Origin of the sequence: Bradyrhizobium glycinis, assembly GCF_016031655.1 — a bacterium.
GTDB classification, from domain to species: Bacteria; Pseudomonadota; Alphaproteobacteria; order Rhizobiales; family Xanthobacteraceae; genus Bradyrhizobium; species Bradyrhizobium glycinis.
The window spans coordinates 1-55,060 of sequence record NZ_JACCHQ010000019.1; the positions used below are offsets into that span (position 1 = coordinate 1).

53 protein-coding genes, 1 tRNA gene and 1 pseudogene (1 of these 55 cut by a window edge) are annotated in these 55,060 nt (G+C 64.9%); 31 read left to right on the forward strand and 24 right to left on the reverse strand.

The features are described from left to right. Positions 1-125: pseudogene (locus tag HZZ16_RS37455) on the reverse strand (invasion associated locus B family protein); the annotation flags it as partial. Between the two features lie 258 nt (positions 126-383). Here HZZ16_RS37455 and HZZ16_RS24365 point away from each other — a divergent pair. The 3 genes from HZZ16_RS24365 (at position 384) to HZZ16_RS24375 (ending at position 5,044) form a co-directional block, all read left to right on the forward strand. Further along, positions 384-2,228 carry an extracellular solute-binding protein gene (locus HZZ16_RS24365; RefSeq protein ID WP_197952551.1) on the forward strand — a complete coding sequence of 615 codons (1,845 nt, stop codon included), beginning with the start codon at positions 384-386 and terminating at the stop codon, positions 2,226-2,228. Positions 2,229-2,232: 4 nt separating this feature from the next. Continuing rightward, positions 2,233-3,735 carry a class I adenylate-forming enzyme family protein gene (locus tag HZZ16_RS24370; RefSeq protein ID WP_197952414.1) on the forward strand — a complete coding sequence of 501 codons (1,503 nt, stop codon included), beginning with the start codon at positions 2,233-2,235 and terminating at the stop codon, positions 3,733-3,735. A gap of 85 nt (positions 3,736-3,820) precedes the next feature. Then, positions 3,821-5,044, forward strand: coding sequence for a GGDEF domain-containing protein (locus tag HZZ16_RS24375; protein WP_197952415.1), 1,224 nt, complete (start codon positions 3,821-3,823; stop codon positions 5,042-5,044). A 138-nt stretch (positions 5,045-5,182) separates the two neighbouring features. On the opposite strand, the gene mfd is transcribed toward HZZ16_RS24375, so the two are convergent. Both mfd and HZZ16_RS24385 read right to left on the reverse strand, forming a co-directional pair. Continuing rightward, positions 5,183-8,701 carry a transcription-repair coupling factor gene (gene mfd, locus HZZ16_RS24380; RefSeq protein ID WP_197952416.1) on the reverse strand — a complete coding sequence of 1,173 codons (3,519 nt, stop codon included), beginning with the start codon at positions 8,699-8,701 and terminating at the stop codon, positions 5,183-5,185. Beyond that, on the reverse strand, positions 8,698-8,988 hold the full coding sequence (locus HZZ16_RS24385) for an FAD assembly factor SdhE (RefSeq protein ID WP_197952417.1): 291 nt from the start codon (positions 8,986-8,988) through the stop codon (positions 8,698-8,700). The genes mfd and HZZ16_RS24385 overlap by 4 nt, the downstream gene beginning before the upstream one ends. Before the next feature lie 257 nt (positions 8,989-9,245). Between HZZ16_RS24385 and recG the strand changes: the two genes are divergently transcribed. Further along, entirely contained in the window at positions 9,246-11,354 is a 2,109-nt protein-coding gene (gene recG, locus HZZ16_RS24390; protein ID WP_197952418.1) for an ATP-dependent DNA helicase RecG, read from the forward strand. A 24-nt stretch (positions 11,355-11,378) separates the two neighbouring features. Here recG and HZZ16_RS24395 read toward each other — a convergent pair whose 3' ends face one another. The 5 genes from HZZ16_RS24395 to glmS all read right to left on the reverse strand — a co-directional run bounded on the left by HZZ16_RS24395 (position 11,379) and on the right by glmS (position 16,249). Next, positions 11,379-11,750 carry a VOC family protein gene (locus HZZ16_RS24395; RefSeq protein ID WP_197952419.1) on the reverse strand — a complete coding sequence of 124 codons (372 nt, stop codon included), beginning with the start codon at positions 11,748-11,750 and terminating at the stop codon, positions 11,379-11,381. A gap of 96 nt (positions 11,751-11,846) precedes the next feature. Further along, positions 11,847-12,536, reverse strand: coding sequence for a helix-turn-helix transcriptional regulator (locus tag HZZ16_RS24400; RefSeq protein ID WP_197952420.1), 690 nt, complete (start codon positions 12,534-12,536; stop codon positions 11,847-11,849). A 64-nt stretch (positions 12,537-12,600) separates the two neighbouring features. Next, positions 12,601-13,458: an NAD(P)-dependent oxidoreductase gene (locus HZZ16_RS24405; RefSeq protein ID WP_197952421.1), complete on the reverse strand. Its 858-nt coding sequence runs from the start codon at positions 13,456-13,458 to the stop codon at positions 12,601-12,603. Between the two features lie 104 nt (positions 13,459-13,562). Next, positions 13,563-14,339 (reverse strand): DUF502 domain-containing protein, encoded by a 777-nt coding sequence (locus tag HZZ16_RS24410; RefSeq protein ID WP_197952422.1) that lies wholly within the window; start codon positions 14,337-14,339, stop codon positions 13,563-13,565. A gap of 83 nt (positions 14,340-14,422) precedes the next feature. Continuing rightward, on the reverse strand, positions 14,423-16,249 hold the full coding sequence (glmS, locus tag HZZ16_RS24415; RefSeq protein ID WP_197952423.1) for a glutamine--fructose-6-phosphate transaminase (isomerizing): 1,827 nt from the start codon (positions 16,247-16,249) through the stop codon (positions 14,423-14,425). Positions 16,250-16,471: 222 nt separating this feature from the next. On the opposite strand from glmS, the gene HZZ16_RS24420 reads away from it, so the two are divergent. Continuing rightward, a complete protein-coding gene (locus HZZ16_RS24420) occupies positions 16,472-16,690 on the forward strand; it encodes a hypothetical protein (protein ID WP_036012532.1) in 219 nt (72 codons plus the stop codon). A gap of 6 nt (positions 16,691-16,696) precedes the next feature. Here HZZ16_RS24420 and glmU read toward each other — a convergent pair whose 3' ends face one another. After that, positions 16,697-18,052, reverse strand: a complete 1,356-nt coding sequence (gene glmU, locus HZZ16_RS24425) for a bifunctional UDP-N-acetylglucosamine diphosphorylase/glucosamine-1-phosphate N-acetyltransferase GlmU (protein ID WP_197952424.1) — start codon at positions 18,050-18,052, stop codon at positions 16,697-16,699. A gap of 175 nt (positions 18,053-18,227) precedes the next feature. Between glmU and HZZ16_RS24430 the strand changes: the two genes are divergently transcribed. Together HZZ16_RS24430 and HZZ16_RS24435 are read left to right on the forward strand one after the other, a co-directional pair. Beyond that, entirely contained in the window at positions 18,228-19,601 is a 1,374-nt protein-coding gene (locus HZZ16_RS24430) for a hypothetical protein (protein ID WP_197952425.1), read from the forward strand. 138 nt (positions 19,602-19,739) lie between these two features. Beyond that, positions 19,740-19,895 carry a hypothetical protein gene (locus HZZ16_RS24435; RefSeq protein WP_197952426.1) on the forward strand — a complete coding sequence of 52 codons (156 nt, stop codon included), beginning with the start codon at positions 19,740-19,742 and terminating at the stop codon, positions 19,893-19,895. A gap of 33 nt (positions 19,896-19,928) precedes the next feature. Here HZZ16_RS24435 and HZZ16_RS24440 read toward each other — a convergent pair whose 3' ends face one another. After that, positions 19,929-20,075, reverse strand: coding sequence for a hypothetical protein (locus HZZ16_RS24440; RefSeq protein WP_197952427.1), 147 nt, complete (start codon positions 20,073-20,075; stop codon positions 19,929-19,931). A 152-nt stretch (positions 20,076-20,227) separates the two neighbouring features. Between HZZ16_RS24440 and HZZ16_RS24445 the strand changes: the two genes are divergently transcribed. Further along, positions 20,228-20,608 carry a hypothetical protein gene (locus tag HZZ16_RS24445; protein WP_036012544.1) on the forward strand — a complete coding sequence of 127 codons (381 nt, stop codon included), beginning with the start codon at positions 20,228-20,230 and terminating at the stop codon, positions 20,606-20,608. On the opposite strand, the gene HZZ16_RS24450 is transcribed toward HZZ16_RS24445, so the two are convergent. Then, complete coding sequence (locus HZZ16_RS24450; protein ID WP_376707589.1) at positions 20,568-22,127, reverse strand: glycoside hydrolase family 17 protein; 1,560 nt, start codon at positions 22,125-22,127, stop codon at positions 20,568-20,570. The two genes, HZZ16_RS24445 and HZZ16_RS24450, sit on opposite strands and share 41 nt — an antisense overlap. Before the next feature lie 328 nt (positions 22,128-22,455). On the opposite strand from HZZ16_RS24450, the gene HZZ16_RS24455 reads away from it, so the two are divergent. From HZZ16_RS24455 to HZZ16_RS24495, 9 genes are all read left to right on the forward strand, one after another. Then, on the forward strand, positions 22,456-23,049 hold the full coding sequence (locus tag HZZ16_RS24455) for a beta-1-3, beta-1-6-glucan biosynthesis protein (RefSeq protein ID WP_197952553.1): 594 nt from the start codon (positions 22,456-22,458) through the stop codon (positions 23,047-23,049). A gap of 217 nt (positions 23,050-23,266) precedes the next feature. After that, positions 23,267-25,927 carry a glycosyltransferase gene (locus HZZ16_RS24460; RefSeq protein WP_197952428.1) on the forward strand — a complete coding sequence of 887 codons (2,661 nt, stop codon included), beginning with the start codon at positions 23,267-23,269 and terminating at the stop codon, positions 25,925-25,927. Positions 25,928-26,363: 436 nt separating this feature from the next. Continuing rightward, a tRNA-Lys gene (locus HZZ16_RS24465) sits at positions 26,364-26,439 on the forward strand. A gap of 144 nt (positions 26,440-26,583) precedes the next feature. Then, on the forward strand, positions 26,584-27,759 hold the full coding sequence (locus HZZ16_RS24470) for an XRE family transcriptional regulator (protein ID WP_197952429.1): 1,176 nt from the start codon (positions 26,584-26,586) through the stop codon (positions 27,757-27,759). Beyond that, positions 27,756-28,256 carry a DUF4411 family protein gene (locus HZZ16_RS24475; protein ID WP_197952430.1) on the forward strand — a complete coding sequence of 167 codons (501 nt, stop codon included), beginning with the start codon at positions 27,756-27,758 and terminating at the stop codon, positions 28,254-28,256. The genes HZZ16_RS24470 and HZZ16_RS24475 overlap by 4 nt, the downstream gene beginning before the upstream one ends. 1,115 nt (positions 28,257-29,371) lie before the next feature. After that, the gene (locus HZZ16_RS24480; RefSeq protein WP_197952431.1) at positions 29,372-29,530 is read left to right on the forward strand and encodes a hypothetical protein; all 159 of its coding nucleotides are present in this window, start codon (positions 29,372-29,374) and stop codon (positions 29,528-29,530) included. A gap of 501 nt (positions 29,531-30,031) precedes the next feature. After that, complete coding sequence (locus HZZ16_RS24485) at positions 30,032-30,379, forward strand: response regulator (RefSeq protein ID WP_197952432.1); 348 nt, start codon at positions 30,032-30,034, stop codon at positions 30,377-30,379. 121 nt (positions 30,380-30,500) lie between these two features. Next, positions 30,501-30,692, forward strand: coding sequence for a hypothetical protein (locus tag HZZ16_RS24490; protein ID WP_246510405.1), 192 nt, complete (start codon positions 30,501-30,503; stop codon positions 30,690-30,692). A gap of 730 nt (positions 30,693-31,422) precedes the next feature. Beyond that, positions 31,423-31,593, forward strand: coding sequence for a hypothetical protein (locus HZZ16_RS24495; RefSeq protein WP_197952434.1), 171 nt, complete (start codon positions 31,423-31,425; stop codon positions 31,591-31,593). Between the two features lie 10 nt (positions 31,594-31,603). Here HZZ16_RS24495 and HZZ16_RS24500 read toward each other — a convergent pair whose 3' ends face one another. Both HZZ16_RS24500 and HZZ16_RS24505 read right to left on the reverse strand, forming a co-directional pair. Next, a complete protein-coding gene (locus HZZ16_RS24500) occupies positions 31,604-32,266 on the reverse strand; it encodes a hypothetical protein (protein ID WP_197952435.1) in 663 nt (220 codons plus the stop codon). Between the two features lie 431 nt (positions 32,267-32,697). Next, a complete protein-coding gene (locus HZZ16_RS24505) occupies positions 32,698-35,805 on the reverse strand; it encodes a DEAD/DEAH box helicase (protein ID WP_197952554.1) in 3,108 nt (1,035 codons plus the stop codon). 467 nt (positions 35,806-36,272) lie between these two features. Between HZZ16_RS24505 and HZZ16_RS24510 the strand changes: the two genes are divergently transcribed. After that, the gene (locus tag HZZ16_RS24510; protein ID WP_197952436.1) at positions 36,273-36,542 is read left to right on the forward strand and encodes a hypothetical protein; all 270 of its coding nucleotides are present in this window, start codon (positions 36,273-36,275) and stop codon (positions 36,540-36,542) included. Between the two features lie 193 nt (positions 36,543-36,735). Then, positions 36,736-36,981, forward strand: a complete 246-nt coding sequence (locus tag HZZ16_RS24515; RefSeq protein ID WP_376707588.1) for a hypothetical protein — start codon at positions 36,736-36,738, stop codon at positions 36,979-36,981. A gap of 4 nt (positions 36,982-36,985) precedes the next feature. Here the strand turns inward: HZZ16_RS24515 and HZZ16_RS24520 are convergent, their stop codons facing one another. Next, the gene (locus HZZ16_RS24520; RefSeq protein WP_197952438.1) at positions 36,986-37,378 is read right to left on the reverse strand and encodes an NUDIX hydrolase; all 393 of its coding nucleotides are present in this window, start codon (positions 37,376-37,378) and stop codon (positions 36,986-36,988) included. Between the two features lie 144 nt (positions 37,379-37,522). Then, complete coding sequence (locus tag HZZ16_RS24525) at positions 37,523-38,608, reverse strand: AI-2E family transporter (protein ID WP_197952439.1); 1,086 nt, start codon at positions 38,606-38,608, stop codon at positions 37,523-37,525. 221 nt (positions 38,609-38,829) lie between these two features. Between HZZ16_RS24525 and HZZ16_RS24530 the strand changes: the two genes are divergently transcribed. Beyond that, the gene (locus HZZ16_RS24530; protein WP_197952440.1) at positions 38,830-39,057 is read left to right on the forward strand and encodes a hypothetical protein; all 228 of its coding nucleotides are present in this window, start codon (positions 38,830-38,832) and stop codon (positions 39,055-39,057) included. A gap of 102 nt (positions 39,058-39,159) precedes the next feature. Then, complete coding sequence (locus tag HZZ16_RS24535) at positions 39,160-39,462, forward strand: hypothetical protein (RefSeq protein ID WP_027575377.1); 303 nt, start codon at positions 39,160-39,162, stop codon at positions 39,460-39,462. A 26-nt stretch (positions 39,463-39,488) separates the two neighbouring features. On the opposite strand, the gene HZZ16_RS24540 is transcribed toward HZZ16_RS24535, so the two are convergent. Beyond that, complete coding sequence (locus tag HZZ16_RS24540; RefSeq protein WP_197952441.1) at positions 39,489-39,908, reverse strand: hypothetical protein; 420 nt, start codon at positions 39,906-39,908, stop codon at positions 39,489-39,491. A 152-nt stretch (positions 39,909-40,060) separates the two neighbouring features. Beyond that, complete coding sequence (locus tag HZZ16_RS24545) at positions 40,061-40,276, reverse strand: hypothetical protein (protein ID WP_157286042.1); 216 nt, start codon at positions 40,274-40,276, stop codon at positions 40,061-40,063. A gap of 363 nt (positions 40,277-40,639) precedes the next feature. On the opposite strand from HZZ16_RS24545, the gene HZZ16_RS24550 reads away from it, so the two are divergent. The 3 genes from HZZ16_RS24550 to HZZ16_RS24560 all read left to right on the forward strand — a co-directional run bounded on the left by HZZ16_RS24550 (position 40,640) and on the right by HZZ16_RS24560 (position 42,292). Continuing rightward, complete coding sequence (locus tag HZZ16_RS24550) at positions 40,640-41,227, forward strand: formyltransferase family protein (protein ID WP_197952442.1); 588 nt, start codon at positions 40,640-40,642, stop codon at positions 41,225-41,227. A gap of 224 nt (positions 41,228-41,451) precedes the next feature. Then, entirely contained in the window at positions 41,452-41,802 is a 351-nt protein-coding gene (locus HZZ16_RS24555; protein ID WP_197952555.1) for a hypothetical protein, read from the forward strand. Beyond that, the gene (locus tag HZZ16_RS24560) at positions 41,747-42,292 is read left to right on the forward strand and encodes a hypothetical protein (RefSeq protein WP_197952443.1); all 546 of its coding nucleotides are present in this window, start codon (positions 41,747-41,749) and stop codon (positions 42,290-42,292) included. Before HZZ16_RS24555 ends, HZZ16_RS24560 begins: the two co-directional genes overlap by 56 nt. A gap of 50 nt (positions 42,293-42,342) precedes the next feature. Here HZZ16_RS24560 and HZZ16_RS24565 read toward each other — a convergent pair whose 3' ends face one another. Next, entirely contained in the window at positions 42,343-42,741 is a 399-nt protein-coding gene (locus HZZ16_RS24565; protein ID WP_197952444.1) for a RidA family protein, read from the reverse strand. Between the two features lie 152 nt (positions 42,742-42,893). On the opposite strand from HZZ16_RS24565, the gene HZZ16_RS24570 reads away from it, so the two are divergent. Together HZZ16_RS24570 and HZZ16_RS24575 are read left to right on the forward strand one after the other, a co-directional pair. Then, entirely contained in the window at positions 42,894-43,769 is an 876-nt protein-coding gene (locus HZZ16_RS24570) for a DMT family transporter (protein WP_197952445.1), read from the forward strand. 202 nt (positions 43,770-43,971) lie between these two features. Beyond that, positions 43,972-45,405, forward strand: coding sequence for a caspase family protein (locus tag HZZ16_RS24575; RefSeq protein ID WP_197952446.1), 1,434 nt, complete (start codon positions 43,972-43,974; stop codon positions 45,403-45,405). A 242-nt stretch (positions 45,406-45,647) separates the two neighbouring features. Here the strand turns inward: HZZ16_RS24575 and HZZ16_RS24580 are convergent, their stop codons facing one another. Both HZZ16_RS24580 and cysK read right to left on the reverse strand, forming a co-directional pair. Next, positions 45,648-45,887, reverse strand: coding sequence for a BrnA antitoxin family protein (locus HZZ16_RS24580; protein WP_197952447.1), 240 nt, complete (start codon positions 45,885-45,887; stop codon positions 45,648-45,650). A 3-nt stretch (positions 45,888-45,890) separates the two neighbouring features. Next, positions 45,891-46,868: a cysteine synthase A gene (cysK, locus tag HZZ16_RS24585; protein ID WP_197952448.1), complete on the reverse strand. Its 978-nt coding sequence runs from the start codon at positions 46,866-46,868 to the stop codon at positions 45,891-45,893. Positions 46,869-47,090: 222 nt separating this feature from the next. Here cysK and HZZ16_RS24590 point away from each other — a divergent pair, with 222 nt between their 5' ends. Then, on the forward strand, positions 47,091-47,309 hold the full coding sequence (locus tag HZZ16_RS24590) for a hypothetical protein (protein ID WP_197952449.1): 219 nt from the start codon (positions 47,091-47,093) through the stop codon (positions 47,307-47,309). A 15-nt stretch (positions 47,310-47,324) separates the two neighbouring features. Here the strand turns inward: HZZ16_RS24590 and tgt are convergent, their stop codons facing one another. After that, complete coding sequence (gene tgt, locus HZZ16_RS24595) at positions 47,325-48,470, reverse strand: tRNA guanosine(34) transglycosylase Tgt (RefSeq protein ID WP_197952450.1); 1,146 nt, start codon at positions 48,468-48,470, stop codon at positions 47,325-47,327. A 215-nt stretch (positions 48,471-48,685) separates the two neighbouring features. Between tgt and HZZ16_RS24600 the strand changes: the two genes are divergently transcribed. The 4 genes from HZZ16_RS24600 to HZZ16_RS24615 all read left to right on the forward strand — a co-directional run bounded on the left by HZZ16_RS24600 (position 48,686) and on the right by HZZ16_RS24615 (position 52,866). Beyond that, positions 48,686-49,870, forward strand: a complete 1,185-nt coding sequence (locus HZZ16_RS24600; RefSeq protein WP_246510407.1) for a patatin-like phospholipase family protein — start codon at positions 48,686-48,688, stop codon at positions 49,868-49,870. A 132-nt stretch (positions 49,871-50,002) separates the two neighbouring features. Next, entirely contained in the window at positions 50,003-50,749 is a 747-nt protein-coding gene (locus HZZ16_RS24605) for a TetR/AcrR family transcriptional regulator (RefSeq protein WP_197952452.1), read from the forward strand. Between the two features lie 252 nt (positions 50,750-51,001). Continuing rightward, positions 51,002-51,604 (forward strand): PepSY domain-containing protein, encoded by a 603-nt coding sequence (locus tag HZZ16_RS24610; RefSeq protein WP_197952453.1) that lies wholly within the window; start codon positions 51,002-51,004, stop codon positions 51,602-51,604. Between the two features lie 224 nt (positions 51,605-51,828). Further along, complete coding sequence (locus HZZ16_RS24615) at positions 51,829-52,866, forward strand: aspartate-semialdehyde dehydrogenase (RefSeq protein ID WP_197952454.1); 1,038 nt, start codon at positions 51,829-51,831, stop codon at positions 52,864-52,866. A 168-nt stretch (positions 52,867-53,034) separates the two neighbouring features. Here the strand turns inward: HZZ16_RS24615 and queA are convergent, their stop codons facing one another. The 3 genes from queA to HZZ16_RS24630 form a co-directional block, all read right to left on the reverse strand. Next, the gene (gene queA, locus HZZ16_RS24620; RefSeq protein WP_197952455.1) at positions 53,035-54,108 is read right to left on the reverse strand and encodes a tRNA preQ1(34) S-adenosylmethionine ribosyltransferase-isomerase QueA; all 1,074 of its coding nucleotides are present in this window, start codon (positions 54,106-54,108) and stop codon (positions 53,035-53,037) included. Positions 54,109-54,287: 179 nt separating this feature from the next. Continuing rightward, a complete protein-coding gene (locus tag HZZ16_RS24625) occupies positions 54,288-54,752 on the reverse strand; it encodes a peptidylprolyl isomerase (protein WP_197952456.1) in 465 nt (154 codons plus the stop codon). Further along, a protein-coding gene (locus HZZ16_RS24630; RefSeq protein WP_197952457.1) for a UCP034077 family protein crosses the window boundary here: on the reverse strand, positions 54,749-55,060 show its 3' portion. 114 nt of this gene lie beyond the right edge of the window; only the last 312 of its 426 coding nucleotides appear in the window; its start codon lies off the right edge, out of view — the gene reads right to left on this strand; the stop codon is at positions 54,749-54,751. The genes HZZ16_RS24625 and HZZ16_RS24630 overlap by 4 nt, the downstream gene beginning before the upstream one ends.

Consider the following 55,060-nt stretch of genomic DNA (forward strand, 5'->3'; position numbering starts at 1 on the left):
GCGCCGGGGGCCGGCGCAGGGGTCTGGGCCTCGGCGGCAAACGGAACGGCCAACGCCGTCGCCGTCAACAGGGCGAGAAGTCGCCCGCGCGGCCGGACGGACGCGGCCAAGTAACGGAAATTCATTGCGGAAAACCCTTTCTGAACGGGAAGTGCCCGAACCGCTCCGAAGCGCCGAACCTGGCCGCCTTGGGCGCGGCTCTCTCCCCGTCAATTGAGGCGGATAAGTGACGGGCTCGACGCTCTTGCGCGATTGGGTGCCTTCTTAACGTGGCCGACGAAAAGATCAATGCCGACAAGCGTCTTTGGCCGGTTTGCTGCGAAAGCCCGATCAAATTCCCTGTGATAAGATTCGCCCGACGGTCCTCGAATCACCCTGTGCCGATGTTCATGTTCCAGCGCGTCTTCGAGGGCCCCGGCCTCCGCCTCTGTGCGGTTGCCCTTGCGCTTACCGGGGTGCTGTCGGCCGGCGCTGCCGCGGCCGAGGAGGCCCACGCGATCGCCATGCACGGCAAGCCGGCGATGCCCGCCGACTTCAGCCACATGCCCTACGCCAACCCCGATGCCCCCAAGGGGGGCCGCCTGACCTGGGGCATTCTCGGTACCTTCGACAGCCTCAATCCGTTCATCGTGAGGGGATTGGCGGTGCAGCCGGTCCGCAACTACGTGGTCGAGAGCCTGCTGGCGCGCGGACAGGACGAGCCGTTCACGCTGTACGGCCTGCTCGCCAGGACCGTCGAAACCAATGACGAGCGAAGCTTCGTCACTTTCCGTCTCGATCCCCGCGCCCGCTTCTCCGACGGCAAGCAGGTCGCGGCCGAGGATGTGCTGTTCTCCTGGCAGCTGCTGCGCGACCACGGCCGCCCCAATCACCGGCAGTACTATGCCAAGGTCGCCAAGGCCGAAACGCCCGATCCCCTCACCATCCGATTCGACCTAACCGGCGCCAACGACCGCGAGCTGCCGCTGATTCTCGGCCTGATGCCGATCCTGCCGAAGCACGCGATCGACGTCGCGACCTTCGAGGAAACGACGCTGACGGCGCCGCTCGGCTCAGGCCCCTATCGCATCACGGCGGTGAAGCCTGGCGCCAGCGTGACACTCACGCGCAATTTCGACTATTGGGGCCGCGACCTCGCCATCAATCGCGGGCTCTACAATTTCGACGAGATCAGGCTCGACTATTTTCGCGAGGCCAACGGCCAGTTCGAGGCGTTCAAGCGCGGCTTGTACGATTTCCGCGTCGAGCACGAGCCGCTGCGCTGGCACGACGGCTACAACTTTCCGGCCGCCAAAAGCGGCGAGGTGATCCGCGACACCGTCAAACCCGGCCTGCCGCAGCCCTCCGAATTCCTGGTGTTCAACACCCGCCGTCCTGTCTTCGCCGACATCCGCGTGCGTCAGGCCCTGACGCTGCTGTTCGATTTCGAGCTGGTCAACCGCAGCTATTTCTTCGGGCTCTATTCGCGTGCGGCCGGCTACTTCGCCGGCTCGGAACTGTCGGCCTATGGCAGGCCTGCGGATCCGCGCGAGCGCGAGCTGCTCAAACCTTTCGCCGCACAGATCCCGCCCGGCATCATGGACGGCAGCTACCGCCTGCCGGTCACCGACGGATCCGGTCGCGACCGGACCACGCTGCGCGCCGCGCTGAATCTGCTGTCGGAGGCCGGCTACGATCTCGACGGCACCGTGCTGCGCAACCGCGCGACCAAGGCGCCGTTCACCTTCGAGATCATGGTGACGACACGCGACCAGGAGCGCATCGCGCTCGCGTTCCAGCGCGACCTCAGGCGCGCCGGCATCGAGGCCAGCGTGCGCTCGGTCGATCCCGTGCAATTCGACCAGCGCCGGCTCGGCTACGAGTTCGACATGATCCAGAACCGCTGGGACCAGTCGCTGTCGCCCGGGAACGAGCAGTATTTCTATTGGGGCAGCGCGGCCGCCGACAATCCGGGCACCCGCAACTACATGGGCGCCAGGGATGCCGCCGTCGATGCCATGATCGCCGCCCTGCTCGAGGCCCGTGAACATACGGATTTCGTTTCGGCGGTGCGCGCGCTTGACCGCGTCCTGATCGCGGGTTTCTACACAATCCCGCTGTTTAACGTATCGGAGCAATGGATCGCGCGCTGGAATCGGATAGAACGGCCCAAGGCCACCTCGCTCTCGGGCTATTTGCCGGAGACCTGGTGGTCGAAGGGGCAGCCGCAAGCTGATCAAGCGAAGTGACGCCGTGAACCAGCCAGCCATATCGCCGACGCTCGACACATTGTTTCAGCGCACGCTGACGCGGCAGCCGCACGCGACCGCCCTGCTCGATCCGCTCAACAAGGCGCGCATCACCGGGCACCAGCCGCGGCGGATGACCTATACCGAGGCCGATACCGCCATCGAGGCGCTGTCGGCGCATTTCGTCGAATCGGGCCTGCCGGCCAATTCCGTGATCGCAATCCAGTTGCCCAACACGGTTGAGTACGTGCTGACCGTGCTCGCCGCGCATCGCGCCGGCCTCGTCGTCGCCGTGCTGCCGCTGCTCTGGCGCCATGCGGAACTGACCGCCGCGCTCAACCGCACCGCCGCGCGCGCCATCGTCACCATGAGCACGGTCGACGGCGTCAGCTTTGCCGATCTCGCCATGCACGCCGCGGCCGAGGCGTTCTCTATCCGGCACGTCTACGGCTTCGGAAGCGACCTGCCCGAAGGCATGGCTTCACTCGACGACGTCCTGGCACGCCCGCCCGGCACCACGCGCGCCGTGATCCAGGACGGCCGCAAGGCGGCCATGATCTCTTTCGACGTCACGGCGGAGGGCTTCAGGCCGGTGCCGCGGCCGCATTTCAGCCTGATCGCGGGCGGCCTTGCGATGTCGCTCGAAGCCGACATCAAGCAGGGCGCGACCTTGATGGCGGCGTTCACGCCGATGTCGTTCGCAGGGCTCGCCTCCTCGCTCGCGGTGTGGCTGCTCTCGGGCGGCACGATGGCGCTGCATCATCCGTTCGAAAACGATGTGCTGGAGCAGCAGATCAACGAGCACGAATGCGAGGTGCTGATCGCGCCGGCGCAGCTTGCGCTGCGGCTTGGCGATGCCGACCTCGCGGCGCGGATGCCCACTTTGCGCAATGTCATCGGCCTGTGGCGCGCGCCCGAGCAGGTCGCCGCGAGCGATGCCTGGATCGCGCCGCACGCGCCGCTGACCGACGTCTATCTGTTCGGCGAGGCCGGATTGTTCGGCGCCCGCCGCGGCGAGGACGGCATGCCGGTGCCGGTGATGCCGGGGCCGCACGGCGCTCCGCGCGAGCAGTCCGGCTCTTCCATCGCCGGCGAGATCCTGCTGACGCCGAAGGGCACGCTCGGCCTGCGCGGTGCGATGGTGCCGATCGCGGCCTACGCCCCGCCGCAGCCGGTCGGCGAGACGCTGACGGCACAGCCGCCGCGCGACTATGTCGACACCGGCTATGCCGCGCGGCTCGACCGCCCAAGCGGCGCGATCTGCATCACCGCGCCGCCCTCCGGCATCATGGCCGTCGGCGGCTATCGCTTCCTCTCCAACGACCTGCAGGAATGGGCGCGCCGGCTCGGCCAGGGCGCGCTGCTCACGGCGCTGCCCGATCGCCTCTCCGGCCACCGGCTCGCCGGGCGCGCCCAGGACAATGCCCGTGCCCGCGAGGCGCTCAGCCAGCTCGGGCTTAACCCCCTGATGGTCGAAGCTTTTCGCGACCGCTCCGGGCCGGTCTAGGCACAGTTTTGCCACGCCCGTTGACGCCGCATTAAGGCGGCCAACCTAGATTGCGCGACATCTGTTGCGTGATCAGAGTCTCCGAATGTCCCAGGCGGGCCCGATCCTATTTGTGTCCGATGCCGAACGCCCCGCCTTCGTGGCGGCGCTGGACGAGGCCCGGCTCTTTCCCGTTGTCGACACCGACTGGGCTAGCGCGACGTGCGCGGTCGAGGAGGTGCAGCCGGCCGCGGTTCTCGCTGCGGTGCATGCCGGACACGAGGCGCATGTGACGCGGCTTGCTCAGAAGATCGCCGCTCAATCGCCTTACCTGCCCTTCGTGGCTCTGGACGCGGCGGGCACGCTGCCGCACAACGCCCTGCCCTTCTCCTCGCGCGGCGGCAATCCCGACCGGGTGATCGCGCGGCTCCGCGCTGCGCTGCGCGTGCGGACATTGCATACGACGGTTCTGCGCCGGCTGCCCGAAGTGAAGGTCGCGCTGCCGCAAGGCGATCCCGCACGCGATGCCACCGTGCTCCTGATCGGCCGCGGCGCGGCCTATCCAGCGCTCTCGGTCGCGCTCGGCGAACGCGTCGGCGTGGTCGGTGCGCTCTCGATCGAGGCGGCCGCAAAACATCTCAACACCCGCGATCTCGACGGCGTCGTGCTGGCCGAAGGTTTTACCGCGCGCGTGACCGATGCGTTTCTGACCGTGCTCGCCGAAGACACCCGCTTCCGCAGCCTGCCCGTGGTCGTCACCGCCCATCAGCTCACCCAGAGCTACGACCTGCCCAATCTCGAGCTGATCGCGGGCGAGCCGGCGAGGATCGCGGCCAACGCGCTGCCCTTGATCCGCCAGCATGCCATGGAAGCGCAGCTGAGCCGCACGCTGCGCTCGATCGATGCTGGCGGCTGGCTCGATCCGCGCAGCGGCCTGCTCACGGTGGAAGCCTTCGCCCGCGATTTCGCCAAGGCGGTCGAGCAGACGCTGGCGCGCGGCGGCGACCTCTCGGTCGCGCGCTTCGCCTTCGATCCCAACAATCCCCGCGCCCAGCTCGACGGCGCCCGCATCCTCAGCCGCCTGATGCGGCAGATGGATTTCGGCGCCGCGCAGAAGGACGGCTCGGTCATCGTGGTGTTCGCGGAGACCGACTTCCGCACCGCGCACATGATCGCGCGCCGCCTGTCGGCGGTGATGCGTCACACTTCGAACGGCAAGCACGAGATGCGCAGCGATCCCGTCGTCAGCGTGGACTCGCTGTCGCCGTCGGATACGGCAAGGTCCTTGCTGGCGCGACTGTCGGCGGACGCGTCACGAGCGGCGTCGTAGTCACGATCTCTCTGCTGTAGGGTGGGCAAAGCGAAGCGTGCCCACCACATCTCGCGTCTCGGAAAAATGGTGGGCACGGCGCAAGAGCGCCTTTGCCCACCCTACGGCACTCGCAATGACGCGGTGAGTCTGGTGCCTCTACGCCGCCTTCTTGCTCTCGGCGAGCTGCGCCAGCTGCCGCATGATCTCGGTCGTGCCCGCGAGCCGCTCTTCCGGCGTTTCCCAGTCCTGCAGGAACACCACCTTCATGTCGGGCCGCACCTTGGCGGCCTGGCCGTAGCTGCGGATGAAGCTCACGAGGCGATCGGGATAGGCGAAGGAATTGTCGCGGAAGACGATGACGGCGCCCTTCGGGCCGGCGTCGATCTTCTCGACATTGGCCCTGCGGCAGAACGCCTTGATCGCGGCGACCTTGAACAGATAGCGCACCTCGTCCGGCAGCACGCCGAAGCGGTCGCGCATCTCGGCGCCAAAGTTCTCGATCTCCTCCTCGGTGTCGAGATCGGCGAGGCGCCGGTACAGCGACAGCCGCACCGAGAGGTCGCTGACATAGTCCTCCGGAATGAGCACGGGCATGCCGATCGTGATCTGCGGCGACCAGCGGTCGGCGGCGGGCTCGGAGACGCCGGCCTTAAGGTTGACGATCGCCTCCTCCAGCATCGATTGATAGAGTTCGAAGCCCACCTCCTTGATGTGGCCGGACTGTTCCTCGCCGAGCAAATTGCCGGCGCCGCGAATGTCGAGGTCGTGGGAGGCGAGCTGGAAGCCGGCGCCCAGCGTCTCCAGCGATTGCAGCACGGTGAGCCGGCGCTCGGCCTGCGCGGTGATCTTCTGCTGCGCCGGCAGCGTGAACAGCGCATAGGCCCGCAGTTTTGAGCGGCCGACGCGACCGCGCAGCTGGTAGAGCTGGGCAAGGCCGAACATGTCGGCGCGATGCACGATCAGCGTGTTGGCGTTGGGAATATCGAGGCCGGACTCGACGATCGTGGTCGACAACAGAATGTCGAACTTGCCGTCGTAGAACGCGGTCATGATGTCCTCGATCACCGCGGGCGGCATCTGCCCGTGCGCGACCGCGACCTTCATCTCGGGCACGTTCTTGTCGAGGAAGTCCTTGACCTCGGCGAGGTCGTCGATGCGCGGCACGACGTAGAACGCCTGGCCGCCGCGATAACGCTCGCGCAAGAGCGCCTCGCGGATCATCAGGGGATCGTGCGGGGCGACGAAGGTGCGCACCGCCAGGCGATCCACCGGGGGCGAGGCGATGATGGAGAGCTCGCGGACGCCGGTCAGCGCCAGCTGCAGCGTGCGCGGAATCGGCGTCGCCGACAGCGTCAGCACGTGCACCTCGGCGCGCAGGGCCTTCAGCCGCTCCTTGTGGCTGACGCCGAAATGCTGCTCCTCGTCGACGATGAGCAGGCCTAGGTCGCGAAACTTGATGGTCTTGCCGAGCAGCGCGTGGGTGCCGACGACGATGTCGACCGAGCCGTCGGTGAGGCCCTTCTTGACCTCGTTGAGCTGCTTGGTCGGGATCAGGCGCGAGGCCTGCGCGACGTTGACAGGGAAGCCTTTGAACCGCTCGCTGAAGGTCCGGTAGTGCTGGCGCGCCAGCAGCGTGGTCGGCACCACGACCGCGACCTGCTTGCCGTCGAGCGCAACCGCGAAAGCGGCACGCAGCGCCACCTCGGTCTTGCCGAAGCCGACATCGCCGCAGATCAGGCGATCCATTGGGCGGCCCTTTTCGAGATCCTTCAGCGTGGACTCGATCGCGCCCAGCTGGTCCTCGGTCTCGTCATAGGGGAAGCGCGCGCAGAACTCGTCGTAGAGGCCCTGCTGCACCGGCAGTTTCGGCGCCTCGTGCAGCATGCGCTCGGCCGCGATCTTGATCAGCTCGCCCGCGATCTCGCGGATGCGGTTCTTCAGTTTTGCTTTTCGGGTCTGCCAGCCGCTTCCTCCCAGGCGATCCAGCTCGACACTGGTCTGGTCCGAGCCGTAGCGCGACAGCAGCTCGATGTTCTCGACCGGGAGGAACAGTTTCGTCTCGGCGGCATAATGCAGCTCGAGGCAGTCATGCGGCGCGCCGGCGACGTCCAGCGTCTGCAGGCCGATGAAGCGACCGATGCCGTGATCGACGTGAACGACGATGTCGCCGGCAGTGAGGCTCGTCACCTCCGAGATGAAATTGTCGAGCTTGCGACTGGCCTTGCGCGACCGCACCAGGCGATCGCCGAGGATGTCCTGCTCGCTTATGACGGCAATCTCGTCGGTCTCGAAGCCGCTTTCGAGACCGAGCACCGCGAGCATGGTCTCGTTGCGCGGCGTCGCCTGCACCGTGCGCCAGGAATTGACGCTTGTGGTGTGGGCGAGCTTGTGGTCGCGCAGCATCGAATTCATGCGGTCGCGCGAGCCCTCCGTCCACAGCGCGATCACGACCTTCTTGCGCTGCGCCTGCAGCGCCATGACGTGGCTGACCACGGACTCGAACACGTTGACATTGCTGTCGTTGCGCTCCGGCGCGAAATCGCGGCCTTTGCGTGCGCCGGCATCGACCACGCCGGCGCCGTCGATCGGCACCGAGAACGGCGTCAGCCGCGCCAGCGGGATCGCGCCGAGGCGCTCGGTCCATTCCTCCTCGGTCAGATACAGCCGGTCAGGCGGCAGCGGCTTGTAGATCGCGCCGCCGCCGGGATGCTCCATCGCCTCGCGCCTGGCCTCGTAATAGTCGAGGATCTGCTTGAAGCGCTCGCGCACGGCGTCCTCGGCCTGCGGCTCGATCGCGATCGCAGCGCCTTGCAGGTAATCGAACAGCGTGTCCATCCGGTCCTGGAACAGCGGCAGCCAGTGCTCCATGCCGGGATGGCGCCGGCCTTCGCTGACCGCTTCATACAGCGCATCGTCGCGCTCGGGCGCGCCGAACTCGGCGACATAGCCCATGCGGAATCTGCGGATGGTGTCGGTGACGAGCTGGAATTCGGAGACCGGCACGAGGTCGAGCGAACGCATGTCGAGCAGCGTGCGCTGGGTTTCAGCGTCGAAGGAGCGGATCGATTCCAGGCTGTCGCCGAAGAAGTCGAACCGCACCGGCTGCTCGAGGCCCGCCGGAAACAGATCCAGAATGCCGCCGCGCACGGCGTATTCGCCGGGCTCGCGCACGGTCGAGGAGCGGTTGTAGCCATTGTGCTCGAGCCAGGCCACGACGGTGTCCATCGGCACGACATTGCCCGGCGCGACCGACAACGCCTGCGCCGCGACGAGCTCGCGCGCAGGCACGCGCTGCACCACCGCGTTCACCGTGGTCAGCACGATCAGCGGCTTGTCGCTGCCGGTGAGCGGGGCCAGCCGCGCCAGCGTGGTCAGGCGCTGCGCGAGAATGCCGCCATGTGGCGAGACGCGGTCATAGGGCTGGCAATCCCAGGCCGGAAAGGTCAGCACCGGCAGATCGGGTGCGAAGAACCGCAAGCCGCGTTCGAGCGACTGCATGCGCGCACCGTCGCGGCAGACGACCGCAAGGCTGACGGCCGGCTTCGTCGGCCGCGCCGCGATGGCACGGGCGAGATCGGAGACGACGAGGCCTTCGGCACCTTCCGCAACATTAGCAAGCGTCAGCGCGCGGCCGGGCGCGAGCAGCTCGGCCGGAGATTTCATCCCCTGCTTCATGCGTTGCCGTCCGCGATCGGAAACGCCTTGATGCGGGCAAACAGCCCACCGGTGACGTCGGCCGGCAGCACCTTGTCGCCGGTAATGGCGGCATAGAGATCGGGATCGTTGACCTCGAGTAGGCGCTCGAGCTCGCCGAGCTCGGCGTCGGACAAATTGCCGATCTCGGCATCCGCGAAGCGGCCGAGAATCAGGTCCATCTCGCGCGTGCCGCGGTGCCAGCAGCGGAACAGAAGGCGCTTGCGGCGCTCATCCAGCCCGCTGCTCGATCGTGTCGTTCCCGTCATGTCTCGAATCCAGTCAAACGCAGAAAGCCCGGACGTGCCGGGCGGGGGTGATATAGCCACTCGGACCCCCGGTGTCAGCCCTTTGTTATTGCATTTGTTTGGGGACCGTCATTGCCGGGCTTGACCCGGCAATCCATCGTCCTTGAAAAGATGGATGCGCGGGTCCCTGCTCCGCCAAAGGCTTCGCGGGGCTTCCGATTTCGGGCCGGCGAAGCCTTGCGAAGACGGCAACCCCGCGCATGACGAATGTTGCGAGAATGCGCCCCAGCCTGCTCAATCCGCTGTTTGCTCCCGTGACCAGCCTGCCCGGCGTCGGTCCGAAGCAGGACAAGCTGTTGCAGTACCTGCTCAGCCGGAGCGAGACGCCGCGGCTGGTCGATCTGCTCTTGCATCTGCCGAGCCAGGTGATCGACCGCCGGGCGCGACCGAAGATCCGCGACGCGGCGGTTGGAACCATGGTGACGCTGGAGGTCACCGTCGATCGCCACCGCCCGCCGCCGCCGCGCAACGCACGCGCGCCGTATCTGGTCTATGCGAGCGACGATACCGGCGACGTGGTGCTGACCTTCTTTCGCGCAAAGCCGGGCTATGTCGAGAAGCTGCTGCCGGTCGGTGCGAAACGCTACGTCTCCGGCACGCTGCAGATGTACGACGGCATCCCGCAGATCGTCCATCCCGATCGGGTGCTCGACGAGGAGGCGATCTCGAAGCTGTCGGGGATCGACCCGGTCTATCCGCTGACGGAAGGGCTCGCGCTCGGCTCGCTCCGCCGCGCGATCGCGCAGGCGCTGCAAAAGCTTCCCGCGCTGCCGGAATGGATCAGTCCGGAGGTGCTGCGCCGCTGCGACTTCCCGTCGATCGCGGAAGCGCTCAACCGCGTGCACCAGCCGGTCGAGCTGACCGACATCCTGCCCGACCGGCCGTTCTGGTCGCGCCTCGCCTTCGACGAGCTCTTGGCCGGCCAGCTCGCGCTTGCCCTGATCCGCGCGCAGCTGCGCCGCCCCGCCGGCGTGCGCAATGCCGGCGACGGGCATCTGCGCAACAAGATCATCGATGCCTTGCCTTACGCGCTCACACCGTCCCAGCGCAACGCTGCGGCCGCGATCGCCGAAGACCTCAAACAGCCGGTGCGCATGCTGCGCCTGCTGCAGGGTGACGTCGGCTCCGGCAAGACGGTGGTGGCGCTGCTCGCGGCAGCCGCAGTGGCCGAGGTCGGCAAGCAGGCCGCGCTCATGGCCCCGACCGAAATCCTGGCACGCCAGCACATCAAGACCATCGCCCCGCTCGCCGAGCGCGCGGGGATGCGGGTCGCCATCCTCACAGGCCGCGAGAAGGGCAAGGAGCGGAATGAGATCATCGCTCAGCTCGCCGATGGCGAGATCGACCTGCTCGTCGGCACCCATGCGCTGATCCAGGACGATGTCGTCTTCAAAGATCTCGCGCTCGCCATCGTCGACGAGCAGCACCGTTTCGGCGTGCGCGAACGCCTCGCGCTGACGTCCAAGGGGGAGGCCGTCGACGTGCTGGTGCTGAGCGCAACCCCGATCCCGCGCACGCTGGTGCTGACCTATTTCGGCGACATGGATATCAGCGAGCTGCGCGAAAAGCCCGCCGGCCGCCAGCCGATCGATACCCGCGCCGTGCCGATGAGCCGCATCGGCGAGGTCATGGAAGGCGTCGGCCGCGCGCTCGAAGCCGGCAAGCTGGTCTACTGGATCTGCCCGCTGGTCGAGGAATCCGAGGCGGAAGGCACCGAGCATCTCACCAACGCGACCAAGCGGTTCGAGACCCTGCAAAAGCGCTTCGGCGACCGCGTCGGCCTCGTCCACGGCCAGATGAAGGGCACCGACAAGGACCGCGTCATGGGCCAGTTCGCCGCGCACGAGATCGGCCTGCTGGTCGCCACCACCGTGGTCGAGGTCGGCGTCGACGTGCCCGCCGCGACCATCATGGTGATTGAGAACGCCGAGCGCTTCGGCCTTGCCCAGCTGCACCAGCTCCGCGGCCGCATCGGGCGCGGCTCGGAGGCGTCAACCTGCATCCTGCTCTATGGCGAGCCGCTCGGCGAGATGTCGAAGGCCAGGCTGAAAGTGATCCGCGAGACCACCGACGGCTTCCGCATTGCCGAGGAGGACTTGAAGCTGCGCGGCGAAGGCGACGTGCTGGGCGTGCGCCAGAGCGGCCTGCCCGGCTACCGCATCGCGCGCCCGGAGGTGCACGGCCAGCTGATCGCCCAGGCGAGAGACGAAGCGCTGCGGATCCTCAAGGAGGATCCCAAGCTGAAGGGCGAGCGCGGCGAGGCGCTGCGCTGCCTGCTGTATCTCTACGAGCGGGATGAGGCCATTCCGCTGATTGGGGCGGGATAGACCAAGCATGCCAGCTCCGCGGGCTCATGCGGCCTCCGGCGCGAACACGCGCAAGCGATGACCATCAGGATCGAGCGCGACGAAGGTCGTGCCGAAGTCCATCCGGGTCGGCGCCTGGGCGATGGCAAGGCCGCGCATTTTCCAGGCCGTGTGTGTCTCATGCACGGCGGTCGCGTCGTTGACCGTAAACGCCACTTCGCTGCTGCCCGGCTGTCCCGCGGTCTTCGGTTCGACGGTGGCGCGCGACCACAAGCCGAGCATCACGCCGTCCCGCAACGGCAGCATGGCGAATGTCGGCGACTGCTCGATGATCGGGATACCCAGCAACTCGTTGTAGAATTTGGCGCTTGCCGCCGGGCTTTCGACATGGAGCAACAGGAAGCTGAAGTCTGGCATGTGAGGTCTCCTCGTTCGGCGCTCGATAACGTGACCGCGACGCAGAAACCTATAGCTCGGCATGCTGTCAGTTTGTGTCAGCAGTCTCGGTGCCGATCACTGCTCCGGCACGCCCTCCAAAGCGCGCCATTCCTTCAACAACGCCGCGCGCCGTCGTGGATAGCGTTTGGCCGTCGATTTCAGCGCCGTGATGCGGTCCGTCCGGAAGTGCCGGAAGCCGTCACGAAGCTCGCACCAGGCGACGACGACGCGCACGCGATCGAAAAAGGCGAGAGCGAACGGCCAGATCGTGCGCCGCGATGGACTTCCCTTGCCGTCGGCATAAGCAATCTGCATCTTGCGCTCGGCACGGATCGCGTCGCGGATCGATGCGAGCTCGGTATCACCGGCCGCGAGCGCTTCGCCCGGGCCGATCAGCAGGCTCGACGCATCAAGGCTCGTGCGCAAGTCGTCCGGAAGCACCGCTCCGATCTTGGCGAGTGCGTTGCGCGCGGCATCGCCGAGTGGCTGATCGGCGCGTTCCGCCACCCATCGTGAGCCAAGCACCAGCGCCTCGATCTCCTCCTCGCTGAACATCAGCGGCGGCAGCATGAAGCCGGGCCGCAGCACGTAGCCGACGCCGGCCTCGCCCTCGATGTGCGCGCCTTGTGCCTTCAAGGTCTCGATGTCGCGGTAGAGCGTGCGGAGCGACACGCCGACCGAGTCGGCGAGCGCGGCGCCCGCGACCGGACGTCGATGACGGCGCAGCACCTGAATCAGTTCGAGCAGTCGTTGCGAGCGGGACATGGGCAGGCCTCGGGCGAGGCATACTACGTCATGCCGCCAAGACACGGCAGTATCAGAACGCGGCCTAGGTCTTCTTGCGCGCGATGCTCGCCGCGAAAGCCCTCATCAATGCGGCATCCACGGCCTCCCCCTTCGCATCCTCCGCCAGGTGCTCGAACCACCTCGCAAAGCCCTCGTAGATCTGGCTGGCCGGATGCGCGGGTCCGAGGAAGCCGGAGATCTCCCGCATCTCGGCGACCCAGCGATAGGCCTTCGGGATCATGTCGGGCAGCGCGACTTCGAGCCGCGCCAAGATCGCGGGCTGGCTGAGCGCGAGTTCGTCGCGCAGCGCATCGGCGGCGCCCGCTTTCGTGGCCGCGATTACCATGGCCGAGCCGATTCCGGCGAGACCCTTGACGATGCCGGCATAGGACATTTTCAACGCCGACGCCGCGCCGACCGGGCCTTCGACGATCCGCACGTCGAGGCCGAGATCCTTCAGAACGGCGACGTCCTTGGCGCGCTCGCCCGACATGTAGAAGGCCGGGCTCTTGCCCCCTCGCTGCGGCGGAAAGCCGATGATGCCGGCATCGACGAACGGCGCCTGCGCCGAGCCGATGATCTCCTCGATCCTGCGCACGGTATCGACATTGACGGCGTTGCAATCGATCACGATCGGCTTCTTCTCGCTTCTGACGATCAGCGCGGCCATCCGTTCGGCCAGCGCGACGGCTTCGCCCGGCGGCACGATCGAGAGGATGATGTCGGCGTCCGCGATCGCCTCGTCCTCGGCGCCGACCATGCCGGCGTCTGCCGCGCGTTTCAGCGTCGCCTCGCTGCGCCCCTTCAAGGACGTCAGCACGCGCGCACCATGTTCGTTGAGACGGCGGGCGACGGCGCTGCCCATCGCGCCAGGGGCGAGAATCGCAATGGTTTTGGACATCGTGCACTCCAGCTCGAACCCGAGCGAGGCGCTCGGTTCGACGTGAGACTAGCAGAGGACGAATGCGCCCGCGTGAACGCGGGCCATCCCGCGCGGGAATGGCCCTACTCCACCTTCGCAGGCTCGGGCTGAATCGCCGACGCATTGGCAATGCGCGCAGCATTCGCCATGCCCGCAAGCGCGGCCGCTTTCTTCGGATCGGGCGTCGAGCCCGGCTGCACGACGCCCGCCGACATGATCAGCGTCGCGGCGTCCTCGGCGGTGAGATCGACCTCGATGATCTTGCTCTTGGGGACATAGAAGAAGAAGCCGGTGGTCGGGTTCGGCGAGCACGGCAGGAACACCGACACATGCTCCTCCTGGCCCGGCAGGCTGCGCGAGATGTCCTCATTCGGCGATTGCGAGATCAGCACGATCGACCACATGCCTGGCGAGGGAAATTCGACCAGGCCGACTTTCCGGAAGCTCGAGCCCTTGCCCGAGAACAGCGTCTCGAACACCTGCTTCAGACCGCGATAGATCGCGCGCACCGCCGGGATCCGGCCGAGAAAGGTCTCGCCGACATCGACCAGCGTGCGGCCGATCAGGTTGGCCGCGAGGAAGCCGACCAGCGTCAGGGTGAAGAATGCGACAATCAGTCCCCAGCCTGGAACGCCATAAGGCAGATAGGTTTCCGGCCGATAGGCCAGCGGCACGAACGGCCGTACCACGCCGTCGACCCAGGTGACGAACCACCAGACCAGATAGAGGGTGATCGCGATCGGCCCCGTCACCACGAGGCCGGTCAGGAAATAATTGCGGAAACGGCCCATCAGGCCGGTATGCGGTTCCGGAACGGGATCAAGAGGCAGAGGCGCAGGCGCGTCGTCGCGGGGGGTCATTCGGGTTCCAGGTCGGTCGCTGCAAACAAGCTAGGGTCTTCTAGCAGGTTTTGGAAGACTGCGGCCGACCGATATCCGATTGCCTATTCCACGGTCACCGATTTCGCGAGATTGCGTGGCTGGTCGACGTCGGTCCCCATCACGACAGCCGTGTGATAGGCGAGCAGCTGCACCGGGACGGCATAGACCATCGGCGTGAAGGCTGCCGCCATGTCGGGCATGACGATGGTGACGAGGGACTCGACCGTCGCCTCCGCCGCGCCCTTGGCGTCGGTCATCAGGATGATATTGCCGCCGCGCGCGGCGACCTCCTGCATGTTGGAGACGGTTTTCTCGAACACGCGGTCGTAGGGCGCGATGACGACGACCGGCATGGTCTCGTCGATCAGCGCGATCGGCCCGTGCTTGAGCTCGCCGGCGGCATAGCCCTCGGCATGGATGTAGGAGATCTCCTTCAGCTTCAACGCACCTTCGAGCGCCAGCGGGAAGCTGGTGCCGCGACCGAGATAGAGCACGTCGCGCGACTTGGCGATCCGGTGCGCGAGCTTCTCGATCTGGAGCTCGCTCGTGAGCGCATCGGCCATCAGGCGCGGGACCTCGACGAGCCCATGGACGAGCTTGGTCTCGTCCTCATCCGACAGTTCGCCGCGCGCCTTGCCGGCCGCGATCGCAAGGTTTGCCAGCACCATGAGCTGACAGGTGAAGGCCTTGGTCGAGGCGACGCCGATCTCGGGTCCCGCGAGCGTCTGCAGCACGGTCTCGCTCTCGCGCGCGATCGTCGAGGTCGGCACATTGACGACCGCGATCGTGTGCACGCCCTCGGCCTTGGCATAGCGCAAGGCCGCCAGCGTATCGGCGGTCTCGCCGGACTGCGAGATGAAGATGGCGAGATCGCCCTTGCGCAAGGGGACCTCGCGGTAGCGAAATTCGGAAGCGACGTCGACCTCGACCGGCAGGCGCGCAAAGCGCTCGAACCAGTATTTGGCGACGTACCCGGCGTAGCTGGCGGTGCCGCAAGCAGTGATGTTGATGCGGCGGATATCGTTGAAATCGAACGGCAGCTCGACCGGCAGCGCGACGCGCTCGGTCGCCATGTCGACGTAGCGCGCCAGCGTGTGGCCGACCACCTCCGGCTGCTCGTGGATCTCCTTGGCCATGAAGTGGCGGTAGTTGGCCTTGTCGACCAGCGAGGTCGAGGCGGCGTGTCTGATCTTGTCGCGCTGGACGGCATGGCCGTCCTTGTCGAAGATCGCGACGCTCTTGCGGGTCAGCACCACCCAGTCGCCGTCCTCGAGATAGCTGATCGTGTCGGTGAACGGGCCGAGCGCGATAGCGTCCGAGCCGAGATACATCTCGCCGTCGCCGTAGCCGATCGCCAGCGGTGGGCCGTTGCGGGCGCCGATCAAGAGGTCGTTGTCGCCGGCGAAGATGAAGCCGAGCGCGAAGGCGCCGCGCAGGCGCGCCAGCGTCAGCTTGACGGCCTCGATGGGCTTTTTGCCGCGCACGAGCAGATCGTCGACGAGATGCAGCACGATCTCGGTGTCGGTCTCGGTGTGGAACACCGTGCCCTTCGCCTCGAGCTCCTCGCGCAGTTCGCGGAAATTCTCGATGATGCCGTTGTGGACCACGGCGACGCGTTCGGTCGCGTGGGGATGGGCGTTGTTGACGGTCGGCTTGCCGTGGGTGGCCCAGCGCGTGTGACCGATGCCGGTGGTACCCTTGAGCGGCTCGGCCTCCAGCCGCTTCTCCAGATTCTTCAGCTTGCCCTCGGCGCGGCGGCGCTCCAGGTGCTTGCCTTCGAGCGTGGCCACGCCCGCGGAATCGTAGCCGCGATATTCGAGACGTTTGAGCGAATCCACCAATTGCTCTGCAACCGGCTCGCGCCCGAGAATGCCGACAATCCCGCACATGCGGATCACTATCCCCCAAATCGTCGAAAAATCGCCTAAACGACGCGCCCGGTTTTTAGCGAAAATCGCAGGGAACCAGATACTCAATAATTATTGCTGATTGAGACAGCACGGGCCCGCGACCGCTGCTTCGCCTGCGTCGAACTGGCCGGCCTTAAACCGCGCGCGTTAACTCGTTGTCAATACATTTGACCAACGATTCCGGATCAGGAGAACAAGGCCATGAAAGGCTCATCCGACCGCAAGGGTCTGTCGTCGATGTATCTGCGCGCCAGCGAGACCACGGGCACGCACCTTGCGCATTGGCCGCCGCCGCTGCGCGGCAAAGAGAACAAGCCCCTTTTCATCAAGCATCCCGAAGGCGAGCCGGTGAAGCGCGCCAAGCCGCGCGGCTGGCGCCTGACCCGTGCGATCTTCTCAGAATTCGCCGACGAAGAATAGCGCCGCTCACTTCTCCGGCTTCTTGCCGCCTGTCTTCATCTCGCGATAGCGCGCCGCGCCGCCTTCCCGGATGGTCTGCTGATTGCGCTCAAGCGCCATCGCGTCGTCGGGTACGTCCTTCGTGATCACCGAGCCCGAGCCGATATAGGCGCCCTTGCCGATCGTCACCGGGGCGACCAGCGAGGAGTTGGTACCGACGAAGGCGCCCTGCCCGATCACCGTCTTGTGCTTCTTGAAGCCGTCGTAGTTGCAGGTGATTGTGCCGGCGCCGATGTTGGAATTGGCGCCAACGCTGGCGTCGCCGATATAGGAGAGATGGTTGACCTTGACGCCGGCCTCCAGCGTCGCCGCCTTGGTCTCCACGAAATTGCCGATCCGCGCGCCGTCGCCGAGCGAGGTGCCGGGCCGCAGCCGCGCATAGGGTCCGATCGAGACGTTTTTGCCGAGCGTGGTCTCGACGATATGCGAGAACGAATGGATCACCGTGCCGTCCGCGATCGACACGCCGGGGCCGATCACGACGAACGGCTCGATCGTGACGTCCTTGCCGAACACGGTGTCAGTGGACAGATACACCGTCTCCGGCGCGATCAGCGTGACGCCGGCCTCCATCGCCGCCTTGCGCAACCGCGCCTGCATCACGCTTTCGGCCTCGGCGAGCTGCGCCTTGGTGTTGATGCCGCGCACCTCGTCCTCGCTGGTCTCGATCACCACCGACTCCCATCCTTGCCTGCGGACGATTTCGACCGCATCCGTCAGATAATATTCGCCCTTGGAATTGGCATTGCCGATCTGCCCGAGAATGTCGAGCGCACGACGGCCGTCGATCGCCATCACGCCGGCGTTGCACAAATCGATCTTGCGCTCGTCCGCGCTGGCGTCGCCTTGCTCGCGGATCGCAACCAGGCGGTCGCCTTCGACGATGAAGCGGCCGTAGCCGGTCGGATCGGCGGCGCGAAAGCCGAGCGCAGCGATGGCGGCCCCGCGGGCGAGCGGCACACGCAGCCGCGCAAAGGTCTCGGCCGAGATCAGCGGCGTGTCGCCGAACGCGATCAGGAGGTCATCGGCGCCGCGTGCGATCGCCTCGCGCGCCGCCAGCACCGCATGCGCGGTGCCGAGCCGCTCGGCTTGCACGAAGGTCAGCGCGTCGGGACGGATGCGCTTGGCTTCATCGGCCACGGCCTGGTGGTCGGGGCCGATCACGACCGCGAGCGAGGTGCCGGTTCCCTTGGGTGCGGCGGCGAGCACATGGGCGAGCAGACTCTGGTGCGCGACCGGATGCAGCACCTTCGGCAAGCTCGATCGCATGCGCGTGCCTTCACCGGCGGCGAGCACGATTGTAAGGCTGGAGCGGGCGGTCATCGAAATCCTGACAGCTGAGGCCGAATCAAAATTGGCGCGGACGGGCGGCAACGCCCTCGGAAGCTATCGCCTTGCTACCCCCGCAAACGCCCGGAATTCAAGTGCGGCGCGCTTTTCCTGTTAATGTTCCCTGATTGATTCGGGGAAGCCGGACGGGGCTGGGCGCTTAACATTCATGGCAAAGGATTCCGACCCACTGGCGGATGCCTTCTCCACCAAGGAGACCGGCGGGCTGTTCTCCGGATTTTTGGCCGAGGAAAGCGCCTTCGACCGGGGCATGATGTGGCGGCTGGGCTCGTGGGGCGTGGCGGCCGTCGGCGCCGTCGTCATTGCCGTGATGGCCAACCAGGCCCAGCTCGGCTGGCGGCGCGATCAGGTCGCGTCCGCCGATCTCGCGCGCCAGGCCGACCGGCTGCAGCTGCTGACCAAGGAGAGCCAGAACGAGGCGCGCCGGCTCGCCGCCGCGATCGAGACGCTGAACAGCGACCGCGACCGGCTGTATTCGCGCGTTACCGTGCTCGAGCAAGGGCTCGATTCCGTAACCGGCGCCATCGCCAAGCAAGCCGCCACGCCACCGTCGGGCGCGAAGCCGCAGGATGCAGCACCAGCGGCCGCAGCTCCCAGCATTGCGCCGGTCGCCTCGACGGCGACGAGCGAGAAGCCGCGCAGCGAAGCCGCCAAAGATACTCAAAAGGATGCTCAGAAGGATGCTCCGAAGGAAACGTTGAAGGAGCCGCCGCAGACCGCGGCCGCCGCCTCGCTCGTGCAACAGAATCCGGCCGTGAGCTCGGCGTTGCCGACGATTCCGCTGGTGCCCGCCAAATCGCTGATGGCGCCACCGGATCCGGCCGCATCGAAGCTGATGCAACCCGAAGCGGTTGAGAAGGCCGCCGAGAAGAAGGCGGAGCCGGCGCCCGCCGCGGCCGAAATCGTGGCGGCAGCAACCAAGCCGCCGGAGCCAGCCGAGAACGAATCCCCTGCCATCGCCGTTCAGCAGACGCGCTTTGCGATCGATCTCGGCGGCGCCAACTCGATCGACGGCCTGCGCGCGCTCTGGCGCGGCGTGACCAAGTCCAACCCGGAGATCGCAGCGCTGCGGCCGATCATCATGATCAAGGAAGGCAGCACGGGTCTCGGCATGCAGCTCCGCCTGGGCGCCGGCCCATTGGTCAATGCCGCCGCCGCCGCAAAATTCTGCGCGAGCCTCGCCGAGAGCGACCGTCATTGCGAGACCACTGTGTTCGATGGCCAGCGCCTGTCGATGCGCGGCTCCGACAAGACGCCGGACAAGGGACAAGAGAAATCTCAAGACAGGGTGCAAGACCGAGTTCAGGACAAGAGCTCCGAGAAGAGCCAGGACGCCGCTCCGCAAGCCGAAACCGCGCCTGTGCCGAACGCAAAGCCCGAGAAGCCGCAGCGCCGCCGCAGCTATTCGTCCAAGCGCTCCAAGCGCGAGGAGCCCGCTCCCCCACCTGCGGCGCAGCCGGCGCCGGCCAAGCCGGAGACCGCGTCGGCGACCTCGACGCTGTCGTCGATCTTCCGGCGCTAGAACGCCCCGTCCGCGACCGAAGCCGCTTGCGCTAACGCCGGCATAGTGACCCGTGTCGATTTGCGGAACATACCAAATGATACGGAAGGGTTTTGCGTAAGAAGGCACTATCCGCCGCGAATTCGATTCGGAGCGGAGATGACGGAAGCGAACTTTCTGCGGGAGCAACTCGCGTTGATCCGCGAACTGGCCGACCGGGCCGACCCCCACATCAAGGAGCGGCTGCTCGCCTTGGCTGAAAAATACGAGCGCCGGCTGGCGGAGCAGAGCCGCAACACGCAAGGCCCCAATTGATCGCCCTTGATCGCGCTTGGCGCAGGCGATGACCTATTCCATCCGCGCCTTTTCCTTCAGATCGCGGATGCGCATCTCCGCCTCGTCCTTGGACTGGACGATCTCCGACCAATCCTCAACCCGGGCCTCCTTGCTCAGCCTTTTGAGCTCGCTCAGCTGCTCCTGCGTCGGCTTGTCCATGCCTCACTCCTAGACCGCAATTTGTTTGGCAACACAATGTTGAGAACCAGCGGGATGCTCACGTGTTCCTCGATGATGCCCGGGCGTTCCGGATCAACAGAAACCTCGCCTGCCCTGTTGCCTGGCCGGGTCTTCCCGACCATATTGCCGCCATGACAAAGAAGCCCTTCCGCCTCACGCCCTACCAGGTGCAGTTCCTGCTCGTGGTCGGATTCGTCACCGTCGGCTGCGCGCTCTACGTGCGCTATCTCGCGATCGAGTTTTCGCAGGTCGCACTCGCCTGCGACGCCGGGCTTCAGACGCTGGTCTGCAAGTCGCGCTCGGTCTCGACCGTGCTGTTCAAGAATTCGGTGTTCGGTATCGTGGCGCTGGTGGTTGCGACGCTGAACCTGATGCGGCCCTCGATCGTGCTGCTCACCGTCGGCCTCATCGCCGCCGGCCTCGGCATCGTGCTCTACAATGTCGTGCTGTCGGGCCTTGCGATCGGCCTGCTCATTCTTGGCTTTGCTCGGCCCGCGCCCGCCACAGCGTGAGGGCGAACAACAGATAGATCGCGCAGGTCCACAGCGACTGCCAATTGTCGCGGCCTTCGTTGAACAGCACGTACACGGCCGACAGCGCCAGCACGCCTGCGAACACCGCTTCGGCGATCGGACGCTGGCCGATCTGCGGCCGGTTCAGCATCAAAAGCGCGAACGGCACCACCGCCATCGTCAGCGTGGCGTAGGGAAAATCCTTGTAACGCGGGTCGAACACGAAGCCGAGCGCGGTCGCGGAAGCGATCACCGCCGTCACTGCCAGCGTCAGGCCGAGCACCGCGGTGAGCTTCGACCATTTCCGCCCCTCGCGCGGGCCGAGCAGATCGAGGAAGGTCGGCAGGCTGCGGCCGATCACCATCGCCTGCGCGCAGAAGATCGGCGACAGGATGCCGGCCAGCAGCAACGCGCCCCAGAGCAGCCAGCCGCCTATCCCGTAGCTCTCGTAATACATCTTGTCGGCGCCGATCCCGAGCAGGATTCCGGCAGTCGTCGCCGAGATGCCGACGCCGAGCCAGGCCGGCAAGCGCGGCGTCCACGGCCGGCGGCGCAGCGTGATCAGCGCGACCGCGAACACCAGCACGGAAAGGCCCATGCCGGCGCCCATGTACCATTTCCAGTACGGGAAATTGCTGATCGGCTGGCCCGGCGGATATTTCAGGCTGCGCCGCACCGAATCGTACAGGCCCCAATAGCCGCCGACGGTGCCTTCCAGCCTGCGCTTCCACGGCTGGTCGTAGGACTCGATCAGGTTGACGCGGAACTTCTGCGCCTTCGCAAGGCTCAGGATTTCCGAGACGACGCGCGCCTGGTTGGTGCGCGAGGGCAGCGCGCCGTCGCGCATGCGGCCCTGGCTCGGCCAGCCGGTTTCGCCGATCAGGATCTCCTTGCCGGGAAACGCCACTGCCATGCGCTCGCGGATGGACTCGACATGGGCGGCGGCGAACTTCGCCTTGATGGGGAAATCCTCCCAGTAAGGCAGGATATGGATCGTGACGAAGTCGACCGCGTCATAGACCTCGCGGTTCTTCAGCCAATATTCCCACACATCGGCATAGGTGACGGGCACGCCGACCTGGGTCTTCACCAAGCGGATGATGGAGACGAGGTCCGCCGTCGTCATCTCACCGCGCAGCAGCACCTCGTTGCCGACGATGACCGCGGTGATGATGTCCGGGAATTGCTTGATGAGGCGAATGGCGAGCCCGGCCTGCTCGTAATTCTTGGTGCGGTTGCTGGAGAGCCAGATGCCCTGCAGCACTTTCAGTCCGCCGACCTTGGCGGCGATCGCCGGCACCTGGTCGAGCCCGTTCTCCATCGAATAGGTGCGGACGCAGTCGGTGATCTCCTTGAGCTGGCGCAGGTCCTGCTCGATCTGGTCGGCCTCGATATGGGTCCATGCGTCCAGCGGCGACTGCTCGCCTCGGAACGGCGCGTAGGAGACGCATTGAACCTTGTCGGCGGGATCGATCGGAGCGCGCGCGAGCGTGATCGGCGTGGCAAGCCACCACCACACGGCAGCGATCGCACCCAACGAAACGAGCAGAAGCGCCAGTGGCGTACGAAGAGAAATCGGTTCCGTCCTCCGCGAAGGGCCGTCGATTACCTTCTCGCACGCCGTCTGCCAAGGGGGCACGTCCGGTGGATCCCTCGCGCCCCCAAAGGAATTTACCTGCGGCCGTTCGACCGTGATCTAGGATCGTGACTTTGCTGGACAAAATTCGAAATACAGGTCATGGACTCCCAAAGACTTTTCCGCCGCATTGGAGACCCATTTGGACGCCATCAGCTTGCGCGTCCGCGGGGCTCCTGACGCGGACGGCCAGCGATACATTGGGGAATTCATGCGGCAACGGGTGTTCGAGTTACGAAATGCGGTCCTGCGGCAGTTCGCCGCCACCTTGGCCATCTCCTGCCTGCTCGTTCTGACCGGTGCTGGCGGAGCCCTCGCCCAGAGCGGCACGCCGGCCCCGGCCGACCAGGGCAAGGCGGCCGCCCAGCCCGCTGATGCCGCCAAGGACGCCGCCCAGAATCAGCGCCGCACCGACGAATTCGCGGAGGCCGCCCAGGTCATCAACGGCCCGGCCGGCAATCCCGAATGCGTCTGGCTCGGCCGGCGCGTGGTGCGGCTGATGTGGCGGGACGACCTCGATACCGCGTTCCGCCATCTCGACCTCTACGACCGCTTCGGCTGCCCCGGCGGCCACATCCAGGCCGCGTTCCGCTGCCTGACCCGCTTCGGCGGCCAGATCGATCCCAAAGTGGCGGAAACCCTGGATAGCCGCGTGCACGCGTGCTGGATCAACCCGGCCGCCCAGCCGCAGCAAGCGGCGGCGGCCGCGGCCTCCCAGCCGGCAGCGCCGGCCGCCAATGCACAGCCGCAGCCGGCCGCGAGCCCCTCGCCTGCGGCAAGCCCGTCTCCGGCCCCGGCGAAATAGCAGCCGCCCGTTTCAGCTGCCGTTCAGGAACGGTCGGCCATAGAGACGCTTGGCACTGCCGCGCGTCGTTCGAAAAGGCCATGCCCTCATAAGGACATGAGGCCATGACAGTTGTGAAACCGCGCGGCAGAGATATGCTTCCTTTGCCGCGGACACGGTCGGATCTCGGGGTCGGATCCGCTGCCCTGCCACCTCAGCCCCTATTGGTTTAGCCGCGATGCGCGTTGTCGCCGCCGTTCTGTTGCTCGTGTCTGCGCTCCACGCAGGCGTCTGGGGAGTCCTGCGCGACAGGGAACCTGCGCCGGACTTCAAGGGCCTGCTGCCGAGCCTGTCCTATACGCCGTTCGAACCGGGCCATGTCGTCGACCTCAACGTCGACCCCGACAAGATTCGCGCGGACATGAAGAAGCTCTCGACCCTCACGCGAGCGATCCGGTCCTACACCGCGACGGAAGGCAGCGAGCTGGTGCCGCCGATCGCGGCCGAGTTCGGCCTCAAGGTCACGGTCGGCGCCTGGATCGACAAGGACGAGGATCGCAACGAGCGGGAGATCAAGGCCGCCATCGAGCTCGCCCGCAAGAACAGCAACGTGATCGGCATCGTGGTCGGCAACGAGGTGATCTACCGCGGCGACCAGAAGATCGAGGACCTCATCAACAAGATCAAGAAGGTCAAGGGCGCGGTCCGCGTTCCCGTTACGACGGGCGAGATCTGGAACATCTGGCGCGATTTTCCGGACCTCGCCTCCAGCGTCGACTTCATCGCCGCGCACGTGCTGCCCTACTGGGAAAACTTCCGTTCGGATCAGGCCGTCGACCAGGCCGTGGACCGCTACAACCTCCTGCGCAATCAGTTCCCGGGCAAGCGCATCGTGATCGCCGAGTTCGGATGGCCGAGCGCAGGCTATAATTTGCGCAGCGCAGACCCAGGTCCGTTCCAGCAGGCGCTGACTTTGCGCAACTTCGTCACCCGCGCCGAAGCGCTCGGCATGGACTACAACATCGTCGAAGCCATCGATCGGCCCTGGAAATTCTTCGAAGGCGGCGTCGGTCCGTATTGGGGCATCCTCAATGCCAGCAGCGAACCGAAATTCGCCTGGACCGGCCCGGTCGAGAACCCCGACTACTGGAAGCTGATGGGTATCGCGCTCCTGGTCGGCGTGCTGCTATCGCTGCCGATCCTCCGGATCGAGAAGGCGACCGCCAGGCAGGCCTTCCTGCTGTCGGCGACCGCCAACGGCGTCGGCGCCTGGGCTGCGACCGTGTTCGCCTATTGGAACGGCCACTACTTCCTGTTCGGCTCGGCCTTCGCGCTGACGCTCGGCATGATCCTCCTTGTTCCGCTGGTCCTCATCGCGATGGCGCGCATCGACGAGATCGCCGCGGTCGCCTTCGGCCGGCCGCCGCAGCGTCTGATCGCGAAGAACAAGCCGGTCGAGAACGTTCCCGAGACTTACTGCCCGAAGGTCTCGATCCATATCCCCGCTTACTTCGAGCCGGTCGAGATGCTGAAGCAGACGCTGGATGCGCTGTCGCGGCTGAACTATCCGAACTACGAATGCGTGGTGATCATCAACAACACGCCGGACCCGGCCTTCTGGCAGCCAATCCAGGACCATTGCCGCGCGCTGGGTGAACGCTTCAAGTTCATCAACGCCGAGAAGGTGCAGGGCTTCAAGGCCGGCGCGCTGCGCATCGCGATGGACCGCACCGCGGCGGATGCCGAGATCATCGGCATCCTCGATGCCGATTATGTCGTCGAGCCCGACTGGCTGAAGGACCTCGTGCCGGCCTTCGCCGACCCGCGCGTCGGCCTCGTGCAGGCGCCGCAGGAGCACCGCGACGGCGATCTGTCGATCATGCACTACATCATGAACGGCGAATATGCCGGCTTCTTCGACATCGGCATGGTCCAGCGCAACGAGGCCAACGCCATCATCGTGCACGGCACGATGTGCCTGATCCGCCGCGCCGCGATGGACATGGCCGGCGGCTGGTCGAGCGACACGATCTGCGAGGATTCCGATCTCGGCCTTGCGATCCAGGAGCTCGGCTGGACCACCCATTACACCAACACGCGCTACGGCGCGGGCCTACTGCCCGACACCTATGAGGCCTTCAAGAAGCAGCGGCACCGCTGGGCCTATGGCGGCCTGCAGATCGTCAAGAAGCACTGGCGCCGCTTCCTGCCCGGTGCGAGTCGGCTGACGCCCGACCAGAAGCGCGAATATGGCCTGGGCTGGCTGAACTGGCTGGGCGCCGAAAGCCTCGGCGTGGTCGTGGCGCTGCTCAACCTCGTCTGGGTGCCGATCGTCGCCTTCGCCGACATCGCCATCCCTGACAAGATCCTGACGCTGCCGATCATCGGCGCCTTCGTCGTCTCGCTGGTGCACTTCCTGTCGATGTACCGCGCCCGCGTCGCCATCAAGCCCGGCCAGATGCTGGGTGCCATGATCGCGGCGATGAGTGTGCAATGGACGGTGTCGCGCGCGGTGGCGCAAGGCCTGATCACCGAGCACATCGCCTTCGCCCGCACCTCCAAGGGCGGGCTCAGCCGGATGTCGATTGAGTTCCAGGCGTTCTGGGAGGCGGTGATCGGCACCCTGCTCCTGGTCGGCGCCGGCGTGCTGATCGCCACCAACAGCTACAAGCAGATCACCGAGATCTACATCTTCGCCGGCGTCCTGGTGCTGCAGAGTCTGCCGTTCCTCGCCGCGGTCGCCATTGCCATCCTCGAGCTCAGCCGCATCAACTCGTTCCAGTTCTGGCGCGACAGCGCGATCCGCACCGCCGAGCTGATCGGGCTCCGCCCGGTCGCGCTGCCCCAGGTGGGCGCGCCGCAGCCGGTACCGACCGAGGTCCGGCGGGAGACGAACTGACGAGCGGGCGCGCCCGCCTGCGGCGGGCCCTTCCAGGATCAAAGCGAGCTTCTCGGCAAGGTCCTTCGACCCTCATGATGAGGAGCCGGCCCAAAGGCGGGCGCTCCGGACGATGCTCCGCATCGCCGGGCGAACTATTGCAGGCCGAGCTCATTCGGCGATCTCCGGCAGTTCAGCGTGGATGAAGGCTCACCAATCAGGTTGAAATTCCCAGCCTAACCAGCGGACGCCACGAGCGAATCCCCGGCCCTGCCGCGATCTTCGCCAACCACCCGCACTATTGACCTCCGCAGCCACTCCCCCTACACAGCGCGGGCCGAAAGCATGATCCGGAAACAACCGGTTTTCCCCGCGACGCATTTGGCGCAGCGGCAAGATATGCTTCTCGAATGTCCGATCACGATGGCGACCACGTCATAGCCATCAGCGGCCATGGGAGCGCGTAGCTCAGCCGGTAGAGCACGTGACTTTTAATCACGGGGTCCTGGGTTCGAGCCCCAGCGCGCTCACCAAAAGAAATCAGAGAGTTAGGACAGATTTAGGTGTCGAGCCGCGCGCCCTCGGTTCGTCGGGGCCACTTCTAGGGCCACATGGCACGCTAGGGACTCCCTAAACATATCGCGCTATGCAAAATTTGACCGGCGGGAATCTGGCAGATGTCGAAGGCGTTCATAAACGGCGCGGTGCTCCGATGGGCTCGGGAACGGGCCGACATGCCCCCCGAGCAACTTGCAAAGAAGATCGGTCAAAAGGCTGATCGGCTTGCCCGATGGGAAGCCGGTGAAGATCAGCCAACCTTCAAACAGGCCGTTCGACTAGCATCGGTTACGCATGTGCCGTTCGGGTATTTCTTTCTACCCCAGCCTCCCGTCGAAGATCTCCCGTTACCAGATCTTCGAACCGTTGGCGGAGAGCCCGCTCGCGCTTTCGACTCCAACACAACAGACCTAATCCGCGACGTACTCTTCAAGCACGCTTGGTTTGTAGAGCACCTTAAGCAGCAGGGTCATGAGCCTTTGTCGTTCGTTGCTCGATATCGCCTAACCGATTCTCCAGTTGATATAGCTGCCAACATTCGAAGCACCTTGAATCTTACAGATGCAACGGCTCGGTCGGCGAATTGGGAAGAGTTCATCCGATTGCTCATTGATAGCGCTGAAGCAGCCGGCGTATGGATCATGAGAACGGGTATCGTCGGCAGCGATACTCATCGCTCGCTGAGCGTCCGTCAATTCAGAGGCTTCGCCATAAGTGATCCTGTCGCGCCCCTCGTGTTCATCAATGGAAAAGATGCGCTCGCCGCGCAAATCTTCACTTTCGCCCATGAGTTAGCGCACATTTGGCTCGGATCCAGTGGCGTATCCAACGTTCAGATCGGTAGAAGGGACTACGGCACGAGCCGTCGAACCGAGATCGTGTGCAACGCAGTTGCAGCTGAGCTGCTCGTTCCGCGTGACGACTTTGAAAAAAGTTGGTCGAATACGAAATCCCAGAACGCAAACTACGACGATCTGGCGCGTCGATTCAAGGTAAGCCGGATTGTGATCGCAAGGAGAGCGCTCGACCTTGGGAAAATACCTGAGGGAGCCTATTCGGCGTTCTACAAAGAAGAGGAAGATAGATGGGAAGAGGAACGACGCGAGCAAGCCGATAAGGCCAGCGGCGGCAATTTTTATAGCACCCTTCCACTGCGAAATGGATCGCGTTTTACAAATGCCGTGGTCTCCAGTGCAATGTCCGGAGACACCCTGCTTCGCGATGCAGCTTCCCTGCTAAATATTCAGCCGGCGACCGTTGTAAAGTTCTACAAAAAGGCGACGGCGCCGAAATGAAGTATCTATTTGACGCGAACGTCTTCATCCAAGCCAAGAATTGGTATTACGCATTCGACATCTGTCCGGGATTTTGGGACTGGATGGACTATGTCACCAAAGTAGACGTGGGCAGTATCGTTCCTGTTTGCGAAGAACTTAGAAAAGGTGGCGACGAGCTCGCCAAGTGGGCGAATGCGAGACGTACAGAACCGTGGTTCCTGAAAATCGACGATAAAGACACTCAAAAGGCGATGTCTGCGATTGCGGCACACGTCGCGTCCGCCGGATACCGTCCGGAAGCGCAAGCGAAATTCTTGTCGGGGGCCGATCCTTGGTTGATCGCGAAAGCTCAGATTACCGGCGCAAAAGTCATCACCCACGAACAGCCAGCACCAGCTGCCAAAGTTCGAGTGCCAATCCCCGACATATGTGACGCGTTTGGTGTTCAGTGGGGAACACCCTACGATGCCCTTCGCGCAATGTCGGCTTCGTTCACCTTCAAAGCGCCCGGCTAGGATGTCCCGGGTGTATAGCCTGGGCGGCCTACCTTCCTAAACCTGTCCGACGGGGCCATGGAGCCGCCTGACAGCAACTGTCCGGTTCTGCCCTACACCTCGGAAATTTAACCTTGGTCGGTATCTTTTGAGACACCCAGCTTGATTGTTTGAGCAGACGATATCACCCCGGCGTGCCACGCTGCTTGGTGCGTCGGGCGGCCCCGGTGTGTCCGCAGCCAGCCCCGGAACGCCGGGGCCGTTCCTTTGGATTCACATTTGTTGATGCAGGAACATCCCTCCGGATCGAGCATGTCGTTACCGGGGCTGGCAAGTTTCATCTCGGATCTATTGTAACCCGGTAGGGCCGCTGTTCCAGAGCAGCGGCCCTTGTTCTTGAAGCGTGGACCGGGGCGCGCCTAGCACCGCTTCTGCCGATCGCGAATTAGATTTGGCACCCTCGCGAATTGCCGGGGGCGGTTGCCCTCGAGACTATGCCTCTCTCGCATTTGCTCGGCCGCGACCACGCGCTAGCGCAGATCTTCCAATTCGGACAGCCCGGAAGCGAGTTTGTTGGAACGCTGTTTCAGAACAGCGCGCGATCGCAAGCGCCCATGTACGCTCCCCTCCGTCACCCCGCGCCGACCGGGACAATCGGGAAAATGATGCAATCGAGGAATGCAGTCGCGAGGAGGCAGTTCCGGTGCAAAGTGCTGCGCCGATGTTGCAGTTCGTGCGATGCGAAATCGGCTCAACTCCCCTCCGCAAACGCTCAGGCCGGGCTTCACGGGACGATCGTAGATCGGCTTGGCGCCAATGACGGCCCCGGCCGTGGGGGCTTTTGGGGTGTTGAGGCCGGGGCCGCTGGAGGTGCTTGGACCTTTGGGGAAGGCCAAAGCCACCAAAACCTAGGAAAATTCGGCAATCACTTCTGTTCGCTTTCGCACATTGCCCGTACGTTCTGTCTGCGCGGACGTGTTTTGTGTTTCCAGCTCGGAGCTGCAGTTGCGGTCGGCATACCGAGCGAGCTCCAAACGTGCCGATGCACCGCTGATCCAGGTAGGATCATAGGAACGTTTCGACCGGCGGCGAGTCCTACAGGCGCAATCCATCCCGTTTCCTTCGTGGATCGAACGATGGAAAAAGCAATCGCCTATGCCATCTCGGCGGCCCTCGTGGGCTTCGGTCTCTTGATCTTTTTCGCCGGTCTATCTTCCAGCTCGCCCGCTTTATGGACAATCGTCGCGCTGGTCCCGATCACGATCGGCATCGTGAGCGCCTTTGGTCCTGTGTGACTTGATGTGGAAACCAGGGCCTTAGGTCAGCGCGCCTGTATTTTCCGAATCGGGAAATCGTGTTCGCTCTCTCGTAGTTTCCAACCACAGGTGGCGCGCGTGAGCCATTTCGTCTCGATGCTTCTGCTTGCGACGGCCCTGATCCTGACGTTGTGCTTCGGAGTGGCAGCCTGGCGCCTCTCGGCAGACAAAGAGGCCGACATCACAGCCACGATTTCGCATCAGGAATACGGCTGGAGGCCAAGGCCCGGCAACTGAACGACAGCATTCCGCCGGCCCGGCCCAGGCGATCGCGAGGCTGCGGGCAGGTTGCTGAAGCCGCGACCAGAACCACAACCAGCCGCGCGGCCCAACAGGTACGCAGGAACAAAGCGCTCTTTTCCAACTTGAGTCTGGCTGGCTCGTCGGCCGAACTGGCGGAGGCGACCCCAACCAGCCGGCATCACGTTTCCTGCGCATGGGTCCTCACGTCGTGGACGAAGAGCGCGACTGGAGGACGACTTGCGGGTTCTTGTAGCCGAAGACGAAGACCTGATCCGAGACGTGGTGGTCGACATCCTGGAGACGCACGGGCACGAGGTCATGGAAGCCGCCAGCGGTGAACGTGCGCTTCAGCTTTGTGCCGAAGCCGCGCCTGATCTGTTGTTCACCGACATCAGGTTGGCAGGTTCGCTGACGGGCTGGGATGTTGCTATCCAGTGCAGGGAATCCAACCCGCGCTTGCCGGTGATCTACGCCACCGGCTACACGCACGCCGCTCCGCGTCCGGTGTCAGGCAGCATCATGCTCCAGAAACCATTCGGGCTTGAACGCCTCCTGGAGGCGATGCAGTCGCTCGCGGGCAAGTAGCCACAACCATCTGTGGTCAATGCTCCGCAGACTGACAATTGTTCGTCGTCAAGTTCGCCTCGGGGCAGGAACGAAGGGCCTTCCGGACGCTTTTGCAGGAATGCCAAATGTCTCGCCCGGGATGGTCAAGCCGCTGCGACTCGCTCTGTTGTATGGACACCTGGTCGCGCGCGGCGCGCGGCTGTATCATCCGGGCGGCTCGCATCCCGTGTGCAGCCTGTCATTGGCCAAGCAAATGGTCGCGGCAGGCTTGCTCCGCACCAATGGCGAGAGCTTCGAGCTGACGCAGGAAGGCCGGAGCTGCGCCGGTTGATGCACGCTGCGAGAGTTATGGGCGACCCGGTGGCTGGGGTATTGATGTTGTGGCGTGTGCGCCACCGGGCCTCGCCGATCCCAAGCCTGGGCTGGGCCGGAGATCGACTACCAATAAGGTATGTGGCTCGTTCACCTGCGATTTGCGATCCGTCAAGTTCTATCAAAAGCGCGTAGGACGGGTCGAGCTCTTGCGAACGCATCACGCATCGCGGTAAGCGCCAATTCTGATCCGCCATCGATCATCGGAGCGATCCTCAAAAGGGCCGCGGAGGGCTCCACCGAATTGGCGCTGCGACTTCCTCGCAAGCGAGCGCGCCAAATTCCGATAGAGTCCAGTAGTCGCCCCGAGATGAACTTCACGCGGCATGCGCCTATTGTGCCCTCCCGCTCCAGGCATTTTGGCCATGATTTGCGCAGCGAAGGACAGTCCGCCCGTTCTGATCTGCTCCAAGTGCAGACGGCCGATGACGTTCTTGGCGACGCTGCCGGCCATCTTCACGCTTCCCGCTGAGCATGCCTATCAGTGCCGTCCCTGTCTGCGGGTAGACACCATCCCGCTGGCCTGAAACCGGGGTGGCCGTGACGGCGCGCTCGACGATTGCACCGGTGCGTCCAATTGCCCCGCACTGCTAGTGCCTGGCATCTGCGGCTGCTCCAGGAGCCCACCCCATAAACCCGCTGACATCCCGCCGGAAACGTGTACGCTTCACCGAAACCGGAGGAACGGCATGTTTGAAATCCAGGGTTTCGACACGGCGGGCATCGTCAGCCTCAAGCGGCCTTCACTCGCGGCGGCCCTCAGGAAGGCCCGAGAGCTGGTCGAGGACGGCTGCTGGGACGTTCAGGTCGTTGATCCCACAGGCCGCATCTACACCTCGTTCGAGGAGCAAGCTGCTTAGCTCGCCAGCCTCAGCTATCCGGCGTGGCGGCCGGCACGGTCAGCGGAGCGCCGCCCACCGACACCGGCCCCAGCGGCTGGACCTCTCGCACCATCCGCTTGCGCATGGCGGCGGGAAGTCCGTAGCGGGCATTCGACCTTCGAATGGATGACGTGACGTCCGACATCATCGTGCTTTGCAGCGCATCGACCTTTGCCATCAAGGTCGACAGCTGCGAGGAGATCTTCTTCACGTCGATCCGCTCGTCCGTGATGCTCTGTCGCAGCGACAGCAGCAGCATTGAATCCTGCTGCAGCAGAACCGAGTTCTGATCCGCGGCCTGATTGTTCTGCTGCAGCAACGCGGTGTGTTGCTGCTGGGCCGCCTGAATGTCCTTCAGCGCAGCGATGACGGGGTCCGGCTTTGGCTCCGGCGTTTCGAGGCGCGGAAGCAGCTCGGCCAGGCGACCGACGTTCAGCGAGGAAAGATCCGCCGGCGAGGTGTAGATGGCCGCCGCCCCGTTGATGGCGAGCGCACAGAGCGCAAAGGCCATGATCGATTTGCGGCTGGACCGCTTGACCGGCTCCGTGGCTTCGGGAGTTTCGGATTGCTGCGCTGCCGCGGCGTCGGCCAGTGCGACGGCGTCGAGTTCTTCGGCAAAGCTTGCCGTTTCGAATGTCGTGGTCACGTGCATGGACCCCAATGAGCGAGCAACGGGCAGCCGCCCTTGGAACGTCCTCGCGACGAGTCCTTGTACGCAGCACCCTTACACAACTGCCTCAAATTGTGAGCATTCTGAATTAATTCCACGTTAGCGGCCGAGACCGGCGCCCCCGGCCGATTACGGATCTGCAAACTCCTCGCCGCGTCCGGCCAACACCCGTCCTCGCAACGGATTTTCCGAAGTTCGTATCATGCCAGCGTTTTGCCCGACATATCAACGGCCCATTGTCAGGGTTTCGTCATGACGCACCGGATGGAGAAACCCAAGCTGATCCGGTCATGTGCCAGCGCGTGCCTGGAACCACGCCATCGGTCCAACCGAAGTTTCCGCTGTTACAGAACGCATTGCTGCGCAAGCACTTAGCTACTGTGCATGGGGTTGTTTTCGCACTTTTTGATGTCCTACCCCTCGTCCAGCAGCTCGAACAGCTCCTCCACCCGCTCGAACGGCGCATCGCGCATTGGGCTGTGATAGACGACGCGGTCGCCGTCGCGTTGCAGCGATTTGCCCCGCGATTTGCGCAAGCGTCCGGGCAGGAACGTCGCGGCCGCAGCTTCAGGGCCGACGTCGAGGCGGATGATGCCGCGTCGCTTGCATTCGATCCTGAGCTTGGCCGCGGCGAAGAAGTCGCGCGCGAGCTTCGGCAAGGGTCCGAAGCGGCGGGAGGTTTCCTCCTCGAGGTCGTCGAGATCGTCCTCGTCGTTGCATCGTGCGGCGCGGGCATAGAGCTCGAGCCGCACCGGCTCGGACTGCACATAGCTCTCGGGCAGCATGTCCCCGACCGGCAGGTTGAGGTCGGGCACCCACAGCGCAGCCTGCTGCTCGTCGGTCTTCTCCGAGGCCATTTTCAGCAGGTGGCTATAGAGCACGGGCCCGAACACCTGGACGTGGCCGGATTGCTCCTCTGAGAACAAATCGCCCGCCCCTCGCAGATCCAGGTCGCGCTCGCTGATGGCAAAGCCCGCGCCCGGCCGGCTGAACTCCTCGAGTACGGCGAGGCGCTTCTCGGATTGCCCGGACTCCGTCTCGGTCAAAAGATGCGCGAAGGCGCGGATGCCGCCGCGACCGACGCGTCCGCGCAGCTGGTGCAGCTGGGCGAGGCCGAACTTTTCCGGCCAGCACACCACGATGGTGTTGGCGCGGGGAATGTCGAGGCCGCTCTCGACGATGTTGGTCGCGAGCAGGACGTCGGCATGGCCTTCGACGAAGCTCATCATGCGGTCGTCGATCTCGTCGGCCGCCAGCCTGCCGTGCAGGCAGACGATGCGAAGGTCAGGTGCCACGGCCCGCACCCGCGCCAGCATGGGATCGAGATCCTGGATACGCGGGCAGATCAGGAAGCTTTGGCCGTGGCGGCGCTGCTCGCGCAGCAGCGCCGAGGCGATCGCCGCATCCGACAGCGGGGCGATCCGGGTCGCGACCGGAAGCCGGTGCACCGGGGGCGAAGCGATCACGCTGAGATCGCGGAAGCCGGCAAGGCCGGCGGCCAGCGTCCGCGGGATCGGCGTCGCGCTCATCATCAGCACATGGACGTTCTTGGCGAGCCCTGCGAGCTTGGCCTTCTCCGCCGCGCCAAAATGCTGCTCCTCATCGACGATGACGAGGCCGAGATCGTCGAACCTGACGTCCTTGCCCGTAAGCGCCTGCGTGCCGATCACGACCTTGATCAGGCCGCTGCGCAGGCCCTCCTTGGTCTCCCGCAGCGCCGCGCCCGAGGTCGCGCGCGACAGGTTGCCGACCTCGATGCCGAACGGCGCAAAGCGCTTCTGGAACGTGGCGACGTGCTGGCGCGCCAGCACCGTCGTCGGCACCGCGACCGCCACCTGCTTGCCCGACAGCACCACCGCGGCCGCAGCGCGCAGCGCCACCTCGGTCTTGCCGAAGCCGACGTCGCCGCAGATCACCCGGTCCATTGGATGGCCGGATGCGAGATCGTCCAGCACGTCTCGGATCGCCTGGGCCTGGTCGATGGTCGTGAAGTAAGGAAAGCGCGCGACGAACTTCTCGTAGGCCGATCCCGGCGGCACCAGCTTTTCGCCGCGCCGGCGCCGGCGCTGGCTGATGTGCTTGGCAAGCGCCTTGCCCGCGATCTGGATCTCGCGCTCGGCCTCGCTGCGGCGCGCCCACCATGTGCTGCCGTCCGCCTTGTCGAGTGAAAGCCTACCGAGCTCGGCGGCGTAAGGCCACATCAAGGCGAGATCGGGCGGCGGCACCAGCACCGCATTGTCGCCGGCGAACTTCAGGCGGATCATCTCGCGCATCGCGCCGCCGCCGGTATTGACGGTCTGCAGGCCGTCGAGCACGGCAAGGCCGCGCTGGAGATGAACGACCACCGTGCCCTGCTCCGGCGCATCGGCATGGTCGAAGGCCGCGCTCCAGGCGCGCGCCATCGGCTGCGGATGATGCGCGCGGCTGCCGAGCACGTCGGACGCCGTCACCACGACCAGAGGCTTCTTCGCCGGCACGACGAAGCCGGCATCGAGATCGGCGAGCAGCGCCATCTCGCCGCCCCGCCCGCGCGCCGCCTCCTCCCAGTTCTCGCAGCGCTCCGCCTTGACCCCACTCATCCGCTCCATCACGCGCAGATCGTCCTCGTGCGCGGCGACGAGGATCAGCCGCGACCCGGCCCGACGCGTCTCCTCGACGAAGCCACGCAACGCCTTCCGGGAGGATGTCAGCTTCGAAAATTCCGGGATGGCCTGGAACGACGCCGTCCGCGGCAGCACCTTGATGCCCTTGGAGAGCCGCTTCCAATCGCTGCGCCCGAGATATTCGCGCTCCCGCTCGCTGCGGGGCGCGGCCTCCTCGATCGTATCGAGCCATCCGTCGGCGTGCGACGGCACGCCTGCATCGGCGATCCATTTGGCGCCCGCGCAATAGTCGAACAGGCTCGCGCGCTTGCCGCCTTTGCCGGCGAGGCCGAGCCGCTCCGACATGGGATCGACGAGCAGTTCCCTGGTCTCGAAGATAATCCTGTGCTCATGCGGGTCGAAGGCCACGATCCGCTTGATCGTGTGCTGCGAATGCTCGATCCGGAACGGCCCCAGCGCGCCCGCGGGAAATATCTCGAAGGTCTGGCCGTGGAACAGCGCCCCGCCCGGATAGTCCGGCTCATCGTCGAGATCGTAACCTAGGGATTGGAGGCGGGTCTCGAGGTCGTGCTCGGAGAAAGTGCCGCCCACTTTCAAGCTCAGACTGAGGCGCGACAGGCTGGCCGGCGGTGGCATCCGCTCCATCACCGCTTCCGCCGTCGATACCAGAAACACCGGATTCTTGGATTTCGCAAGACGCCTCAGCACGGAGGCTCTGCGCCCCGCGAGCTCGTGCGACGGCTCCAGCTGATCGAACGGCAAGGTGTTCAGGCGCGGAAACACCAGCACCTCGCAGGCGGGGTCGAGCGCGTGAATGACGCTGCCGAGCCGCTCCGCCCTGTTCTCGCTTTCGGCGAGAAAGACGATGCCGCTGCGTCCGGACTGCTTCCATTGTGCAAGCAGATGAAGGGCCATCATGCCGAGGGGCGACGAAGACGAGATCGTGGCGCGCTGCGATCCTTTGCTCTTCTTCGGCGGCTTCTTGGCCACCCTTGCCTTCCTGGAAAGCCTCACTTGGACCCGTTTCTGCTCTTAAACTGCCGCAAACTGAATGCGAGCCGCCTTGCCCCTCGAATCGGCAGCTCGCCGCCATGCATATGGGATTTGTCCTGCGAACGCACCCTCTTCGACAACGTTCGAGGCGGCGGCGCGATCCCTTTCGATCTGCTCTTGGCCGTGACAATGGAGGCACGAAAAAGCCCCAGCGCTTGGAGCCACGCTGGGGCGTTCGTTCGAAATGAATCGGTTAAGCAATGACGTCTTCATAGCAGCGGTTTCGCCGCGCGCTTGTGAACTGGTTCACACGCCGTGCCGGAGGCGCTCCGACCTGGCCGGAACTGGCTACCGCATCGCCCGGTTTGAGCGCGTGCACGCCGCGCGCTAAGATGCGCGCTTTGACGGAGGCTCATTTGAAACCATTCATTTTCATCTTCATCGGCGCCGTCGCGCTGCTTGCTACGGTCCCCGCTCACGCACAGACCTTGGTCGATCCCAACAAGGTCGCTCCCGAATACCGCGAGGCGGCCGAGAAGCGCCGGGCCGAGCAGCTGCGTCAGCGCGAATGCGCGCGGCAGGCCGATCTCGAGAAGGTGTTGCCGAGGGACCGCACCGCCTTTCTCAACCATTGCCTGGAGACGATGGCGGCCAAGCAATAACGGCTGGCCGACGGTTCGAACCGGCGTCGTTCGCGACGAGCCGATCGCTCCGCCGCGCGACGTCTGTCGGCATCCGGCCACGAGGGCATTCAAGCTTTCTTCAGACATTTCGGATCAGCTGACGATCCATTTTCAAAGTGATTGTTATCCGCGCATGAGTTCAGTCCAGATTCAGTGCACGCGGTGCAAGAACGTGTTTCGCGATCGCGCCGGGCGGTTGCAGGACGGCTATTCCAGGCAATGTCCGAGCTGCGAAGTCGTGCTGTTCTTCGCCGAGGACTCGCAACATCCTTTCATCAAGCGGGCGATGCGCGATGCGCGCCAGGTCCGCAAGGAGATGCGGGAGCTCCAGGCTGCGAAGCTTGCCGCACCCGAGCCGGAGGTGGCGCAGTCGAGGAGATTTGCCGGACGGACGCGATCGGTGGCGCGGGAGGACTAGCGGCTCAGCTTCGCCGCCGCTTGCGCGGAAACAGGCGGTCGCGGATGTAGCGCGAGGTCGCCGTCAGGCGGATGCCGCGGGGCTTGTGCCAGGCGGCGCGGTCGATCTCCTTCTTGTCGCCGATCGCCAGCCTGCCCTTGGCGGACTTGGCGATGAAGATCGCGTCGCTCATCTTGCGGCCGGAGCGCTTGTTCCTCGCCTTCACTTCCTTCCAGAGGCTGATCCTGCCGAGCTTCAGCTTGGGCAATTCCTCCTTGATCTCCCGCCGCAGGCAATCCTTCTCCGACTCGTGCCCACGCTTGCGGCCGCCAGGAAACATCCACAGGCCGTCCGACCGGCGTCTGACCAACAATACCTTGCCGCGCCTGGCGGCAACTAGCTTGGAAGACTTTGCCATTGGCGCCGTTATCGAAAACAGAATCGGCTCAATGGTAACTTGTCTAGTCGAACAGACAAGTTGGCGGCGCCCCTTGATCACAGGCCGAACCGAACCGATTCCGGTGCGGCATGGCGGGCAGACCGCACGCTGGCCGGCGCGAGATCACCCCTTCGCCGCCTCCGCCCGGTCCTCGGTCCTGATCCAGGCCATCATCATTTCCCAGGCCACCGACAGGATGATCGGTCCAATGAACAGTCCGACGATGCCGTGGGCCAGCGTGCCGCCGATCACGCCGACGAAGATCACGATGGTCGGCGTGGTCAGGCCACGGCCCATGACGAGCGGCTTCAGCATGGTGTCGATGAAGCCGACCAGGACGAAGAACACGGTGAGCAGCAGCGCGGTGGTGACGTCCTTGGCGGTCCAGATCCATATGATCACCGGCAGCAGCACCAGGAAAGCACCGATCTGCACGATCGAGAGCAGCAGGACGATGAAGGCAAGAAGGCCCGCGCTCGGTACCGAGGCGAGCTTGAAGCCGATGCCGGCGAGCAGCGCCTGGACGATCGCCACGCCGATCACGCCCTGCGCCACGGCGCGGATGGTCGCACCGGCGAGCGAGAGGAAATGCTCGCTCTGCTCCGGCACGATCCGAAACAGGAAGCCGCGGCCGGCGGCGACAAGCCGCGGCCCATGCGGAAACAGGAAGCCTGCCACGAACACCGAGACGAGAAACTGGAGCGTGCCGACGCCGGCATCGCCCGCGAACGAGAGCAGGGGGCCGGCCAGCGGCTGGAGATACGGCGCCACCTCGCGCACCGCCGTCCGAACGTTGTTGTAGGCCTGATCCCAGAGCTCGTAGAGCCAGGGGCCGACCAGCGGCCAGGACTTGAGCTGCTCCGGGGCCGATTGCAGCACGAGGTCGCCGGTGCCGAGCTGGTGCGCCAGTTCACGCACGCCGTCCACCGCGCTGATGCCGAGCCAGGTCGCGGGACCGATGACGATACCCAGCGTGATCAGGGTCAGGATTGCTGCTGCGGTTTTGGGCCGTCCGCCCAGGATCTTGGCAACCCAGCTGAACGCCGGATAGAACGCGACCGCCAGCACGCCGCTCCAGGCCAGGATCGGCACGAATGGGCGGATGATCAGGAAGGTCCAGATGATCAGCAGGGCGAGCAGGCCGAGCCGGATCACGAGCTGGATGACGTCCTCTCCCGTCAGCAACTGACGGAGGCTTTTCACGGGCACAGCTTTCCTTGCGGCATGAACGCAACTTCCGCGCTTGCGGGCCCAGCCGTTATTGCCAGCAACGCATCTGGCGTCAAGACGACCGGCTGCCGGATACCGCATCGCCCGCCCCCAACCCGGCTTGGCTAACGCGGGTTAACCGGATTTCCCGGCGCCGGTTTACGCCGCTGCAAACGGTGGTGACTACGCTGCATTGCAGTCACCGAAACGTATTCTGGGCCATGGCCAACAGCATCTGGACGATCGAACAATTCACCTGTGCGAGTTGCGGCATGAACTACACCGCGACTAGAGAGGAGCACAGCGAGGCTCACAGCGGCAGCTTCAAATGCGGCATCTGCAGCGGCGTCGTGCATGCCTGGTCCGGCAAGCACCACTTCTTCGGCTGGCAGGCCGTGAAGACGAGGCCGCCCGTATTCGGGCGGCGCTGGGCCGGCGTCGAATGGTAAGCCGCCTGCGGTGACGCCGGATTCACCGAATTGCGCCGGCGCCGTTTGCATTACGTTCACCGATCGCGGCTAGATCAGGTTGGATCCTCCGCTTCGAGCGCCATGGCCGACCTCAACGCCGTCCTGACCAGGCTCAACGACCGTCTGCTCCGCCTCGAGGGCGAGCTGTTCGTGCTGCGCTCGCTGGCGCGCGCGACATTGACCGCGGGCGACGACCATGCCGCACGTATGCGCAAGCTGGTCGAGGCCGCAAAAGTTGCGCTCGACGACGAGGCCAAGCGCCCTCTCGACAAGCCGACCCGAAAATATGTCGATGCGGCAACCGCACTGGTGGAGGAACTGCTGGTCGAGCCGACGCCGGCGCGGCCGCTGTTCACGGTGATCGACGGCGGCCGGCGCGACTGAGCGCGCCCGCCTCAGCACGGCGATAATTACCGTCCATACAAGCCCGGCGCACGTGCGCCACTCGGGTAGCACTGTCCCTGCGAGTAGTTGTAATCATAGCCGTGCGGACAGAGCCCGCCGCGTCGTCCGTAGTATTGAGGGCGACCGTAAGCGCCGGGCGCGTGCGCATCATTCGGGTAGCACTCGCCTGTCGAGTAATTATAGTCGTAACCGTGCGGGCACAGGCCGCCACGGCGCCCATAGCCCGGACCGGGATCCCGGGCGTAGAAACCCGGCGCGTGATGGTCGTTGGGATAGCAGCGGCCGTTCGAGTGGTTGTAATCGTAGCCGTGCGGACATTGCCCGCCCGGACCGCCCCTGAACTGAACCTGCTCCACCATGGGTGCTGTCGGTGCCGCAGGCACGGTTGCAAACGCAAGCAAGCCGGCCAGCGCAAGCTCGATCATGACGATTCCTCCAAATCACGTGGCAAGCCTATCAGGATTCGCGTCCCACGAAACGACCCGACAATTGAGCCACGGCTGGCCTGAACCCCGCATGAACCGGGCTTGGACTGCGACAATGCGTCAACGCCAAGCCCCACGCACGATGCCGACGTCTAAATCGTGGACTTGTCCGCCTTGAGCCGGCTGAGCCCCGCCTCGATGATCGCGATCTCCTCGTCGATCTGACCAATCGGCAGGCTGAAATCATAGCCGGACCGGCTCTTCAGATCGACCGCGAGCCGCTGCCGGTGCATCATCAGCTCGTCGAGTCCACGGCGGTTCTTCAGACGCACATAGGCGTCGACGATCTGCTCGATCGCGTTCGGCATGAGATCAGTCCCGGCGAAAGGCCCGGCGGGGCGCGCCCACGCCGGCGGACGATTTCGGTGTCGCGGTACGCAATACAAATCCGCGACGAATTCGTCGATAAGCCAAGCTGGTTGAGATCGTGTTACCGTCCGATGACTTCGTGAGGCGTGGCGTGAGAAACCCGACGCTGCGCATACCTTCGCTCCCGAGCCGGTGTCATGCCCGCATGGAAGCACCGCACGGCTCGACTACGCAATCGCAGAGTTCGCGCAAGCGGCGCCTGGCGGATTGTTGATAACCCACGCAAGTGCTGCGCGGGTGGTGACAGGGCGTGCGGACGTGTTATCGGGGGATGACGCAGTTGCGAAACGGATCGGACACTCATGCGCATAACCCTTGTCGGCTCCCGCCATTTCGGCGTGACCACCCTGAACATGCTCCGGGAGCACAGCGTCTCGGTCGTCCGGGTCGTGGTGGCCGACGCCGACGACCGCCTCGCCGCGGCGGCCAAAGCGGCGGGCATCGAGGTGCAGGTGCAAGCCAATCCCAAGCTGGTGGTGGCCTCCGAGATCGCCCCGGACACCGATCTGATCATCACAGCACACAGCCATGCCAGGATCGGCAAGGATGCGCTCGCCGCCGCCAGGTTCGGCGGGATCGGCTATCATCCCTCGCTGCTCCCGCGCCACCGCGGCAAGGCCGCGGTGGAATGGACCATCAAAGAAGGCGACCCGATCGCCGGCGGCACGATCTACCATCTCGCCGACCGCATGGATGCCGGCGCGATCGCCGCCCAGGACTGGTGCTTCGTCAAGAAGGGCGAGACCGCACGAGAGCTTTGGGAGCGCGCGCTGGCGCCGCTCGGGCTCAAGCTGCTGGCCGACGTGATCGATTACGCCAAGGTCCACAAGGCGCTCCCCGCCAAAGCCCAGGACGAGCAGTTCGCGACCTCCGCGCCGAGCCTCTCCTGAGCCAAGCCCCGCTGAGACGCCTTCTGGGCCAAGCCCTTTCCGAGTCGTCCTGACGTTTACCCTTAACGTGAGGCGGCCTTGATTCCGCTTCGGAAATCGGAGCCAACAGCGCAAATAAACCATTGTTCCAACAGGAACAATTTTCGCTTTGGCATCGCAACAAATTTCCGTCACATTTCGTGCGAATAAGCGTCAGCTACTCAGACACATTCAAGGACGAATTCATGCGTTTTGGTCGCATTGCGGTGTTCTGTGCCGCCCCAGTTATCGCTGGCACCCTCGCCGCTCCCGCCTTCGCCCAGAATCCCTATGACGGCAATTGGCAAGTCACCATCGTGACCAAGAGCGGTTCGTGCGAGCCGACCGCAAGCTCCATGCTGACGGTTGCCGACGGCAAGATCACCGCGCCCGGCGCTAACGTTTCCGGCACCATCGGCAGTGGGGGACTTGTGAAAGTTTCGATCAATGGTGCATATGCCAACGGTCAACTCAGCGGCAACGCCGGATCGGGGAAGTGGAATGGAGCATCTGCAGGCATACCGTGCAGCGGGCGGTGGGAAGCATCGCGCCAGTAAACAAATTGAGGCTCGCGCCCGGAAACGGCGGCTGCTGATCGCGGCCGCCGTTTTGTTTGCGGCAGGAATCGCCAATACCCAAAGCAAGGCCCAGTCCGGCCCGTTTGCCCCGCTGGCGGGCACCTGGAGCGGCGGTGGCACGGTCACGCTGGATGATGGTTCGACCGAGCGGATCCGCTGCCGGGCCAAATACGCGCCGATCGGACCGACCATGGAGATGTCGCTGACCTGCGCCAGCGATGCCTACAAATTCAACCTCGGCGCCAACGTGAAGGCCGAAGGCAACGCCATTGCAGGCAGTTGGTCCGAGACCAGCCGCAACATCTCCGGTTCGCTCCAGGGCCGCGGCGGCGGCGGAAACTACGAGCTGGTGGCCTCCGCCGCCGGCTTCAACGCCAACATCTCTCTGAAGACGTCCGGCAACAAGCAAAACGTCACGATGCGCGCGGACAGCCAGTTCCGCGGCGCGCATATCTCGATGTCGAAGTAGGACACCAAGCGATACGACCATCGATCCGGCGGCCCCGCCGGGTCGATTTTTTATGTGCCGGGCACGAACGCCGTGACCTCGATCTCGACCTTGGCGCGCTCGTCCACGAGGCCTCCGATATAGAGCAACGTCGAGGGCGGAAAATGGCGTCCGAGCGTTTCCTTCCAGGCCGCGCCAATGCCGGCACCTGCCGCTTCGTACTCGGCGCGGCTGGTCAGGTACCAGGTCAGGCGGACGATGTGCTCGGGGCCGGCGCTGGCCTCACCCAGCAGCTTGACGATCCGCTTCAGCGCAGTCGCGACCTGGGCTGCCATGTCGGGCGCGTAATTGCCGGCCTCGTCGCCCCCGGTTTGGCCGGCGAGAACCACCCACCGGCCCGGCCCCTCGGCCACGACGCCGTGGGAAAAGCCGCGCGGTTTTTTCCACTCGGCCGGCTGCAAGATGCGCATGGGCAATGTCTCCCGGTTTTTGTCGTTGTTCGTCGATGCCTTAGCATGCCACCCAGCATCGCTGCATCCGCAGATTTGGCCGTTGCAAACGGCGGCAATGTCGCCGATACCGGCCGCCCCTTTCTTAATCCACCCTTCCGCATCCGCCGCAAATGAGCACCACACCGTCGAAAATGATGGCCGCGTTGTGGATGGCCGGCTGGCTGTCGCTGATGCTGGTCATGGCGGTGGCCGGGCGCGAGACCACGCGCGAGCTGAATGTTTTTCAGATCATGGAAGTGAGGTCGCTGGTCGGCTTCGTCTTGCTCTCACCGATCATCTACCGCGCCGGCGGCTGGAGGGTGCTCAAGACATCGCGCCTGCCGCAGCATGTCGGCCGCAACCTGGTGCACTATGTTGCCCAGCTCGGCTGGTTCTTTGCGCTTACGCTGATCCCGATCGGCCAGGTGGTGGCGATCGAATTCACCATGCCGATCTGGACGGCCGTCCTCGCGGCGAGCTTCCTGTCCGAGCGGATGACGCCATGGAAGATCGCCGCCATCGTGCTCGGCCTCGTCGGCGTTATCGTCATTGTCCGCCCCTCGACCGGGGAGATCAATCCGGGGCAGCTCATCGCCCTTGGCGCCGCCATAGGATTCGGCGTCTCGATGGCGCTGGTCAAATCGCTGACTCGCACCGAGAGCGCGCTCTCGATCCTGTTCTGGATGCTGGTGGTGCAGTCGGTCGCCGGTTTCGTTCCGACGCTGTTCGTCTGGACTTGGCCGTCGCTCTATGTCTGGGCCTGGGTCGGCGTGATCGCCGTCTGCGGCACGTTCTCACATTATTGCCTTGCCAGCGCGATGCGCTATGCCGATGCGACGATCGTGGTTCCGATGGACTTCCTGCGCGTTCCGCTGACCGCAGCTGCCGGCTGGCTGTTGTATTCCGAGCGGCTCGACGCCTGGACCGTGCTCGGTGCCGCGCTGATCCTGTTCGGCAATTTACTCAACTTGAAGCCGGCGTCGCCGGTTCCCGCCCAGGCACGGTGAACCTCGTGCCGGCCTCGCGCGACAAAACTAAGTGGCCGTGTGATTTGGATCACGTTGGAGCGACACTCCATCGTGCACATTCGGCCACACAGCAGCGGGTTGAACGTAACGGACTGCCGTTTTGGTGGCGCGAAGTCGGGCACTTCGTGTAGGTTCGTTGCCGATTTGTTGCTGCCTGCAATTCGATTCTGGGGATTTCAGAATGCGCTATCTCACCCTCCTCGCTTCGCTGATGTGCATGGCGCTGTCGATCAGTGCCGCCAAGGCTGACCGCCGCGTCGCCTTCGTCGTCGGCAACGGCTCCTACAAGAACGTCGCGCAATTGCCGAACCCGCCGATCGACGCCAAGGCGATGGCGGCCACGCTGCGCAATGTCGGCTTTGAGGTGATCGAAGGCTCCAATCTCAGCCGCGACCAGATGACCGAGAAGCTGCTCGATTTCGGCCGCAAGGCGCAGGGCTCCGATATCGCGCTGTTCTATTATGCCGGCCACGGCATCGCCGTCAGCGGCACCAATTACCTGCTGCCCGTCGACGCCGACATCAAGTCGGAGATGGACGTCAAGCTGGGCGCCGCCATCAACATCGACCTGACTCTCGAGCAGACCATGGGCGATGCCAAGGTCAAGCTCGTCTTCCTCGACGCCTGCCGCGACAATCCGTTCGCCGCCAAGATCAAGTCGAATTCGGCGACCCGCAGCGTCAACGTCCAGAGCGGCCTCGCCGAAATGAAGTCCGGCGAAGGCACGCTGATCGCGTTCGCCACCGGCCCGGGCCAGACCGCGCTCGATGGTCAGGAGGGCAACAACAGCCCGTTCACGCGTGCGTTGATCGACAACATCACCAAGCCTGGCGTCGAGATCCAGCAGGCGATGACGGCAGTGCGCGCTCAGGTCAATGAAGAGACGCGCAAGGGCCAGCTGCCCTGGGGTCACACCAACCTGACCGGCTCCGTCTATCTCAATCAGGCTCCGGCCACCCAGGTCGCCGCCGCGGCCCCGACCGCGACCGGCATCGTGCCGGCGGCAACCGGAAGCTCGGACGGTGTCGAGCTCGAATACTGGCGCTCGGTCAAGGAGTCCAACAAGCCCGAGGAGCTCAACGCCTACCTCACCGCTTACCCGAACGGCCAGTTCAAGGCGCTGGCGCTGGCACGGCTTGCGGCGATCAAGAGCGGCCCCTCGACCGCGACCCGCACGCTCAACGCCGGCGTCGACCCTGCGACCTTTACCGATGAGGCGACCCAAGTCACCGAGGACCAGATCGGCCTCGACAAGAACAAACGCCGCGACGTACAGCGCCGCCTCACTGCGCTCGGCTTCGACACCAAGCAGACCGGTACGTTCGACGACGAGACGCGCTCGGTGCTCAAGCGCTGGCAAACGGCGCGCGGCTATCCCTCCTCAGGCTACCTGAACAAGCACCAGCACAAGGCCCTGCTCTCGGAAATCGTGGCTGCCCCGGCGACGGCGAGCGACACCAGTCAGAAGCCGGCTCGGCGCGCCGCTACCGCCCCGGCTCAGAGCAGCGCACCGGCGCCGGCTCCCCAGCCACGCAGCAATCCCGGCGATGCGGCCGGCGCGGCCTTCGTCGGCGGCGTCGTCGGCGGCATGATGGGCGGCATGTTCCGCCGCTGAGAGCAAGGCGGATCCCAGACGACAAAAGGCCCGGCTCGCGCCGGGCTTTTTCGTTGGTGTGGACAGTGTGCAGCATATTCCGTCATTGCGAGCGCAGCGAAGCAATCCAGAATCTTTCCGCGGAACAAGCCTGGATTGCTTCGTCGCAAGAGCTCCTCGCAATGACGAGGATAGGGATGCGCGCCAAGCGGATGTCACAGTCTGCGGAGAGACGCCGCTGCTCCGACGTGTCGGGGCGGAGCCTACTTCCCCGCCGCCTTGCGCAGCGCCTCGTTGATGCGATCCTGCCAGCCGGGGCCGCCCTCCTGGAAGAATTCCAGCACGTCCTGATCGATGCGCAGCGTGACCTGCTCCTTGATGCCGGGCACGGCGTTTTGCTTAGGGGGCGCCGCGGCGACCTTGGTCGTCACCTTCTTGAACGCCGCCTCGGCTTCCGTCCTGGCATCGCCCAGCGTGCGCGGTCGTCTCGGTTGATCCGCCATGTCCTAGATTCCCTCGAACAGAGCCGTCGAAAGATACCGCTCGGAGAAGGACGGCACGACGGCCAGGATGGTCTTCCCGGAAGCTTCCGGCCGCTTGCCGATCTCGAGCGCGGCGGCGATGGCAGCGCCCGAGGAGATGCCGCCCGGAATGCCCTCATGCCGCGCCAGCGCGCGCGAGGTCTCGATTGCCGTGGTCGAGTTGATTTTCAGGATCTCATCGATCACGGAGCGGTCGAGGATGTCGGGGACGAAACCGGCACCGATGCCTTGGATCTTGTGCGGGGTATGCTGTCCTCCCGACAGAACCGGGCTCTCCTCCGGCTCGACCGCGACCACACGTAAGCCCGGCTTGCGCGGCTTGAGCACCTGGCCGACGCCGGTGATCGTGCCGCCGGTGCCGACGCCGGCCACGAAGAAGTCGATGCTGCCGCCGGTGTCCTTCCAGATTTCCTCCGCGGTGGTGCGGCGGTGCACCTCGGGATTGGCGAGGTTCTTGAACTGCTGCGGCATCACCGAATTCGGCGTCGTCTTCAAAAGCTCCTCGGCGGCCGCGATTGCGCCCTTCATGCCCTGCGCCGCCGGCGTCAGCACCAGCTCGGCGCCGAGAAAGGCCAGCATCTTGCGTCGCTCAATCGACATCGACTCCGGCATCACCAGCTTGAGCCGGTAGCCGCGCGAGGCCGCCACGAAGGCGAGAGCAATGCCGGTATTGCCGGAGGTCGGCTCGATCAGCACCGTGCCGGGCTTGACGATGCCCGCCTTCTCCATCGCGATGATCATGGCCGCACCGATGCGGTCTTTGACGCTTGCGGCAGGATTGAAATATTCAAGTTTCGCCAAAATGGTCGCGTTCACGTCGTGCATGCCGGGCAGCCGGCGCAAGCGCACGATGGGCGTGTTGCCGAAGGCATCGACGATCGAGTCATAGATCCGGCCGCGGCCGGGATGGTGCGCTGCACCCGTGTCGGACGATGCGTCCATGATGAACTCCCTGTGGCGACGATCTGCACCTCTGTCGCGGCCTTGCGCAGTTACGGACAGCTTGCGGCGACACGCAAGCGGCAATGCAGCACATGTTAAATACGCTGCATCGCAAAATCGCGTGAGCTTTAATTAGCAGAAAACCAACGCATTTGTGTTGCGACCTCGTCAACTGATTCTGCTTATGTTAGACTTAGGTCTCAAAGCAGGGAGGTCACCACGATGTCAGCGGTTGCTGAAGTGATGTCGACCGTAGTGCTAAGACGTGATCCGCGTTGCAGCGAGTTGCCGACCTGTCCCGTCTGCGCCGACTCCATGGTCGCCGCCGAAGCTTCCGCTTACGTCTCGGACCACATGATCAGCTACCTCTGGACCTGCGATAATTGCGGCTATGGCTTCGTGACCAAGCACGCCGTGAAGCGGCGGCTCGTGTGCAATTGAGTTTGTACCGTTGATCTAGCGCGGGGCGATATCGCCCCTCGCCCAGTCCGCGCGCGTCCGCTGATAGAACTCCTCGAAATTTCCCTGTGCGACCGCGTCCCTGATGCCCTGCATCAGGGACTGATAGTAGGCGACATTGATCTCGGACAGCAGCATCGCGCCCAGCGTCTCGCCCGCCTTGACGAGATGATGGAGATAGGCGCGCGCGCAGTTCCGCGTCGACGGCCATGAGCTCTCTTCATCGAGCGGGCGTGGATCGTCGGCATGGCGGGCGTTGCGCAAATTGACCTGGCCGTAGCGCGTGAAGGCGACACCGTGCCGGCCGTTGCGCGTGGGCATCACGCAGTCGAACATGTCGATGCCGCGCTTCACCGCTTCGAGGATGTCGTCTGGCGTGCCGACGCCCATGAGATAGCGTGGCCGTTCCTTCGGCAGCAGCGGGGCGGTCTCGTCGATCATCGCCAGCATCACCGCCTGCGGTTCGCCGACGGCGAGCCCGCCGATCGCATAGCCATGGAAGCCGATCCCGACCAGACCTTGCGCACTCGCATGACGCAGCTGCGGCACGTCGCCGCCCTGCACGATGCCGAACAGCATGTAGCCATCCGGGGCGCTCCCGAAGGCGCGCTTGCTTCTCTCGGCCCAGCGCAGCGACAATTGCATCGCGCGCTCGATGTCGGCGCGGTCAGCGGGCAGCCGCACGCATTCGTCCATCTGCATGGCTATGTCGGAGCCGAGCAAACGCTGCACCTCGATCGACCGCTCCGGCGACAGCTCGACCTTGGCGCCATCGATGTGCGAGCGGAACGTGACGGCGTGCTCGCTGACCTTGCGCAAATCCGCCAGCGACATCACCTGGAAGCCGCCGGAATCGGTCAGCATCGCTCCGTTCCAGCCTGTGAACTTCTGCAAGCCGCCAAGCGCCGCGATCCGCTCGGCGGTCGGACGCAACATCAGATGATAGGTGTTGCCGAGCACGATATCGACGCCGGCATCGCGCACTTCGCGCCAGTGCATGCCCTTCATGGCACCGGCGGTGCCGACCGGCATGAAGGCCGGCGTGCGCACAATGCCGTGCGGGGTGGTCAACCGCCCGGCGCGCGCGGCCCCGTCGGTGGCAAGCAACTCAAAGTGATTGGGAAGGTCATTGTCGCGATTCATGCGGTGCTTATTGCGTGTCGGAGCAGACCGATCAACCCGCCGATCGCGCTCGGGCCGGTTTGTGCGCCAGACTGGGACACCGACCAAACACGAGGATTGAGTGTCGCGCCCTTGTCAAACAAAACGATACAGTGTAGTTTTATCTTGGGGGCTGGACGAGAATGCCGCGGCGAACTTGCCGGCGGCGGTAGATGCGTGATCGCCAGCCACCGACAATGCCGTACCCTTCGTGTTCGACCGACGCTTCCGTCTCCTCGCGCGACCGGATCAGGCAGACTGGCGTCGGCCTGATCGGATCGGTGGTCCTGATCTGCAGCCTGGCGCTCGGCGCCTGCACCGCCCTGCCCCGCACACCCTACACGGCCACTGAGGCCAGCGTCTCGCGCGTGCTGGATATCGACGGGCTCAGGCGCTACGCCGACGAGCCGGTCACCAAGTTCAGCTTCGAGAAGGACACCAGCACTGCGGCGAAAACCTATCTGGCGCTCTCCGGCGGCTGTGCTGACGGTGCATATGGCGTCGGCGTGCTCAACGGCTGGACCGCGGCCCGAACCCGCCCCACCTTCTCGGTCGTCTCGGGCGTCAGCACCGGCGGCCTGATCGCGCCGTTCGCATTTCTCGGACCGCAATATGACGACACGCTGAAGGAGGTCTACACCAGCGGTATCGCCGAAAGCCTCCTGAACGATCCCAGCATCATGCGCGTGCTGTTCGGATCCGGCCTGTTCGGCAACACCAGGCTGCGCGAGCTCGTCGCACGCTATGTCGGGCTCGAGATCATGGCGCAGGTCGCGCGCGAGCACGCCAAGGGCCGCAAACTGCTGGTGGTGACGACCGACCTCGACACGCAGCGCACAGCGATCTGGGACATGGGCAGGATTGCCGCGGTCGGAACGCCCGAGGCTCTCAAGCTGTTTCGCGACGTGATGGCGGCATCCGCCAGCATTCCCCTGGTGTTTCCGCCCATCATGATCGATGCCGAAGGCGGGGGCCGCAAGTTTCAGGAGATGCATGTCGATGGCGGCGTGACCGCGCCGGTGCTGACCTTGCCGGAAGCTCTGTTGTTCCAGAGCGGCCGTCTGCCCGGCAATGCGAAGATGGACATCTACATCCTTGTCAACAAGAAGATCGAACGCAACTTCGAGCTCGTCTCCAACGGCACCATCGACGTTGCCTCGCGCAGCCTGTCGGCGATCACGCAATCGCAGACGCGCTCGATCATCTTCTCGACCTACGATTTCGCCAAGCGCAACCGACTGGGCTTCCATCTCTCCTACATCGCGCGCGACTATCCGGCGCCGCCTTCGGAAGGGTTCGACACTGGCTATATGCGGGCGCTCTACCAGTACGGCTACGAGAAGGCTGCATCCGGCCAAGCCTGGACCTCGGCGCTGCCTTAGGCGGCACAAGGAACGGGGTCGTATCGAGACCGTTGACGATATGGCCCTTTCGGCCAGAATCGCGATGACGCCCCGGTTGCTGCGCGTTATAGAGCAAGGACGACCGTCAGAAACGCGCAGGAATCATTGGGCATGGGATTGACTGCGACCAGGACAAGACCGGCAGCGCCACGGCGTGAGGTGCCGAAATCGCGCGGCGGCCGGCCGACGAAGAGCGCCGCGATCGAGCGCGATCAGCGGCTGATCGAGGTCGCCACCCGCCTGTTCCTTGATCGCGGCTTCGATGCGACCTCGCTCGATGCGGTTGCGGAAGCTGCGCGGGTCAGCAAGCCCACCGTCTATTCCCGCTACGGCGACAAGCGCGGCCTGTTCGCGGCCGTGCTGAGGCGCGAGATCGAGCGCTGGCTTGCACCGCTGTCGGCGGCGGCGGAGACGCAGCTCTCCAGCGCCTCGAACATTTCGGTCGAGCAGCGGCTGGTCGAGATCGGACGCGAGATGCTGACCTTCACCTGCGGCCCCGATGCCGTCGCCTTCAGCCGCATGATGACGGCGCAGGCCATCAACTTCCCCGACGTCGCCAAGCTCGGCAAGGAGGAAGGCTGGCTCAAGGCCGTCGCCACCACGGCGCGCTTCTTCGACCATCTCGCGGCGCAAGGCGCGCTCGACGTCGACGACACCACCATCGCAGCCGAGGTGTTCCTCGACGTCGTCGTCGGTCACACGCACCGCATGGCCACGTTCGGAACGGCGCTGGAGCCGAAGGCCGCGGAGAAGCGCATGCGCGCGGCGATCAAGCTGTTCCTGGCCGGCGCGCTCGGGCCTGCCGACCGCGTTCAGGACGCCGCGAAACTCACGTCGCGGCGCCGCCCCTCCCGCTGACAATTCCGTGAGCCTGCGCACTTTCCGGTGGGGGCGACGGTGCGGTGTCATTGACCAAAACAAAACGATACGGTATGGTTTTATTACAGTCGGTTCGGGCCGCTTTTTCACCAGCCCCACAGAGGTCCGGACCCGCTTCGATCGCCGCGGCGGGTACAACCTGTCGCGGCGCTCCGCGGCCGGCCGATGCCCAAGGCCGGCGGCGAATTGTTTACGATCATCCGGCACACTCGCTGGCCGAGGGTTTCGAGCATGACGACTGCCAAACGATGGACCTCGCACCTGCTTGCGATCGCATTGCCCGCGCTGCTCATCGCCGCGCCGGCACAGGCCATCGTGACCACGAGCACCCCGACCGCGCTTCACAGCGACACAGATGGTGATGCCGAAGCGGACCGCCAGGCAGTCAGCCGCGAAATAGAACGATTCCGCAGCTCGTCGATCACGATCAGCCAGGCCATGGCGATTGCCGAAGCCCGCCATGCCGGCGCCACCACCGCCGATGTGAGCTTCGACGGCGGTTCGGGCGTGCCGGTCTACCGGGTGAAGACCCTGCACAACGACCGGATCTGGCGCCACACCATCAATGCTTCGACCGGCGAACTGGTTGGCGGGGAAGCCGCCCTACCCCTCACCGAGCTCGACCGTGAGGACCGCAGCAACCTCGCAGCGCTGGGTGCGATCAGGCACCGTCTCTCCGATGCCGTGCGCGTCGCCGAGCGCGCCGCCGCGGGCAAGGCCATCAGCGGCGGGCTGGTCCGCGAACGCGGCCGGCTGAACTTCTCGATCGTCGTCGTCAGCGGCGACGACCTCAAGGAGGTCACCCTGGAGCCGCCGGGCGCCAGGGTGAAATAGCGGCTGGCCTCCCCCCGGCATCGTCCGGGCCGAAAAGCCATTGACGGGGGCAAGACTCTCCCGCATAAGTCGCCGCCATGTTCACGACCACCAAACGCACGACCAAAACCACGGCCGAAGGGGCCCGGGGAGGCGTGCGCGCGTAGGTCGTCGACTTAAACGCATCAGCTCTACGGCAAGCCCCGCCCTCGATGGTCCGGGGCTTTTTTGTTGTCTAGAACTCAATGGAGGACAAAGTGAGTAACGATCCCGTCGTCGCGATTGTCGGCGTCACCGGTGCGGTGGGCGCCGAATTCATCGCCACCATGGACAAGCGTGGTTTCCGCGTCGGCAAGCTCAAGGCACTGGCGAGCGCCCGCTCGGCCGGCAAGACGGTGTCGTTCCGCGGGCAGAACGTGGTCATCGAGGAATTGACTGAGCGCTCCTTCGACGGCGTCGACATCGCGCTGTTCTCGGCCGGCGGCAGCATCTCCAAGAAGTATGCGCCGATCGCAGTCAAAGCCGGTGCCGTCGTGGTCGACAACTCCTCTGCCTTCCGCATGGACCCCAACGTGCCGCTGGTGATCCCCGAGATCAACGCGAGCCGCATCCGTGACCACAAGGGCATCATCGCCAACCCGAACTGCGCCGCGATCACCGCGCTGGTGCCGTTGTGGCCGATCCACCAGAAGAACCGCATCAAGCGCGTGATCATCTCGACCTATCAGGCGGCTAGCGGCGCCGGCGCCGCCGCGATGGAGGAGCTCGTCGAGTCCACCCGCGCCAATCTCAATGGGCAGGTCTATACGCCCAAGGTGATGCCGCACCCCTACGCCTTCAACCTGTTCAACCACAACACCGCCGTCGATCCCGAGACCGGCTACAACGACGAAGAGACCAAGGTCATCAAGGAGACCCGCAAGATCTTCGAAGACGAGTCGATTGCCGTCGGCGTCACCTGCGTGCGCGTGCCGGTGCTGCGCGCCCATTGCGAAGCCATCACTTTCGAATGCGAGAAGCCGATCAGCGAGGACCAGGTCCGTGCCATCATGGCGCAGGCGCCCGGCGTGAAGGTGGTCGACGACCGCGCCAAGAACTACTTCCCGATGCCGATCGACGCCTCGGGCCAGGACGACGTCCTGGTCGGTCGCATCCGCAAGGATCTCAGCGATCCCACCGGCCATTCGATCTCGATGTTCGTCGCGGCGGATCAGTTGCTCAAGGGCGCGGCGCTCAACGCGGTGCAGATCGCGGAGCTGTTGCCGCAGCGGGTGATGGCGTAACACATCTTCGGCCCGTCATCCTGAGGTGCGAGCCGTGCAGCGCAAGGCGCTGCACGGAGAGCCTCGAAGGATGCACGGCCGAAATCTAGCAGCGGGGCCGTCACCCTTCGAGGCTCGCCGAAGAGGCGAGCACCTTCAGGGTGACGGTGATAGAGCTGGGCTTGCCGTTTAAAGCGCCGCCCGAAACAGCAAACACGCATCGCCGTACGAGTAGAACCGATAGCCCTGCGCGATCGCGTGCGCATAGGCCTGCTTCATCGTCTCGAGCCCGGAGAACGCCGACACCAGCATGAACAGCGTCGACTTCGGCAGGTGGAAATTCGTCATCAGAATATCGACCGCGCGGAAGCGATAGCCGGGCGTGATGAAGATCGACGTCTCGGCCGCGAATGGCTGGATCGTGCCGTCCTCGCGCGCGGCGCTTTCGAGCAGCCGCAATGACGTGGTGCCGACGGCAACGATGCGGCCGCCGTTCCTGCGCGCAGCGCTGAGCCGCTCCGCCGTCTCGGCCGAGATCGTGCCCCACTCGGCGTGCATCTTGTGGGCTTCGGTGTCGTCGACCTTCACCGGCAGGAACGTCCCTGCCCCGACATGCAGCGTCACGCGGTTGATGCTGACGCCGCGCGCGTGCAGCGCCTGCTCCAGCGCCGGGGTGAAATGCAGGCCCGCGGTCGGCGCCGCAACTGCGCCTTCATTCGCCGCGAACATGGTCTGGTAATCCGCAAGATCCTGATCGTCGGGCGTGCGCTTTGAGGCGATGTAGGGCGGAAGCGGCGGGCTGCCGAGATCGGCGATGGCTTGGTCCAACGCCGGGCCGTGGAACGAAAACGACAGCGTGACCTCGCCCTCGGTGCCCTTGGCCTCGACCTCGGCGTCGAGGTGACCAAGCAGGCAGACCTTGCCCTCGTTGCCGAAGCGGATACGGTCGCCGGGGGCGAGCTTCTTGGCCGGCTTCACCAGCGCCTGCCAGCGCGAGCCGTCGAGACGCTTGATCAGGGTCGCCTCGATCTTCGGCTCGGTCTCGCGGCCGATGCGGCGGCCCTTCAACTGCGCCGCGATCACCTTGGTGTCGTTGACGACGAGTTGGTCACCCGGCCTTAGCCATTGCGGCAGGTTGGAAATGATCTGGTCGCGCAGCGCGCCATTCTCGACGACCAGCATCCGCGCGGAATCGCGCGGGCTCGCCGGGCGCAGTGCGATGCGCTCGGGCGGCAGATCGAAATCGAAGAGATCGGTGCGCATGTCGGACTCAGCGCCGCACAGTCAGACCCTCATGGTGAGCAGGTGCCACCGGGTCCGCGCGAAGCGCGGCCCGATGACAGGCTTCGCGCCGTCTCGAACCATGAAGGCCGAACTGCAGCAGCGGGGCCTTCATCCTTCGAGACGCGCGTTCCGCGCTCCTCAGGATGAGGGTCGCGTACTTATTCCTTGTCCGCGGCCATCCGCGCCTTGACGATTTTGTCCGGGTTCTGCACCGGCTCGCCGCGCTTGATCTTGTCGACATTCTCCATGCCCTCGGTGACCTTGCCCCACACCGTGTACTGGTTGTCGAGGAAGCGGGCGTCGTCGAAGCAGATGAAGAACTGGCTGTCGCCGGAATCGGGATTGGCGGCGCGGGCCATCGAGGCGGTGCCGCGCACGTGCGGCTCCTTGTTGAACTCGGCCTTCAGCTTCTTGCCGGAGCCGCCGGTGCCGGTGCCGTGCGGGCAGCCGGTCTGCGCCATGAAGCCCTCGATCACGCGGTGAAACACGATGCCGTCGTAGAAGCCCTCGCGCACCAGCTCCTTGATGCGGGCGACGTGGTTCGGGGCGAGATCGGGCCGCATCTCGATGGTGACGGGGCCCTGCGTGGTCTCGAGGATCAGGGTGTTTTCGGTGTCGCTCATGCTCGTCTCTCTTGCGTTGGGGGTGAAGTCTTGTCGGGTGACGTGTCGCGGTTGCGGAACGGGATTGCGAATGGACGTCCCGCCGCGGCGCCGGCCATTGCATCGGTAAATGGCACTGGCGTGCAGCGTTGCAACGCCTCCATCACCGCGATCCGGTATTGCAGCCGGTCATTGTCGGAGGCCTCCGCGGATTCATAGGTAATCCTCGGATGGCCCAGAATGTTTCCGGCCCGGTTAAAGCTCACGACGACGGTGATGTCGAGTGGGCGCGCCCTGGCCGGCGACGGCGGTCTCCAGCAGGTGCGCAG

What these genes read in the sequence shown, in the direction of transcription:
- HZZ16_RS24365 (WP_197952551.1), top strand. Translation starts at nt 384, where the DNA reads ATGTTCATGTTCCAGCGCGTCTTCGAGGGCCCCGGCCTCCGCCTCTGT.
- HZZ16_RS24375 (WP_197952415.1), top strand. Translation starts at nt 3,821, where the DNA reads ATGTCCCAGGCGGGCCCGATCCTATTTGTGTCCGATGCCGAACGCCCC.
- mfd (WP_197952416.1), bottom strand. Translation starts at nt 8,701, where the DNA reads ATGAAGCAGGGGATGAAATCTCCGGCCGAGCTGCTCGCGCCCGGCCGC.
- HZZ16_RS24385 (WP_197952417.1), bottom strand. Translation starts at nt 8,988, where the DNA reads ATGACGGGAACGACACGATCGAGCAGCGGGCTGGATGAGCGCCGCAAG.
- recG (WP_197952418.1), top strand. Translation starts at nt 9,246, where the DNA reads ATGCGCCCCAGCCTGCTCAATCCGCTGTTTGCTCCCGTGACCAGCCTG.
- HZZ16_RS24395 (WP_197952419.1), bottom strand. Translation starts at nt 11,750, where the DNA reads ATGCCAGACTTCAGCTTCCTGTTGCTCCATGTCGAAAGCCCGGCGGCA.
- HZZ16_RS24400 (WP_197952420.1), bottom strand. Translation starts at nt 12,536, where the DNA reads ATGTCCCGCTCGCAACGACTGCTCGAACTGATTCAGGTGCTGCGCCGT.
- HZZ16_RS24405 (WP_197952421.1), bottom strand. Translation starts at nt 13,458, where the DNA reads ATGTCCAAAACCATTGCGATTCTCGCCCCTGGCGCGATGGGCAGCGCC.
- HZZ16_RS24410 (WP_197952422.1), bottom strand. Translation starts at nt 14,339, where the DNA reads ATGACCCCCCGCGACGACGCGCCTGCGCCTCTGCCTCTTGATCCCGTT.
- glmS (WP_197952423.1), bottom strand. Translation starts at nt 16,249, where the DNA reads ATGTGCGGGATTGTCGGCATTCTCGGGCGCGAGCCGGTTGCAGAGCAA.
- HZZ16_RS24420 (WP_036012532.1), top strand. Translation starts at nt 16,472, where the DNA reads ATGAAAGGCTCATCCGACCGCAAGGGTCTGTCGTCGATGTATCTGCGC.
- glmU (WP_197952424.1), bottom strand. Translation starts at nt 18,052, where the DNA reads ATGACCGCCCGCTCCAGCCTTACAATCGTGCTCGCCGCCGGTGAAGGC.
- HZZ16_RS24430 (WP_197952425.1), top strand. Translation starts at nt 18,228, where the DNA reads ATGGCAAAGGATTCCGACCCACTGGCGGATGCCTTCTCCACCAAGGAG.
- HZZ16_RS24435 (WP_197952426.1), top strand. Translation starts at nt 19,740, where the DNA reads ATGACGGAAGCGAACTTTCTGCGGGAGCAACTCGCGTTGATCCGCGAA.
- HZZ16_RS24440 (WP_197952427.1), bottom strand. Translation starts at nt 20,075, where the DNA reads ATGGACAAGCCGACGCAGGAGCAGCTGAGCGAGCTCAAAAGGCTGAGC.
- HZZ16_RS24445 (WP_036012544.1), top strand. Translation starts at nt 20,228, where the DNA reads ATGACAAAGAAGCCCTTCCGCCTCACGCCCTACCAGGTGCAGTTCCTG.
- HZZ16_RS24455 (WP_197952553.1), top strand. Translation starts at nt 22,456, where the DNA reads ATGCGGCAACGGGTGTTCGAGTTACGAAATGCGGTCCTGCGGCAGTTC.
- HZZ16_RS24460 (WP_197952428.1), top strand. Translation starts at nt 23,267, where the DNA reads ATGCGCGTTGTCGCCGCCGTTCTGTTGCTCGTGTCTGCGCTCCACGCA.
- HZZ16_RS24470 (WP_197952429.1), top strand. Translation starts at nt 26,584, where the DNA reads ATGTCGAAGGCGTTCATAAACGGCGCGGTGCTCCGATGGGCTCGGGAA.
- HZZ16_RS24475 (WP_197952430.1), top strand. Translation starts at nt 27,756, where the DNA reads ATGAAGTATCTATTTGACGCGAACGTCTTCATCCAAGCCAAGAATTGG.
- HZZ16_RS24480 (WP_197952431.1), top strand. Translation starts at nt 29,372, where the DNA reads ATGGAAAAAGCAATCGCCTATGCCATCTCGGCGGCCCTCGTGGGCTTC.
- HZZ16_RS24490 (WP_246510405.1), top strand. Translation starts at nt 30,501, where the DNA reads ATGGTCAAGCCGCTGCGACTCGCTCTGTTGTATGGACACCTGGTCGCG.
- HZZ16_RS24495 (WP_197952434.1), top strand. Translation starts at nt 31,423, where the DNA reads ATGTTTGAAATCCAGGGTTTCGACACGGCGGGCATCGTCAGCCTCAAG.
- HZZ16_RS24500 (WP_197952435.1), bottom strand. Translation starts at nt 32,266, where the DNA reads ATGCACGTGACCACGACATTCGAAACGGCAAGCTTTGCCGAAGAACTC.
- HZZ16_RS24505 (WP_197952554.1), bottom strand. Translation starts at nt 35,805, where the DNA reads ATGATGGCCCTTCATCTGCTTGCACAATGGAAGCAGTCCGGACGCAGC.
- HZZ16_RS24510 (WP_197952436.1), top strand. Translation starts at nt 36,273, where the DNA reads ATGCGCGCTTTGACGGAGGCTCATTTGAAACCATTCATTTTCATCTTC.
- HZZ16_RS24520 (WP_197952438.1), bottom strand. Translation starts at nt 37,378, where the DNA reads ATGGCAAAGTCTTCCAAGCTAGTTGCCGCCAGGCGCGGCAAGGTATTG.
- HZZ16_RS24530 (WP_197952440.1), top strand. Translation starts at nt 38,830, where the DNA reads ATGGCCAACAGCATCTGGACGATCGAACAATTCACCTGTGCGAGTTGC.
- HZZ16_RS24535 (WP_027575377.1), top strand. Translation starts at nt 39,160, where the DNA reads ATGGCCGACCTCAACGCCGTCCTGACCAGGCTCAACGACCGTCTGCTC.
- HZZ16_RS24540 (WP_197952441.1), bottom strand. Translation starts at nt 39,908, where the DNA reads ATGATCGAGCTTGCGCTGGCCGGCTTGCTTGCGTTTGCAACCGTGCCT.
- HZZ16_RS24545 (WP_157286042.1), bottom strand. Translation starts at nt 40,276, where the DNA reads ATGCCGAACGCGATCGAGCAGATCGTCGACGCCTATGTGCGTCTGAAG.
- HZZ16_RS24550 (WP_197952442.1), top strand. Translation starts at nt 40,640, where the DNA reads ATGCGCATAACCCTTGTCGGCTCCCGCCATTTCGGCGTGACCACCCTG.
- HZZ16_RS24555 (WP_197952555.1), top strand. Translation starts at nt 41,452, where the DNA reads ATGCGTTTTGGTCGCATTGCGGTGTTCTGTGCCGCCCCAGTTATCGCT.
- HZZ16_RS24560 (WP_197952443.1), top strand. Translation starts at nt 41,747, where the DNA reads ATGGAGCATCTGCAGGCATACCGTGCAGCGGGCGGTGGGAAGCATCGC.
- HZZ16_RS24565 (WP_197952444.1), bottom strand. Translation starts at nt 42,741, where the DNA reads ATGCGCATCTTGCAGCCGGCCGAGTGGAAAAAACCGCGCGGCTTTTCC.
- HZZ16_RS24570 (WP_197952445.1), top strand. Translation starts at nt 42,894, where the DNA reads ATGAGCACCACACCGTCGAAAATGATGGCCGCGTTGTGGATGGCCGGC.
- HZZ16_RS24575 (WP_197952446.1), top strand. Translation starts at nt 43,972, where the DNA reads ATGCGCTATCTCACCCTCCTCGCTTCGCTGATGTGCATGGCGCTGTCG.
- HZZ16_RS24580 (WP_197952447.1), bottom strand. Translation starts at nt 45,887, where the DNA reads ATGGCGGATCAACCGAGACGACCGCGCACGCTGGGCGATGCCAGGACG.
- cysK (WP_197952448.1), bottom strand. Translation starts at nt 46,868, where the DNA reads ATGGACGCATCGTCCGACACGGGTGCAGCGCACCATCCCGGCCGCGGC.
- HZZ16_RS24590 (WP_197952449.1), top strand. Translation starts at nt 47,091, where the DNA reads ATGTCAGCGGTTGCTGAAGTGATGTCGACCGTAGTGCTAAGACGTGAT.
- tgt (WP_197952450.1), bottom strand. Translation starts at nt 48,470, where the DNA reads ATGAATCGCGACAATGACCTTCCCAATCACTTTGAGTTGCTTGCCACC.
- HZZ16_RS24600 (WP_246510407.1), top strand. Translation starts at nt 48,686, where the DNA reads ATGCCGTACCCTTCGTGTTCGACCGACGCTTCCGTCTCCTCGCGCGAC.
- HZZ16_RS24605 (WP_197952452.1), top strand. Translation starts at nt 50,003, where the DNA reads ATGGGATTGACTGCGACCAGGACAAGACCGGCAGCGCCACGGCGTGAG.
- HZZ16_RS24610 (WP_197952453.1), top strand. Translation starts at nt 51,002, where the DNA reads ATGACGACTGCCAAACGATGGACCTCGCACCTGCTTGCGATCGCATTG.
- HZZ16_RS24615 (WP_197952454.1), top strand. Translation starts at nt 51,829, where the DNA reads ATGGAGGACAAAGTGAGTAACGATCCCGTCGTCGCGATTGTCGGCGTC.
- queA (WP_197952455.1), bottom strand. Translation starts at nt 54,108, where the DNA reads ATGCGCACCGATCTCTTCGATTTCGATCTGCCGCCCGAGCGCATCGCA.
- HZZ16_RS24625 (WP_197952456.1), bottom strand. Translation starts at nt 54,752, where the DNA reads ATGAGCGACACCGAAAACACCCTGATCCTCGAGACCACGCAGGGCCCC.